Below are 56,508 nucleotides of genomic sequence, written 5' to 3' on the forward strand. Positions count from 1 at the left end.
GGATCAAGTCAAAAAGTTGTGGGATTTTAGGATTATGCATAAATTGTTGTAAGTCTGTACAGGAAGAATTCCATGTTTCTAACCCCTCTGAACTGCGCTCTAAAAGCTTTTATTTTTGCATTGAACGATTCTGCAGAAGCGTTGGTACTTCTGTTGTCAAAATAGTTCAGTATATTTTGATAATGGATTGACATGGTTCTGGAGATGGTATTAAAGCTTTTAAATGCCGCCTGTCTCACTTTTTCATCCCACTTTGCCAATCTTATGAGAGCCGATGTCTTGTCCTTTGTGTTGTTGAATATCCAGGAAAGGTTCTGACATAATTTATATGCTTTTTCCAGATCGGGATAGCGTGCAAAGAGTATTGCTGCCCTTTTTTGTTGATTATCAGTCCACTTACTGCTTGCTTTGTAAAGTAGATATCTGCTCCTGGCCAATAACTGTTTTAACGTATCCTCATTGGGCAATAACTCCGGAGTGTATTTTGTGGATTTGGTCCTGGCGTTTTCAATGGCGTCATTTTCAGCATCCAGTGCTTCCCACCTGTGCTTGATCCTGATCTCCTGCAGTGCCTCCAGTGCCAGTTTCTGGACATGGAAACGGTCTATGACCAAGGTTGCCTCGGGGAATGATCTTCTAACGATCAGACCCATGTTCCCGGCCATGTCCAAGGTGACTTCCCTGACCGTTCTTCTTTGTTTTAAAGGGATCTGCTGCAATACCCTTATAACATCCTCTGCCTTGGTGCCCCTGACCATGGCCACTATGGCCCCCTTTTTTCCCTGGGCGTTTTTATTGGTCACTATGGTATATAGTTCTCCATTGGAAAAAGCGGTCTCATCAAGGGATAGGTAGCCTCCAAGGTTTTGTGGGAAGAGGAGCCATTGCTTTGCATGCGCTTTCTGGTCCCAGGTCTTAAAATCGCTTAGATAGTCCTTGTACTGCCTTTGCAGGTTCCTGGGACTGACGCCATAGAACTTGGCAACAAGCGATGTGCTCGAGGCATTGTTACTGACGGATCTGTTTTAAAAAAGTAGCAAACTCACTAGTGATCCTAGTTCCTTTTGCTACCAATTGCCAATCTCTGGTTACCACTGTACCCGTGTCCCGGTCAACCCATCTGCGACGTATGATGTGCAGAAAGACGTTCTTTCCACGTATAGGAAAATCCTGAACCGTGGCCTCAGGGAAGAATCCTTTGGAATGAAGCCTAATGCCACTGTGTCCCTCGGGGACGGTGTTCAGTTCCGTAAAATAAAAGTGGAGCTCTTCGCCTTTGACCTCGTGTTTTTTAAGATCAAAATAGGTCACAAGAACTTCGGGGAGTAATAAATTGGCAATAGATAATAGTGAATCTGAGGACATAGAAAATTTTTGTTCCAAAGTTCTTTTATTTTTCCTTACTCCACAACTTTTTGTGTTGACCCCCTTTAATGAGCAACAACTCCCATCTCAGGATCAACGAATTTAATCCTGCCACCCTATAAACCGGACAATAGGACAAACTAAAACACTGTTAATTGTATAATTATCAGTGTTTTTTTGTTTTTAGTGGTATCACTTGATATCATATAATATCAACTAAATGGTGTACAATTCGGTGAACACTTTCTTGCCAAAATTGTCGTGGATTGAAAGGACTTTAAAAACGATTTGACTTTTGTCTTTGTGAAGTTGAAAGTATAGAAATTGAAGATTCTGATAATTTAAGACCTAATTACTTCGGAAAGAATTTTCATACGAACGTTAATAGATAAAGGTTCAAATCAAAGGCTATTGTTCTCTAAAAGTATTCCTTCAGTCTATTCACAAAGCCTTTAGGTCGTATTCTAAATTCATCTTCCAGCTCCTGCATGGTTTTATCTGCATCATTGATTTTATTGAAAACCTTAGCTCTAATTAAGTAGATTGATGGAATAATTATAGCCATAATTGGTAAAAGGTACACTAAATCAAATTCATCCAAAGTTGTATCCTGATAAATGGCTACAATCACTTGGTAAATGTACATTACGATTGGAACTAGTAAAGCATGATACCACCAATGACGGCAGGTAAAGAACCAAACAGTTAGAAAAAGAAGTGTAATTAATTTGCCGGTTAACATCCACATGGCTGTTTGGGCATTTTCATAATAGCCGCTGTGGTAAGTAAATAAGAATGTTTCCCAATCAGCTGTAGGAGGTACGTAATTGTATAAGTAAAATAGAAAGGGAGATCCAGCGATAAAAGTCGCTAGGATACTCCCTAAAAAGAATCTCTTTTTTATACTATTTTTATCCTCCAGCTGGGATTTTGATAGAAGATCTTTTAATTTCAGTTGTCGTTTGTCCATCTAAATTGATAAGATTTGAAGCTTGTGCAGTGAACAACGCACCACCGAAGATTGCTAAGGCAATCATGTACTTTTTTGTTTTCATAATTCAAGGGATTTAATTAATTAATTATTCCAAATGTACCATCAACACTATATAAATCGTGTTAACCAAATGTTAAAACTAATCCCTAAAATCGCTTGAGCATTACGGTTTTCCCGTACTCTTCAAAATTGACGCGGGCTGTGGTTGCACTAATTATTCAATTTATTTTCTGCTTTTTTGCTTTTTGTTTGGTTAAATTAGTATTGGTGCACAATTTTAGACTCCTTGTGCCATCTAAATTTAATTTTATTTCAATCGTATTGAATATTTCAGGAAGTAAATTCCCCAATTTCTCAGGCCATTCAATAAAAATCCATTGGTCATTAAATAAAAACTCTTCTATTCCAAAATTCAGAGCCTCTTCTTCGTCCTTTATTCTGTACAAATCAAAATGATAGATCAAGCCGTCGTTGATTTCATATTCGTTAACAATTGAAAATGTCGGACTGCTCACATTCATTGTACTACCTAATTGTTGTGAAAGCGCTTTTATTAAGGTGGTTTTACCTACGCCCATATCGCCATAAAATAAAAGCGTCTTGGATGTGGTTTCTTGTAATATGGCACTTGCAACAGATTCAATTTCTTCAACAGAATACTTGAACGTCATAATTAGCAAAGATGAATTGGTTTAGGAGGCAATATTACGCATAAAATTCGACAAAAACTAAATAAAATGGTATTTCATCGGGTTTTTAGGTAATACATAGATTTATTTTGGGTTTAGAACTACAAACGGAATAATCATTTCTTCTAACGAAACACCACCATGTTGATAGGTATTCCTGAAATAACTTACATAGTGATTGTAGTTATTCGGGTAAGCCAAAAACAGATCACCTTTAGCAAAAATAAATGAACTGCTCATGGTTATGGAGGGTAGGTGTACGGTTTTTGGATCTTTAACCACAAATACATCTTTTGCTTCATAAGACAGACTGCGTCCAGTTTTATAGCGCAAATTCAAACTGGTATCTCTATCGCCTATGACTTTTGTAGGGTTGTTTACATTAATTGTGCCGTGGTCTGTGGTTAAAATCAACTTAAAGCCCATCTGCTGTGCCTTTTGAATCATTTCCAATAATGGCGAGTTTTTAAACCAACTTACCGTAAGAGAGCGGTAAGCTTTGTCATTTGATGCTAGCTCTTTAACCACATCCATTTCTGTTTTGGAGTGTGAAAGCATGTCCACAAAATTATAAACAATCACGGATAAATCGTTGTTTTTTAATGTTTTGAAATTTTCGACCAGTTTTTTTCCGGTTTGAAGATTCGTGATTTTGTGATATTCAGTTTTTAAATTCTGCAGTCCTAAACGCTTTAGCTGTGCCTCTAAAAATTCGGCCTCATAAAGATTTTTTCCACCATCATCTACATCATTTTTCCAATATTCTGGATGGCGTTTTTCCATCTCACTTGGCATTAATCCTGAAAAAATGGCATTACGGGCATATTGTGTGGCCGTTGGCAATATACTATAAAAGGAGCTTTCTGATGTTTTTTTGTAATAATTGCTCGCAATTGGTTCAAAAGCCTTCCATTGATCATATCGCAAATTGTCAATAACAATTAATAAGGTGGGCTGCTTGTCACTTAATTCGGGTACTATTTTCTTTTTAAACAGGGTATGTGACATGACGGGTGCATCGGCATTATGATCAAACCATTCTGTATAATTTTTCTCAATGAATTTTCCAAACTGAGCATTGGCCTCGGTTTTTTGAGACTCCAAAATTTCAGTCATGCCTACATCTTCAATGTCTTCCAGTTGTAGTTCCCAATAAATTAATTTCTGATATAAATCTGACCACTCTTCATAACTGTTGACCATAGACATATCCATGGCAATTTTTCGGAATTCCTGCTGGTAATTGGACGTTGTTTTTTCCGAAACCAATCTGGAATGGTCCAAGTTCTTTTTTAAGCTCAATAGAATTTGATTGGGGTTCACCGGTTTTATAAGATAATCCGCAATTTTATTCCCGATGGCTTCTTCCATTATATATTCTTCCTCGCTTTTGGTAATCATTACTACAGGCAAATTGGCGCGGCGTTCCTTAATTTCATTCAGTGTTTCCAGACCCGTTAAACCTGGCATGTTTTCATCTAAAAAAACAATGTCAAAATTGGTGTCATCTATGATCTCTAAAGCTTCTGTACCACTTTTGCAAGAGGTGACATTGTAATTCTTTTTCTCTAAAAACAATATATGGGGTTTTAGTAAATCAATTTCGTCGTCAACCCAAAGAATATTTATGTGGTTCATGTATATTTGTTTAAATTATATTAATGATTAAAAACTTAAGTTTGGATAAAGTAAACAAACTCAAAATATTTAACGACCCAATTTACGGATTTATTACCATACCCAATTCGTTAATCTTCGATTTGATTGCCCATAAATACTTTCAAAGGCTGCGTCGGATTTCTCAAATGGGGATGTCTTATTTGGTTTACCCTGGAGCTCACCATACAAGATTTCATCACGCCATGGGCTGTATGCATTTAATGCAAAAGGCGGTCAATGTGCTTCGATTTAAGGGGGTTGACATTTCTGAAGCCGAAGAAAACGGTTTATTGATTGCCATTCTACTTCACGATATTGGCCACGGGCCGTTTAGTCATGCCATGGAACATAGTATTGTTACAGGAATTTCCCATGAGACAATTTCGCTGCTATTCATGGAAAAGTTGAATGAGGAATTTAACGGAAGTTTAACGCTCGCCATCCAAATATTTAAAGGGGAATACCATCGAAATTTTATGGGGCAGTTAATTTCGAGCCAATTGGACATGGATCGTGCGGATTATTTAAAGCGTGATAGTTTTTACACAGGAGTGGCAGAAGGGAACATTAATGCGGAGCGATTAATAACCATGCTCAACGTGGTAAATGATGAGCTGGTGGTTGAAGAAAAAGGAATATATAGTGTTGAAAAATTTCTGGTAGCAAGACGATTGATGTATTGGCAAGTCTATTTGCATAAAACAAGTGTAGTGGCCGAACAGTTGTTGATGCGTGTTTTAAAACGTGCCAAGGAGCTCACCCAAAGCGGAAGAGATCTAAAAGCGAGTAGGGCCTTGTCTTATTTCTTAAACAACGAAATCAACAACTCAAACTTTACAACAGATACTTTAGAAGTTTTCGCCCAATTGGATGATTACGATATTGTATCTAGTATGAAAGAATGGCAATACCATGACGATTTTGTACTAAAAAATCTGTGTGACATGATCATCAACAGAGATTTGCTGAAGGTGAAACTAAAAAACAAGAAACGCAAATTGGACAGCGTGACAGTCCATAAAGAAAACCTGATGCAACGTTATGATATAAGTGAAGAAGAAGCCGATTACTTTGTGTTTACGGGCGAAATTTCCAACCAAGCCTATCAGCTAAAAACCCAGACGATAAACATTTTACATAAATCAGGAAAGATTCAAGATATCGTAAAGGCCTCCGACCAATTGAACTTAAAAGCACTTTCAAAACCCGTGACCAAATATTATATCTGTTATCCGAAGCGATAGGAATAAGGATTTAGGGATATTTAAATATAATAAAGTGTTGTTTAAAGCACAACAGCGTGATTGATAGTGAATGTTTTAAGGTTCAGGATGCAACGCTGTAAAACCAGATGAGAACATTTAGCTCTGTTATCGGTTATACCGGGCTAATCGAAGTAACTTTACAGTAAATAACATTATATGGTACATTTTTTCTATTTTTGCGGTTGATGAAATTTACAGCATTACAAATAGCAGAAATTTTAGAAGGCGAAATCATCGGTAATCCCGATGTTAAAGTCTCGAAACTTTCAAAGATCGAAGAGGGTACTGAGGGGTCGTTGACCTTTATGGCTAACCCTAAGTACAAGGCGCATATCTATTCTACAAAAGCATCGATAACTATTGTCAACAAAACTTTTGAAGCAGAACACGCCATTACCACCACACTCATAAAAGTTGATGATGCTTACAAGTCGTTTTCAAAACTTCTGGAGTATTATAATCAAGGAAAACTCAATAAGTTTGGTGTTGAACAGCCGTCTCATATTGCCAAGACCACAGTATATGGCGAAGACGTGTATATTGGTGCATTTACTTATATTGGAGAAAATGTAACCATAGGAGACAATGTAAAGATATTTCCAAATTGTTATATTGGCGATAACGTAAAAATTGATGATAATTCGGTTTTATATGCCGGTGCTAAAGTATACTCTGATTGTGTTATTGGCAAAAATTGCGTCATTAATTCAGGTGCCATCATTGGTGCCGATGGTTTTGGTTTTTCACCAAATGACAAGGGAGAGTATGCCAAAGTGCCACAAACGGGCAATGTCATTCTAGAAGACTATGTAGATATTGGTGCAGCTACCACAATTGATAGAGCAACATTAGGATCGACAAAAATTAGAAAAGGAGTTAAATTGGATAATCAAATCCAAGTGGCCCATAATGTTGAAATTGGGAGAAACACCGTTATTGCCGCACAAACAGGAATTGCAGGGTCCACTAAAATAGGTGAAAATTGCATTATTGGTGGACAAGTTGGTATTGTAGGTCATATTATCATTGGAAATAATGTAAAAATACAGGCGCAATCGGGAATTGGGAGAAATGTTAAGGATGATGAAGTGCTTCAAGGTTCACCGGCATTCGCTTATGCAGATTACAATAAATCTTACGTGTATTTTAAAAAACTGCCTAAAATCATGAAAGAAATTAATAAAATTGATAAAAAATAAATGGGAATAGTTAAGACAGACATCAAGCAGAAAACCATCCAGAAGAAAGTTTCTTTAAAGGGTGTTGGATTGCATACAGGTAACGATGTAACACTGACATTTTCACCTGCGCCAGTAAATTCTGGATTCGCTTTTAAACGTATGGATCTTGAGGGAACACCTGTCATTGAGGCCATAGCAAGCTTTGTTACCAATACACAACGTGGCACGCGATTAGAAAAAAATGGCGTTGTCATTCAGACATCTGAACATGTATTGGCAGCACTTGTAGGCATGGATATCGATAATGTTATGATAGAAATCGATGCTTCAGAACCTCCAATTATGGATGGCTCATCTAAATTTTTCGTACAGGCACTTGAAGAAGCAGGTATTGAAGAACAAGATGAATTTAGAGAAGAATACGTTGTGACTGACGTAGTCTCTTATATTGACCAAGAGTCTGGCAGCGAAATTATTATTATGCCGGCCAATGAATATCAGGTAACTACTATGGTCGATTTTGGAACTAAAATTTTAGGAACCCAAAACGCAACCTTAAATACCATTCACGATTTTAAAGAAGATATTTCAAATGCGAGAACCTTTAGTTTCTTGCACGAAATAGAAATGCTATTGGAGCATGGACTCATTAAAGGTGGCGATTTAAATAACGCTATTGTTTATGTGGATAAGGAATTATCGCAAGAAACCATGGAAAAGTTAAGAGTCGCTTTTAAAAAGGACGCCATTGCGGTCAAGCCAAACGGTATCCTCGATAACTTAACCTTGCACCATCCCAACGAGGCGGCACGACATAAATTGTTGGACGTGATTGGCGATTTGGCACTGATAGGTATTCCTCTGAGAGGAAAAGTCATTGCCAACAAACCTGGACATTTTATAAACACCCAGTTTGCCAGAAAAATGTTCAATATGATCAGAAATGAAAGAAGAAGTAATGTGCCTGTGGTCGATTTGAATCAGGAGCCTTTAATGGACATCAATCAGATTATGGATATGTTGCCGCACCGACAACCGTTTCTATTGATTGATAAGATATTTGAATTGACAGATTCTGGGGTTATTGGAGTCAAAAATGTAACAATGAACGAACCGTTTTTTGCAGGACATTTCCCTGGAGCACCAGTTATGCCAGGCGTTTTAATTGTAGAAGCAATGGCGCAAACTGGAGGAATTCTTGTATTGAGCACCGTTCCTGATCCGGAAAATTACTTGACATTCTTCATGAAAATTGATAAGGTAAAATTCAAACAGAAAGTGGTTCCAGGAGATACTTTGATCTTTAAATGTGATTTGATTACTCCTATCAGAAGAGGTATTTGTCACATGCAAGGCTATGCTTATGCCAATGGAAAACTATGTGCAGAGGCGGAATTGATGGCGCAAATTTCAAAAATTAAATAGGAGAGAGCAACCATTTAAATTATCGATTAAAATTAGACTAATTGATTTGTCAATTAAAAGAATATAAAAAAAATAAACAAAAGGAAATGAACCAGCCATTAGCATACGTACATCCTGGAGCCAAAATAGCAAAAAATGTTGTGATTGATCCGTTTACAACCATACACAACAATGTGATCATTGGTGATGGAACTTGGATTGGGAGTAACGTAACGATTATGGAAGGGGCTCGCATTGGAAAAAACTGTAATATTTTTCCCGGAGCAGTGATTTCCGCGGTTCCACAAGATTTAAAATTTAAAGACGAAGATACTATTACCGAAATTGGTAATAATGTCACCATTAGAGAATGTGTCACGATCAATAGAGGGACTTCCGACAGGATGAAAACCGTCATTGGAGATAATTGTTTGATCATGGCCTATTGCCATATTGCCCACGATTGCATTATTGGTAATAATTGTATTTTCTCAAATAATAGCACACTTGCCGGACATATTACAGTTGGCGATTATGTAGTTTTGGCCGGAATGACCGCAGTACATCAATTTTGTTCTATAGGTAACCACGCTTTTGTAACTGGTGGATCCTTAGTGCGTAAAGATGTGCCGCCTTTTGTAAAAGCGGCAAGAGAACCTTTGTCTTACGTAGGCATTAATTCGGTAGGCTTAAGACGGCGTGGGTTTTCTTCCGATAAAATCAGAGAGATACAAAATATCTACCGTATTCTTTATCAAAAAAACTACAACAATACCCAAGCTTCTGAAATCATTGAGGCTGAAATGGAAGCTACTCCAGAGCGTGATGAAATCCTACAGTTCATCAAAAACTCTCATAGGGGCATCATGAAGGGTTATTTTAAATCAAATTAAATATTAATTTTTAAAAGGCGTCCACTTTCGTGGGAAATATTATGGCAACAACATCAGACATAAGAAATGGATTGTGCATCAGGTACAATAACGATATTTATAAAATTGTAGAGTTTTTACATGTAAAACCTGGTAAAGGTCCAGCGTTTGTAAGAACTAAGATGAAAAGTGTAACCAGTGGAAAAGTCTTAGAAAATACATTTTCAGCAGGGCATAAAATTGACGAAGTCCGTGTAGAAACACATAAATTTCAGTTTTTATACCATGATGGTGAATTTTATCACTTTATGAATCAGGAAGACTATACGCAAATCCGACTTTTGGAAGCGGCTTTGGATAGACCTGACTTAATGAAAGAAGGCGAAATTGTTACCATCTTAATCAACACTGAAGATGGTATGCCGTTATCAGTGGAGATGCCGGCAAATGTGGTTTTAGAGGTAACGGCTACTGAACCAGGAGTTAAAGGCAATACCGCTACAAATGCAACAAAACCGGCAACTGTTGAGACAGGTGCAGAAGTCAATGTGCCGTTGTTTATAAATGAAGGCGATAAAATCCGCATAGAAACAGAAAAAGGAACTTACAAAGAGCGTATCAAAGAGTAGGTTTCAACCAACAGTCTATAGTTGAAAATTGGTCTGCCGCTTAATCATAAATTAAATAATCGTAAATGAAGTTTCCCAAACCACATACGTTAAAACAAATTGCAGAAATCATCAATACCGCATACGTCGGATCTGATGATTTTCCTGTGTTGGGGATGAATGAGATTCATGTCGTGGAGCCGGGTGACATCGTATTTGTGGACCATCCAAAATACTATGATAAGGCCTTAAAATCTGACGCCACTATTATATTGATCAATAAGGAAGTAGAATGTCCCGAAGGGAAAGCGCTACTTGTCAGCGATGATCCCTTCCGAGATTTCAATAAACTGACCCAATATTTTAAGCCTTTTAAAAGTGCAAATCAGAGCATATCAGACTCCGCTAAAATTGGAAAAAACACCATTATTCAGCCCAATTGTTTTATTGGTCATAACGTGGTTATTGGTGACGATTGCTTGATCCATCCGAATGTTATTATTTACGATGATGCTATAATTGGCAATAATGTGACAATCCACTCCGGTACTGTTTTAGGGGCCAGTGCGTTCTATTATAAGAAGCGTCCTGAAGGATTTGATCAATTGATTTCTGGCGGACGTGTGGTAGTCAAGGACAACGTACATATTGGGGCGCTTTGCACTATTGATAGAGGGGTAACCGGGGATACAATTATTGGTGAAGGCTCTAAATTGGACAACCAAATTCAAATTGGTCACGACACCATTATTGGAAAAAAATGCTTGATTGCTTCTCAAGTCGGAATTGCAGGGTGTGTCATAATTGAAGATGAAGTCACTATATGGGGGCAAGTCGGCAGTACCAGTGCCATTACAATTGGCAGTAAAGCCATCATCCATGCACAAGCTGGAATCAGTAAATCTTTGGAAGGTGGTAAAGTCTATTGGGGAACGCCCGCACAAGAAGCAAAAGCAGAGTTAAAGGACAAAGCTTATGTTAAAAGAATTCCTCAAATTATTGAACAATTAAAAACCAAATAATGTCACCAAAACAAATAGTGAAAAGCTTTTACGAATCAGATCTGGCTAATGATAGCGCAGTAATTGACTCTTATCTTCACAAAGATTGCTTGTTGCACTGGAATAGTAGCACAGGATATCAAGTTTTTGACTACGATGGATTAGATCGATTTTTTAAAAATATTAGGGTCGCTTATCATTCCGTTAGACCTCAAATTAGTCATTTGCTACAAGACGAAAACCAAGTTACCATAAGATACACCCTGTTTGCAAGTACCATTGAAGATCCTGATAATGAAGTGGCTTTGGCTAACTTTATCAGCATCTGGGAAGTAAAGGACAATTTACTTTATAGAGGTTATGAAATCAGCCAAGTGGCCGATGATAATATTGAAAGTTACAAATCATTTTCAGAAATAAAAGTTTAACAAAGGCTTCATAAATGCTGTTAAAAGGATTACTTTTGCGAAGTCTTAAAATTTAAAATATAATATAAATGAGCGTTTTAGTAAATAAAGATTCAAAGATAATAGTTCAGGGCTTTACAGGTAGTGAAGGTAGTTTTCATGCTGAACAAATGATAGAATACGGAACTAACGTTGTTGGGGGTGTAACGCCTGGCAAAGGTGGACAAGTCCATTTGGACAGACCAGTTTTCAATACTGTTGAAGACGCAGTTAAGGAAGCCAAAGCTGACACTTCTATTATTTTTGTACCACCTGCTTTTGCTGCAGATGCCATTATGGAAGCTGCAGATGCTGGTATTAAAGTTATTATATGCATTACAGAAGGAATTCCGGTGGCCGATATGATTAAGGCTGCCAATTATATTAAATCTAAAGACTGTCGCTTAATTGGTCCAAACTGTCCTGGTGTAATTACACCAGGCGAAGCTAAGGTAGGGATTATGCCAGGTTTTGTTTTCAAAAAAGGTAAAGTTGGTATTGTTTCTAAGTCAGGAACCTTGACATATGAAGCTGCCGACCAAGTGGTCAAGCAAGGCCTCGGGATAACAACAGCTATCGGGATTGGTGGCGACCCAATTATCGGAACTACTACAAAACAAGCTGTTGAATTACTGATCAACGATCCGGAAACAGAATGTGTAGTGATGATTGGTGAAATTGGAGGACAATTGGAAGCTGACGCAGCACATTGGTATAAAGAGAGTGGTAGCAAGAAGCCTATTATTGGTTTTATTGCTGGAGAAACTGCGCCTGCAGGACGTACGATGGGCCATGCCGGTGCCATTGTAGGAGGAAGTGATGATACTGCACAAGCCAAAAAGAAAATTATGAGAGCTTGCGGAATTCACGTTGTGGATTCTCCTGCCGAAATTGGTAAAAAAGTTGCCGAAGTAATGGCTTAATTACCAAATAATACATTTTAGAAACCTCGCAATTTTGTGGGGTTTTTTTATTTCAAACAGCATCTTATCCTTATATTTGATAAGAGAATTAACAACCGCAGTCGGATGCCAGAATACAAAAATGGTATGGACTATTAAAAATTTATACGTATGAAGTTATTGGAAGGAAAAACAGCAATCATTACAGGAGCGAGTAGAGGTATCGGTAAAGGTATTGCGCAAGCTTTTGCGGCACATGGTGCTAATGTAGCCTTTACATATAGTTCTTCTGTTGAATCAGCAAAAGCTTTGGAAGAAGAATTGAATGCAATGGGAATTAAAGCCAAGGGCTACCAAAGTAACGCCGCAGATTTTAATGAATCCCAAAAATTAGTGGATGACGTATTGACCGATTTTGAATCCATTGATGTTTTAGTCAATAATGCTGGTATCACAAAAGATAACTTATTAATGCGCTTAACTGAAGAAGATTTTGATAAGGTTATTGAGGTCAACTTAAAATCCGTTTTTAATATGACCAAGGCTGTACAACGTACCATGCTAAAGCAGCGTAAAGGCTCCATCATCAATATGAGTTCCGTTGTAGGTGTAAAAGGCAATGCCGGTCAAACTAATTATGCCGCTTCTAAAGCGGGAATTATCGGATTTTCAAAGTCGGTGGCCTTAGAGTTGGGGTCTCGTAATATTAGAAGCAATGTGGTTGCACCAGGGTTTATAGAAACTGAAATGACGGCTAAATTAGATGAAGCTACAGTAAAAGGTTGGAGAGCAGCAATTCCGTTAAAACGTGGTGGAACACCAGAGGACATTGCAAATACGTGTGTGTTCTTAGCAAGCGATTTAAGTGCGTATATCACCGGACAGACAATCAATGTGGATGGTGGAATGCTAACTTAGATCATTTCCCATCAAAGTGGGAATTGGATGATTGTAACTTCGCATTTAATGCAGACAGAAACCATTTTATACATCATATTAGCTGGAATTATAGCGCTTTCATTAGCGCTTTTTCAGTATATGTATAAGACAAAAAAACGCAAGAGAGTCGATTTTCTATTAGTGTTTTTAAGATTTATAACCCTGTTTTCTGTTTTTCTGCTACTGATCAATCCCAAATTTGATAGCACTACTTATTTCAATGAAAAACCGAACTTGCTTATTGCGGTCGATAATTCAGAATCGGTAAAATATTTGGATCAAGATCAAAAGACGAGAGAATTAGTTGTGCTTTTACAACAGAATAAAGCTTTAAATGAACGGTTCGATATCGCCTTTTTTAGCTTTGGGAAGACTATCAATAGCTTGGACAATTTGAGTTTTGACGAAAAACAAACGAATCCTACTGTTGTTTTTGATCAGTTTTCTCAAGTTTATGGAAATGCCATTGCACCTCTAATTCTAATTTCAGATGGTAATCAGACGTATGGCAATGACTATGAATTTGCCGCCCAAAATTATAAGCAGGCTGTCTATCCTGTTATATTGGGAGATACCACCCAGTATACTGATTTGAAGATTGAACAGCTCAACGTTAATAAATATGCTTATTTAAAGAACAAGTTTCCCGTAGAAATTATTGCAGTTTACAATGGGTCGGAGGAAGTAAGCACTCAATTGACCGTAAGCTCTGGAAACACCATAGTTTATTCTGAGAACTTGACATTTAACCACGAGCAATCCAGCCGACTTGTCAACATGAGTCTACCAGCTAATAGCCCAGGAGTGCACAGCTACAAAGCGGAGTTGAAACCCCTGTCCAACGAGAAAAACACCGTCAACAATATAAAAAACTTTGCTGTAGAGGTCATTGACAGAAAAACCCATGTGGCTATAATCTCTGATATTATGCATCCTGATTTAGGAGCATTAAAAAAGGCAATCGAAAGTAATGAGCAACGGCAAGCCTCCATTATAAAACCTTCTGATTTCACTAATCTATCTGATGACTTTCAACAAGTTATCATATATCAACCAAATCAAAACTTTAAGGAAGTGTATAGTGAAATTGAGTTATTAAACCTAAACACATTTACTATTTTAGGCACTCAAACCAATTGGTTGGAGTTCAATAAGCTCCAACCATATATGCAGCAAACAGTGACCAATCAGTATGAGGATTTCCAACCGTCATTAAATTCCAATTACAGTGTTTTTATTATTGACGATCTCAATTTTTCTGATTTTCCACCCTTACAAACTGAGTTTGGTGCCACAACCTTTTCATTGCCCATTGAGACTATTTTATATAAAACAGTTAGTGGTATTCAACTTAAAGAACCTTTATTATACACTTACGAAGTTGATCAAAAAAGAGCGGCCGTTTTAAATGGTGAAGGTGTCTGGCGTTGGAGGGCGCAAAGCTATTTAGATGAGCAATCGTTTCATGATTTTGATAACTTTATAGGAAAAATTGTTCAATATTTAGATTCAGGACAACAGCGGTCTCGATTAAATATCTCTTATGAGTCATTTTATAATGGCACTGACAATGTAATCCTTACCGCGCAGTTTTTTAATAAAACTTATGAGTTTGATGACACAGCAAATTTGGAGATTACAGTTAAAAATAAAGAAAACGAACAATCCCAAACAGTTCCCTTCATCTTAAAACAAACCAACTTCCAAGTGGATTTAAGTGGTTTGGAGGCTGGTGATTATGAATTCACAGTCAAAACACAGCATGAAAATATATCCCAATCGGGTGAGTTTAAGATTTTAGAATATAATGTGGAACAGCAATTTCTAAATGCAAACGTCTCAAAACTTCAAAACTTGGCCAATCAAAACCAGGGTGTCTCTTATTTTATTGACGATATCGATGCGCTTGTACCGCAGTTATTAAACGATGAAAGGTTTGTGACCATCCAAAAAAGCATTAAAAAAGTTGTACCTTTGCTCGATTGGAAATTTCTACTAGCTTTTATTGCGTTGAGCCTTAGTGCAGAATGGTTTATTAGAAAATACAACGGATTAATTTAACGAAAAAACTATTTATTATTTATGGAAAGATTACCTAAAGTTGCAATACCTGCAATTATTGCAGCCATTGTTTTAATTATAATTCTCGCCAAATCAGCGGTGACGGTAGAGTCAGGGCAGGCAGGCGTATTATATAAAACCTTCGGAGGCGGAGTAGTTACTGATGAACCAGTGCTTGGAGAAGGATTTCATATTATAGCGCCTTGGAACAAAGTATTTATTTATGAAGTAAGACAACAAGAAATTTTAGATAAAATGAGTGTCCTATCCTCAAACGGATTGGATATTAAATTGGAAGCATCCGTTTGGTTCCAACCAGCCTATCAAAACTTAGGAAAATTACACCAAGAAAAAGGGGAAATGTACAAAGAGCGTATCTTGCTCCCGGCCATTCGTTCCGCTGCAAGAAGTGTTGTGGGTAGATATACGCCTGAGCAGTTGTACTCCAGTAAGCGTGATGCCATTCAGCAGGAAATCTTTGAAGAGACCCAAAAATTTGTAGAAGATCAATACATCCAATTGAATGAGGTTTTGGTGCGAGATGTAACCTTGCCACCAACAATCAAAGATGCGATAGAGCGTAAATTGAGACAAGAACAAGAGTCCTTGGAATATGAGTTTAGATTGGTTACGGCATCTAAAGAAGCTGAAAAAGTTATCATCGAGGCACAAGGTAAAGCAGATGCCAACAAAATTTTGAGTGCCTCTTTAACAGAGAAAATCCTTCAAGATAAAGGTATTGAAGCTACAGTAAAGTTGTCTGAATCTAATAATAGCAAAGTGATTGTTATTGGTTCAGGAGATTCCGGATTGCCCATTATATTAGGAAACCAGTAATGCATACTGGAATGCGTGTTTAAAAATTTTTAATAGAAGTATTAGGATTGTAAGATTATTTTTTAAATATTTGTAAAACACAAAATAAGACATGAACTTTATTCAATCACATCATCACCATCATCATATTTGCACTCAAGCGAACTAAGGATGTATTGAATAAAATCAAGATATTTAAAAACCGTTTGAGTAAATCAAGCGGTTTTTTCATTTCTGCAAAAGCGGGAATTTTACTCCAAATAGATTTACTCCGACAAAACTTAAGTTTAATTAAAAAAGACAGCCACTCCCGTGGACACTAAGATGAGTAAATTGAAAATAGCAGTACAGAAATCAGGTCGTTTGCACGACGATTCCATGAAAATCCTCAAGGACGTAGGGATTTCAATAGACAATGGTAAAGATCAGCTTAAAGCCTCAGCCAAAAACTTTCCTTTGGAGGTATTTTATCTTCGTAATGGGGATATTCCACAATATTTACGCGATGGCGTTGTAGATGCGGCTATTATCGGTGAGAATATTTTGGTGGAAAAAGGCGCAGATATTTCCGTTGTAGAAAAATTAGGTTTCTCCACATGTAAAGTGTCCATAGCGGTTCCAAATTCGTTTAAGTATAGCGGTATCAGGGACCTGGATGGCAAACGGATTGCCACATCTTACCCGAATACCGTTCAGAAGTTTCTGGATCAGCATACCATTGATGCCCAATTGCATATTATCAACGGTTCGGTTGAAATTGCACCAAATATCGGTCTTGCTGATGCTATTGTCGATATCGTTTCAAGCGGAAGTACCTTGTTTAAGAATAATCTAAAAGAAGTAGAGGTGTTGTTGACATCTGAAGCGGTTTTAGCGGCATCACCTTTGATTTCCGTTGAGAACGAAGCAGTCTTAAAACGATTGCAATTTCGATTTCAATCGGTACTCAAAGGTCGACAGTCTAAATATGTACTTTTAAATGCACCAAACGATAAACTTGATAAAATTATAAGCGTTCTCCCTGGAATGCGTAGTCCGACCGTGTTGCCTTTGGCACAAGAGGGTTGGAGCTCCATACACTCGGTCATCAATAAGCATGAGTTTTGGGAAGTTATTGACGAATTAAAAGCCAATGGTGCCGAAGGGATTTTAGTTTGCCCTATTGAAAACATGGTTATTTAAGTTATATCGTTACTATATATTCGGAAGTATTAAAAATAATTAAGAATGCAAATCATAAAAAACCCAAATAGAGCCTCTTGGTCAGAGCTTATTAAAAGACCAACGCAATCTATTGAAACCATTGAAGACACCGTTGTTCAGATTTTTGATGATGTGAAAAGAAATGGTGACGTCGCCATCCAAAAATACACTGCGCTTTTTGATGGTATAGATACTATAATAACTGAAGCCTCAGAAAATGAAATAAATGCGGCTTCCCAAAATATACCAGAGGAATTAAAAGAAGCCATTAAGATGGCCAAACAGAATATTGAAACCTTCCATAGATCGCAAAAAACAGATAAGATTGAAGTTGAAACCATGCCAGGTGTTCAATGCTGGCAGGAAAAACGAGCGATTGAAACAATTGGTCTATATATTCCCGGTGGTACTGCCCCTTTGTTCTCTACAGTATTAATGCTTGCTGCCCCAGCACAAATTGCAGGTTGCAAGGAGATAGTCCTTTGTACACCACCAAATAAGCAGGGCGCTATAGCTGATGAAATTCTATACACTGCACAGTTATGTGGCGTGAGTAAAATTTATAAGGTGGGCGGAATTCAAGCTATTGCTGCCCTGACCTTTGGAACTGAAACCATCCCTAAAGTTTATAAGATTTTTGGTCCAGGCAATCAATTTGTCACGGTGGCTAAACAATTGGCCACCAAGTACGGGGTGGCTATCGATATGCCTGCCGGCCCAAGTGAGCTGTTGGTTTATGCTGATGATGGGGCGAATGCTGCCTACGTGGCCTCTGACTTACTGAGCCAAGCGGAACATGGAGCCGATAGCCAAGTGATCCTCGTTTCAAATTCGGAAGCCTTAATATCAAAAGTGGAAATTCAAATCGCAGAGCAAATTGCCGATTTGCCCAGGAATGAAATCGCGAAAAAGGCCATTGAGAATTCGAAGTTGATCTATATTCCAAACAGTCAAGAAGCTTTAGAATTCATAAACGATTATGGTCCGGAACATTTTATTGTATGTGCAAAGAACGAATCGCACTTTGTATCGGGCATTACAAATGCGGGCTCTGTTTTTATTGGGGACTATACACCGGAAAGTGCTGGTGACTACGCTTCCGGGACCAATCATACCTTGCCAACCAATGGCTTCAGTAAAGCTTATTCAGGCGTTAACTTGGATAGCTTTATGAAAAGCATGACCTTTCAGAAAATAACCAAACAAGGGCTGCGGAATATTGGAACCACCATAGAACTGATGGCTGCAGCCGAAGGTTTGCAAGCTCATAAAAACGCCGTATCCATCCGATTAAAAGACATCAACTCATGACCATTCAAAATCTAATAAGACCTGCTATAAAAGCCTTGAAACCATATTCTTCAGCGCGTGATGAATTCCAGGGCAATACTGACAATTTAACTTTTCTTGATGCGAATGAAAATCCGTTTGACAATGGGGTCAATCGTTACCCTGACCCACAACAAGGCAAATTAAAAGCCTTGATTTCTCAAATAAAAGATGTTCCAACAGAAAATATTCTATTAGGGAATGGCAGTGATGAAGTTTTGGATTTGCTCATCAGAATGTTCTGTGAGCCCAATCAAGATAATATTCTGATTCTTCCACCCACCTATGGCATGTACGAAGTATTGGCTAATGTTAATGCGGTAGAAACCCTTAAAATCAATCTTTCGGAAGAAACTTTCCAACCTAAGACTGAGGAGATATTAGCGGTTGCCAATGCAAACAGTAAAATTCTGTTCTTATGCTCGCCCAATAACCCCTCTGGCAACAACCTTGAAACCTTATCAATAGAGTTGCTATTGAAAAACTTTAAGGGTATTGTGGTAATTGATGAGGCCTATATCGATTTTTCAACTGAAGAAAGTTGGCTTTCAAGATTGAACGAATTCCCAAATCTTGTGGTGACCCAAACCTTGTCAAAGGCTTTCGGAATGGCAGGGATTCGTTTGGGAATGTGTTTTGCTTCTGCAGAAATAATAGCCACTTTAAACAAAATAAAACCGCCTTACAATATTAACCAACTGACCCAGGAAAAAGCCATTGAAGGTCTCCGTGATAGAGGTCGTATAAAATCTCAAATTGACTGTCTTACAGAACAAAGGAACGCTTTAGTTAAAGTGTTAAAAGAGGTGAAGTTTGTTAAAATAATCTATCCATCTGAAGCTAATTTTATTATGGTTAAGGTAGATGATGCCAATAAGCGTTATCAGCAATTAATTGAAAATGGTATTGTCATTCGCAATAGAACAACACAACCCTTATGTGAAAATTGTTTACGTCTTACCGTTGGAACCGTAGAAGAAAATAAGAAACTCATTGAAAATTTAAAAAAACTATAAAGATTGAACCTGATGAAAAAAGTATTATTTATTGATCGTGATGGCACCATCATTATTGAACCGAAAGATTATCAAATTGATAGTTTTGATAAGCTTTTGTTCTATCCCAAAGTATTTAAATATTTGGGGAAAATTGCGAAAGAATTGGATTATGAAATCGTTATGGTGACCAATCAAGATGGTTTGGGAACAGACTCATTTCCAGAAGACACCTTTTGGCCAGTGCACAATTTTATGTTAGAAACATTCAAGTCTGAAGGCATTGAGTTTAAGGAACAATTTATTGATAGAACATTTGATGAGGACAATGCAGATACACGCAAGCCCAGAACGGGTTTATTGAAACAATACTTTTCTTATGCCTATAATTTGGAAAACTCGTTCGTTATTGGCGACCGACTGACGGATGTTGAGCTGGCAAAAAACTTAGGCTCTAAAGCGATATTTATAAACAATCCCAATTCTGATTTTATTGATGCCGATCAGGAGGCACTGAACGATTATATTGCGTTGGAAACTAAAGATTGGAAGGAGATTTACAGCTTTTTAAAAACTGAAGATCGGACCGCCAGTCTTGAGCGCAATACCAATGAAACCGAAATCGCCATCAATTTAAACCTTGACGGAACAGGAATAAGCAACATTAGTACAGGGATTGCTTTTTTTGATCACATGTTGGACCAAATAGCGCGACATGGCCAATTGGATTTGGATATTAAGGTAAAGGGCGATTTGGAGGTGGATGAACACCATACTATAGAAGATACGGGGATTGCTTTGGGCGAAGTGTTTGCCAAGGCTTTAGGCAATAAGTTGGGAGTAGAGCGTTACGGTTTTTGTTTGCCAATGGACGATTGCTTAGCACAAGTGGCCATTGATTTTGGAGGTAGGAATTGGTTGGTATGGGATGCAGAATTTAAACGGGAAATGATCGGAAAGATGCCAACGGAAATGTTCTTTCACTTTTTTAAATCGTTTACCGATGGTGCCAGATGCAACTTGAATATCAAGGCAGAAGGTGACAATGAACACCATAAGATTGAAGCCATTTTCAAAGCGTTCGCAAAATCCATAAAGATGGCCATTAAGCGTGATCTGGAAAAAATGATTTTACCATCGACAAAAGGATTATTGTAGAAGTCTCAACTTTCAAATGCCAAGTCTAATTGATTGAATTTAGTATTTGAATCTTTAAATTATTGGTCATGAATATTGTATTAATAGACTATGGCGCAGGCAATACCAAAAGTGTTCAATTTGCATGTAATCGCTTGGGTTACGATCCTATAGTGAGTAGTCGGGCAGAAATCATTAAGGCAGCTGATAAGGTCATTTTTCCCGGTGTTGGCCACGCCAGCAATGCAATGTCAAGACTTCAAACATCTGGATTGGATCTTTTAATTCCGACCTTGAAACAACCCGTATTAGGTATATGTTTAGGCATGCAATTACTGTGTAATGCCACCGAAGAAGGTGCCACCAAAGGCTTGGGCATTTTTGATGTTCAGGTAAAACGGTTTTCAGACGAAGTAAAAGTCCCACAAATGGGTTGGAATAAGATTTCCAATTTAAAAACAAATTTATTTATGGGTCTTAGAAATAATGCCTATATGTATCTTGTGCACAGTTATTATGCAGAATTGTGTGATGATACTATAGCGCAAACCCATTACGGGGTGACATATAGTTCTGCATTAAAGAAAAATAATTTTTATGGCGTCCAATTCCATCCTGAAAAGAGCAGTTTGGAGGGTGAGCATGTGTTGAGAAATTTCCTCAATTTATGAAACCGTCAATGAAAAATCAATAATTGTAAATCGTAAAATATTATGAGGATTATTCCAGCAATAGATATTATAGATGGCAAATGTGTGCGTTTGACCAAAGGTGATTATAACACCAAAAAGATATATAACGAAAACCCTTTAGAAGTTGCCAAGCAGTTTGAGGCTGCCGGAATTGAATATTTGCATTTGGTCGATTTGGATGGTGCCAAGGCAAAACATATCGTTAATTATAAAATCTTGGAGCAGATAGCTTCAAAAACAAACTTGAAGATTGATTTTGGTGGAGGTCTAAAGTCAGATGAAGACCTTCATATTGCTTTCAATTCAGGGGCCAAACAAATTACTGGTGGCAGTATTGCGGTCAACGATTACCAGATGTTTGAGTCGTGGTTGGAGAAGTATGGCTCAACCAAAATTATTTTAGGTGCTGATTGTATGGACCGAAAAATTGCGATAAGTGGTTGGCAAGAGCAAAGTAGCTTAGAAGTGATTCCTTTTATAAAAAACTATCAAAGAAAAAATGTGCAATACGTTATCTGTACTGATATTTCAAAAGATGGGATGCTAGAAGGACCGTCATTTGATCTGTATCGAGAAATTATAGAAGAGTGTTCAAACAGCAGTACTGATCAATCTATAAAGCTGATTGCATCTGGAGGTATATCGCAAATTGATGAACTGCCAAAACTAAAGGATTTAGGCTGTGAAGGGGTTATTATTGGTAAGGCCATTTATGAAAACAGGATCAGCTTAAAAGAATTGGAAGAATTTTATTAGTGACAGTCTTTTTTGAAGAAACTGCAAAACAATTCTTCAAAACAGAGGGTTGAACTAATCCGGCTTAAGATAATTATTGGAATAACGAAATCTTGGACAGCAACGAATGCGAAGTTGCAAGGCAATTTTTATATAAGTTTGAAATTATAAAATCATTACATAACTAATTTACATTAATTAAAACGCTGCAATTGTAGCAAATACTATGCTCACAAAACGAATCATACCTTGTTTAGATATAAAAAACGGTCGCACTGTTAAAGGTGTAAATTTTGTTAACCTTATTGACGCTGGAGATCCTGTTGCACTGGCAAAGCAATATGCTGAAAAAGGTGCGGATGAATTGGTGTTTCTTGATATTTCAGCCACTTTAGAAGGGCGTAAAACCACATTGGAGATGGTTCTTAAAGTTGCAGAACAGGTTAATATTCCATTTACAGTCGGCGGTGGTATTTCGTCAGTAGAAGATGTTGATCTTCTCCTAAAGTCTGGTGCAGATAAGGTCTCGATCAATTCTTCTGCCGTAAAACGTCCAGAACTTATTAACGAACTTGCCGATAAATTTGGGAGCCAGTGTGTGGTGGTTGCCATTGACGCTAAACAAATAGACAATCAGTGGATTGTACATTTGGCTGGTGGTAGTATTCCAACCGAATTGGATTTATTTGAATGGGCTAAAGAGGTTGAAACTCGTGGTGCCGGCGAAATATTATTTACCTCCATGGATCATGATGGTACAAAAGATGGATTTGCCAATGAATCACTTTCGAAATTGTCAACCACCTTGAATATTCCGATTATTGCTTCTGGTGGCGCAGGTACTATTCAGCATTTTGTAGACACTTTTCAGATTGGAAAATCGGATGCTGCGCTTGCGGCCAGTGTATTTCATTTTGGTGAAATCGAAATCGAAGATTTGAAAGAAGCACTAAAGAAAAATAATATTGAAGTAAGAATTTAAGACTTGAACTCAAAATGTCCTTCCAAAGAATAGGCGTTGTGATGTTTTTTAGAGAAGCTCTATTAAATATTAAGAAGTCGTACAAAACAAAATAACAATGAACTTAAAATTTAATTCAGAAGGTTTAATTCCTGCCATTATTCAAGATGCCACTACTAAAAATGTCCTGATGTTAGGCTATATGAATGAAGAGGCGTTTCAGAAAACCCAGGAAACCAAAAAAGTGACGTTTTATAGCAGAAGCAAGCAACGTTTATGGACTAAAGGTGAAGAGAGTGGTAATTTTTTGAATTTGGTAGATGTTAAGGTGGACTGTGATGATGACACACTATTGGTACAGGTGGATCCGGTAGGCCCAACCTGTCATAAAGGATCGGACACTTGTTGGGGTGAGGATAATTCGTCCAATTTTGGATTCATTTCCAAATTGGAACAGACCATACTGGAACGTCGTTCAAACGCAAAACCTGAGGACTCTTATGTTGCCTCACTTTTCTCAAAAGGCATCAACAAATTGGCTCAAAAGCTAGGCGAGGAGGCGGTGGAAGTCGTCATTGAAGCCAAAGATAATAACAATGAGCTATTTTTGAACGAGAGTGCCGATTTACTATTTCATTACCTAATGCTACTTCAGGCCAAAGGCTTTACATTGGAGGCTATTGAATCCGTTCTTAAAAATCGGGAAAAATAATAGGACTCAATTTTTACTCAAAATAGTTTAATTGACAAAAGTTAATTAATATCTGAATGCTTAGTTGCCAAATGAAACTTGAAAGATGTTTTCCAACTAATTCTTAAATTCGTTCAATTGTCAATAACTTTGAGAAATGGATAAAAATTATTTTTACCTTATTACCATTCAATATTTGGGTTTTCGCTATCACGGTTGGCAAAAACAGCCCAATTTAAAAACGGTGCATTTGGTAATTGACAAAACGCTAAATTATGTCTTTAAAGGGGATAAGAAGTTTAAAAGCTTAGCCGCTGGTAGGACTGATGCTATGGTGTCTGCCAATGAAACAGCATTTGAATTATTTATGGAAGACCCTATTGAAGACTTTGTTGGGTTTCTCGAACAATTCAACTATTATCTACCTCAGGATGTCCGTGCATTGGCGATGAGAGCAGTGGACAAGGATTTTAATGTCATCCAAAATGCGAAGCTTAAAGAATATGTTTACCTGTTTGCCCATGGTCAAAAATCGCACCCATTCTGCGCTTCCATAATGACCACTTTTAGAGATGTCTTGGATATTGAGCTGATGAAAAAAGGTGCCAAACTTTATGAAGGCACACATAATTTCAAGGCCTTCTGTTCAAGAGTTTCTGAAAAAGGGATGTATCAGAGAACGATTGATTCTTGTGAGATCATCGAAAATACTATGTTTAATGCTAATTTTTTTCCCAAAGAATCCTTTCTGTTCAAAGTTAAGGCTGAGGGCTTTGGGTATAATCAAATTAGAGGTATGATGGGTAGCCTTGTTAGGCTCGGCAAAAATGATTTTACCTTAGATGATATTGCAAAAAGTCTATTACCAGATAGTACAGCTGTTATGGAATATATTGCACCAGCCTCCGGGCTGATATTGAACACCTTGGAATTTGATTATGAGGTATAACACAACATAGACTATGTGCTAATTCTAAAATATTTATATCAAAGAATTTACGCTCAAAAACTTCCCAGGATGTATCTTGAACACTTTAGAATGTAAGCTATATCAGCCATTTTCTTGCAATGGCACGTTTTGAAAACCATACCAAAAATACCGCGATTACTATGCTAGTTAGCGGCAAAAAGATATCTCTTGGATTGATCTCCGTCAATACATAAAATTGTTGGGCACCCACTGCAAGAAAAGAAATGATAAATAAGGTGTAGGCCCAACGTTTACGGAGCAACCAAGAAATTGCTGCAAACAAGCCAGCAAATACAGCGATAGCAAATATGGAAACATACCATATTGGAAGATCGTCATATAGGTTATGTTGTGCTTGAGAAAACTGTGTGCGTTGCTCTGTGGTAACAAAGGCTTGCATAACATAATTATACACGCCAAAGAGGTTCCAAAGCAAGGCTATGATGCCCACAATCCAAAAGTAAACAGGTGGTTTCTTAGAAGAAGTTAAATTCATAAATTGTTGGTATTTGAAGGTTAAAGACGCAACAATTTATGAATTATTTATTTATTAACAGTCATGTAACAGGACTTTGGTAGAAAGTTTTAGTTTTCGTCTACCACATGAAGTACGGGCGTTTTATTCACCCATTTACCATTTTTGGATTCTCCTAAGATGTACACTTCCTTGGTCTGTTCGTATTCTTTGATGGTACGAAGCATATGCTCTTTGGTATCTCTATGGATTTTAATCCCTGTTGCTTTACCTTTGTTTCTAATTTCTATATAGAAGCCGTCTCTAAATTTGATCGGTCTTGTAGGTGGTCTTCCCATTTATTTAAACTATTTGAAGGGTTTAATTCGCATATTAAACAAAATTATGTCAAAAAGCAAGCCCTTAATTAAACTTTTCAAAGATAGAATGCTTTTACCTTATTTACCCTATAGCTTGATAGTAATTTTATATTCTTTAATTGAGCCGTGCTATATAAAAAAGTTTTATTTTTAAAGCATTGATGGCCACAAGAAGACTTGAATGAAATCTAAAAAGAAAAGAAAATCCTATAAAACAGTCAATCGTTCACCCGGTACGGTTTATTATAAAGGTAAGAAACAGTCAACAGTTACTGATGTTGAAATTATCAATTATACCAAGGAGGAATATCACAAAATTGAAACGCAAAATGTAGCTGACGCATTTCATTATAAAAATAATAATCAAGTTACTTGGGTAAATGTCAACGGGCTGAACAATACTTCGGAAATTGAAAAACTGGGCACTCATTATGGACTGCATCCCTTGACTTTGGAGGATATTGTAAACACAACCCACCGTCCTAAATTGGATGAGTTTGACAATTATCTGTTTGTCATTTTAAAGATGCTTTATTTTAAGAATGAGAATGACCTCGTCTATGAGCAGGTCAGTATGGTTGTAGGAGAGCAATTTGTATTGACGTTTCAAGAAGCTGACGGCGATGTCTTTAATGATTTAAGAGAGCGGATTTCTTCTGATTTGGGTCGCATCCGAAGTTTGGGTTCTGATTATTTGATGTACGCTATTATTGATGCCGTAGTAGATCATTATTTAACGGTTATTGAGGTTTTTGGAGATAAAATTGAAGACATTGAAGATCGTGTTTTTGAAGCCGATTCTGATGATAATAAAACAGCAACCACCATACAAGAGTTAAAGCGTGAAATTTTGAAAATACGACGCTCAGTACTTCCATTACGAGAGGTTATAAACCGTCTTGATAAAATTGAGAATCCTATAATTGACGAAAAAACTCATAACTATTTAAGAGATTTATATGATCATATTGTTCAGGTCAATGAGAGTATTGAGGTTTATCGGGAAATGGTCTGGAGTTTATTGGACATGTACATGACCATCATTAGCAACAAAATGAATGAAGTCATGAAAGTCCTGACTATTATGGCGACTATTTTTATTCCCTTAACTTTTATTGCGGGTATTTATGGGATGAATTTTGAAAATATGCCAGAACTGCAATATAAATACAGTTATTTTATACTTATCGGTGTCATGATTTTTATATTTTTAATGATGCTGATTTATTTCAGAAAAAAGAAATGGCTTTAAGGCCTTGACATTATCAAGAACTTTGGAACTTGTCCAATTTGCATAGAAGGAAAATCCCTTAGTAATAAATCAGAAATTGCCGTCTCAATCCGGTAAATCCAAAAGTGGTAAATTCCGATGATTGAATTAATTTTAAAAACCAATAACACTATGAAAGACCAATTAGACAAATCTCTTAACTTACTAATTGAAAAGCTTTTGGGGTGGATGAACACTATAATTGAGAATCTTCCAAACTTTATCTTGGCGCTTCTTGTGCTTTTGATTGCTTATTATTTGGCGAGATATATCAGTAAACTTACTTTAAGACTTATAGGAAATCGGGTTAAGCAGAAGTCGGTGAGTAGTATTATTGCAAGGTTGGTCACCGTGGTGATTGTCATGTTGGGGCTGTTTTTAGCCTTGGTTATTTTAAATCTTTCGCAGACACTCACTTCATTGATCACTGGTGCCGGGGTTTTAGGATTAGTCGTCGGTTTGGCCTTACAAGGCACATTGTCAAATATTATTTCAGGAATCGTTATTTCATTTAGGGACAAGATTCAGATAGGAAACTGGATCGAAACTAATGGGTTTACCGGTGAAATTATGGAAATCAATTTAAAAAATCTGACCCTAAAGGAGTCGGATAATAATATGGTAATGATTCCCAATAAGCTCATTTTGGACAACCCTATGAAAAACTATTCCCTGACATCATTTATAAGAGTGGATGTATCCTGTGGCGTAGGCTATGAATCTGATTTAGAATTTGTTGAAAAACTGACTAAGGACACTTTGGAAAAAACTTTTGAAAAAATAGATGAGAGCAAACCTGTAGAATTCTTCTTTACAGAGTTCGGAGACAGTTCCATAAATTTTAGATGCCGTTTCTGGATTGAAGGCACTAAAAGTGTTCACGCACTTAATGCTACAAATAGAGCAATTATCGCCATAAAAAAAGCTTTTGATGCTGAAGGTATCAACATCCCATTTCCAATCAGGACCTTACAGTTTGACAATAAATTGGCCCTGGAAAAAAACACATCTAAAAAAGACACTTAGTTTTTGGGTTATAGAAGCGCTTTATATTCCTGATTTATCTGGACTTTTTTGTATGTTTAAAAAATAAAATAACTGTTATAAATGACTGCACCTACTGCATTCTCTAACAATTTGTTGGAGTTTCTCAAACTTTTAAAAGAAAATAACGATAGAGATTGGTTCAATGAACATAAGAAAGAATTCAAAAAACTTGAGGTTGATGCCAAACGCAACTTTAACGTGTTATTTGAAGCTTTAAACGTACATGACGACTTAGACCGCCTCAAGAACTTTAGAATTTATAGAGATGTGCGGTTTTCAAAGAACAAAGCTCCCTATAAAACTCATTTTAGCGGTTCTTTTTATAGAAGAAAACCAGCCTTAAGAGGCAGCTATTATCTCCATATTCAGCCTAATAATAAATCTTTCATTGCCGTTGGGTTTTGGGACCCTTCCAAGGAAGATTTGATGCGGATTAGAAAAGAGTTTGAAATTGATGATGAAGAAATTAGAGCTATCATTAATGATGAAAATTTTAGAGCAATTTGGGGTGATATGGTGGGAGAGGAGTTGAAAACGGCACCGAGAGGTTTTGACAAAGAACATAAAGCCATCGATCTTATTCGTAAAAAACAATTTCTTTTCACGAAAAATTATACCGATAAAGAAGTAGTCTCTCCAAATTTCATAGTGGAGGTCAATGCGTCATTTAAAGCAGTAAGGCCTTATCTTGATTATATGAGCAGCGTATTGACCACCAATATTAACGGAGAACCACTTATATAACCTCAGTGATGGTAAAGGTATTGCCATTAAACTCCACTTGATCTCCCTTAACTTTATTTAATAAGAGCATGCCAATCGGTGAGCCTGATGAAATAGCAAAGACACTGATAGACTCGGTTTCAATTTTTCCAGCACTTATAGAGATGAAAAAGTTGGTGGTGGTTGTTTTAACCAAACTCCCCAACATCACTTTTTCAGAAGCCCTATTTGGACTGATGATCTTTAAACCCTCCAGCATTTTTTGTGCATCTGTAAGATATTGAGAGTTCTTCTCAAGGTCATTAAAGAGTTTGCCGTTGCCAGAATCATCCTCATCACCACTTTTATCATTGCTATCTATGGCGTCCTTGATGGTCTCAATTTCGTTTTTATAATTGGCAATGCGCTTGTTGGCATATTCAAAACAAGCTTGCAGAACATCATTTTTTATTTTCATATAACTTTCGCCATTTGAGGCTGAAATAATTGGATGTGACTAATAAGACGCTCTTTTACAAGATGCATCATGCGCTTGTTCAATGCAGATGAATTTTGGATATAAATAGCATACTCTTCAATTGTAAATTGACCAATGATCATACCTTTAAGTGAGTTTCTGAACTTCATGTCCTTATGAATGGCGTTTTCAATATAGTCTAATTGTTTCGGCAAAGATAGCTCGTAAAATACATTTTTGTGCTTGTCAATGTAATTTTTAAAAACTTCAATTAAAAGTTCGTTTTGAAGCAAGAGTAAAGGTCTTAAAGTTGCGTTTTGAAAATACTCTTCACTGCTCATGGTATCATGTATTATAGCAGTAGGAATAATGGGTCTCATCTGGATCAAATCGTCAGTTCTATTTTTCATAACTTTATATTTCCTTAAACTTATGCATATTGCTTTGTATAAAGAACAGAGTGCTGAGATGTTGTTAACCAGGTTATCAACAAATACCCATTTTGAGGGAGGTTTTGAACGGCTTTTAACCATGATTGGAGTATCTTTGAGTATTAAATGAACAAATCTGAGCCTTATGCAATTTGGTCGTGTTGATCATACAAAACAAGTAAATTTCTCTCTGCCCGTTGATCATTTGGATACTTCTGTAGTGCTTCTTAATTGCACAAACAAAGAACTGCCAAAAATTTTTGTAGGTTGCTCCCAATGGAGTCCATCCAAATTAAAAGGCTTTTATCCTCCAGGCACAAAGGATGCCTTGACCTATTATGCCACACAATTCAATTCGGTTGAGCTCAACGCCACCTTTTATCGTATTTTCTCACCAGAAACCTTTGCAACATGGTATCAAAAAACGCCTATTGGTTTTAAGTTTTTTCCTAAACTATATCAAGATATAAGCCATTGGAAACGTTTGAATGGTGTTCAAGAGGTAATTGACGATTTTTTGTATAGTGCGACAAACCTCAAGGAAAAATTAGGAACTATATTCCTACAATTGCCCGCAAACTTTTCGCCCAAGGATTTTGAGAGGGTGGAAGCTTTTATAAAATCATGGCCAATAGAAATTCCGCTTGCCATTGAGTTTAGACATACAGATTGGTATAATGATGCCTCAATAGCCAATCGTTTATTTGATTTGTTGGAAACCTATAACATTTCAAATATCATTGTGGATACTGCCGGGAGACGGGATTTGTTACACATACGATTAACCAATTGCTCTGTTTTTGTCAGGTTTGTGGGTACCAATCTCGAAATTGACTATTTACGATTGGATGAATGGGTGGAACGTCTTAAACAATGGAAACAGCAAGGCATTAAGGAGATCAATTTTTTTGTACATCAAGACATAGAAAAAGAATCGCCATTGCTGGCGGCGTATTTTATTAACAGAATAAATGCCGAGTTGGGAATGGACTTACAAATTCCTTACAAAGAGCAAAATCTGAAGTTGTTTTAAAACTAAACTGCTTGATGGAAATTTGCTAAGAATGAATAAAATACAGATGTTTTAAGCAACCTCAGATAATTTAGCCTACTGGTGGATATAAAAGTCAATAACTATGAAGTTTCAAACACAAAAATGGGTAAAACCACAAGATCTAAACCCCAATGGGACCTTATTTGGAGGTCTGCTTTTGGCTTGGATTGATGAAGAAGCGGCTTTATATGCTGCCATCCAATTGGACAACACGAGGGTTGTAACAAAATTTATCTCTGAAATTAATTTTATGAGTTCAGCCAAGCAAGGTGATATCATAGAAATAGGGATGCAAATTGTTAAACTAGGAACCTCTTCCTTGACTTTAAAATGTGAAGCGAGAAACATGATGACCAAGGCTAAAATCTTGACCGTAGATAATATTGTAATGATCAATTTAGACGAATTTGGTAAGCCCGCACCCCATGGTAAAACAAAGCTTGAGTTTGTGGGTGACCGACTCATTTAGAAATGCGACTTTGTATTTAATTAACAAATAATGGGAAATCGTTAACAACCTACGTGTAGCAATATTCGTATATTTAATAGAATCAATTTAAAACTTATCACAATGAAAAAAATAGGAATTACTCTGTTTATGGCGGCACTCTTGGTGTCCTGTTCATTATCTAAGATAGAAAAATCTGCAAGAAATACTATCGATGGAAATTGGGTGCTCAACTCTGTTACCTATGACGAACCAGGAGTCTTTAACACGATCTTGTTTGAAGACGCCACAGCTTCTTGTTTCACTGATAGCCAGTGGTTTTTTAGATCTAACAACAGCACAGGCACATATACCATTATAGATACCGATTGCTCAACAGGAGTCAGATATTTCAGATGGGCTGCCAATGAGATTGGCAAGGATACTGGTGATTTTGAATTCACTCTAAAATTTACCGATGAGAAAAAGAATGACCTCGAGGATAAAACAGGATATAGAATGAAAATGAAATACTTGGACGCTAATTCTATGCAGATTACACAAACAATTCAATTTGAAGGAAAACCTTTTAATATCAATTTAAACTTTACAAGAACAACTTTATAAAATCTTAATTATGAAAAATATAATAAAAACAATAGTATTATTCGTTATGGTTACAGCTATGGTTAGTTGTGATGCTACGAGAAATGCAAACAATAAACAAAAAGGAACCGTCATTGGTGCTGGTAGTGGTGCCGTAATTGGTGGCGTTATAGGCAATAATGTTGGTAGTAAAAACAACTCAGCCTTGGGCGCTATTATTGGTGCCGTTGTAGGTGGGGTTGCTGGTAATTATATTGGCGATCGGATGGATAGACAAGCCGAGCGTATTGAAGAAGAAATTCCAGGAGCTCAAGTAGAGCGTGTAGGAGAAGGGATAAATGTTGTTTTTGATGAGAGTAGCGGTGTTTATTTTGATACCAACAAGTACAATATCAATGCTGCATCTTCCGCAACTTTGACAAAATTAGCAGGTATTTTTAAAGAATACCCAGATACCGATATTTTAGTTGAAGGCCATACAGACAGTACAGGTCCAGATGCATTTAATATGACGCTTTCTAAACAACGTGCTCAATCAGTAACGTCGTATTTATCTAATCAGGGTATTTCGTCAGGTCGTTTTACGACAAATTGGTATGGTCCGAACCAACCTAAGTATGATAATTCAACCGTAGAGGGACGAGCTAAAAACAGACGTGTTGAATTGGCAATTATCGCTAGTGAGGAATTGAAAAAAGAAGCAAGAGAAAAAGCTGGCAATTAAAACTGGCTATTTAAAGCTAAAAACGCAGTCTTATTGAAATTAATAAGACTGCGTTTTTTTTTGCCTAATTTTTAGGAGCTTCTAAAATTGTTGGTGTCAATTCAAATAATTCCAAATCAAAGTATTTTATGGAAGAGAATATATGATCAAAAATATCAGACATGATAGATTCATAATTGACCCAGTTAATATCATTGCTAAACGCATAAATTTCTAAAGGGATTCCTTGAGAAGTTGGCTGGAGTTGTCTCACCATTAAGCTCATGTCTTTATGAATGCCAGGGTGACGCTCTATATATGTTTGTAAATAAATTCTAAAAACACCCAAGTTGGTCAGGTTACGACCGTTTACCAATGATGACTGATCTACATTATTTACGCGATTGTACTCTGCAAGTTCTTTTTGTTTATCCTCCAGATATTGGGTAATTAGCTGAATCATTTTTAAGTTTTCAATCTCGTCATCTGAAAGAAAATGTATGCTTTTTGATTTGATCAAAATAGATCTTTTAATACGTCGTCCTCCTGACGACTGCATTCCTCTCCAATTTTTATATGACTCAGAAATAATTGCATACGTTGGAATGGTGGTGATGGTCTTGTCAAAATTCTGAACCTGCACCGTGGAAAGATTAATTTCAATAACGTCGCCATCTGCACCAAATTTTTCCATAGTAATCCAATCTCCAATACGCAAAGTATCATTGATAGCTACTTGAATACTGGCAACAAACCCTAAAATGGTATCCTTAAAAATCAACAACAGAACCGCTGATGCGGCACCAATGGTGGTAAAGAATTTTAAGAATGATAAATCGATTAAAACCGCAAGACTTGAAGCCACGCCAATAGTCCATACAAAAAGCATGACTACCTGTATATAGCTATCAATTGGTTTGTCTCTTAAGCGTGGTAAGGTTTTGAAATACGATTCTAAGGTGCGCAGCACACTCCGTAATATCCAAATTGTCAGTAAAATACCGTAGAGCTTTAGCAGCACGACGAGTCCAGCCTCAATCTTAGGGTAATCTGCAAATACTAAAGGGAATAATTTTATGGTGATGATTAGCGGCACCAAATGCGCGATATTTCGCGGCGCTTTATGGCTCACCAACAAATCGTCAAATTCGGTTTTTGAGCGTGAAGCAAATTTGGTAAAACTTTTAACCAAGATAATTCTTGCTAAAGTATCTGAGATGTATATGATAATGCACAGAATGACCAATAATGTGATCATATTCAAAAACTTGGCCCAATCATCGGTCAATCCAAAGTCATTAAAATAATCGTAAAAAAAATGATTCGATAAAAACATTATACCGCGGTTTTTAAATATCGCTTCTCAATATAAAACGTTGCAAACGGGAGTAATGATGCCAATAAAACAATGCCCAAAGTCTTAAAAGACCACTTTAATTTTGCACCCACCAACAAGGCCAAGAGAACATAAGCTATAAATAATAAACCATGGGTCATTCCGATGGGATAGAGTAGCGTTTGATATATTTCAGAATAAAATGGTTTAACCAGTAACATGTTGGCAAACAAGACCAAATAGGAGATGCCTTCTAAAATGGCAACAATTTTGAAGCTTTTAATTAGTGTAAACATGGATTCTTAAATTTTATGCAAAAATACCCATGATATCCTGTATAAGCTACTTTTTCAGCGAGTTTTTTATTGGAGCGGACAGATTGAAATCATTGAACCGTTAGTCCGATGCTGTTTAATTGTGGTAGAGCCATTCTAAATGATCACCATTCTGAAGAGATTGATTGCAAACAAACCCGTTTTTTAAATAGAAATGATGAAGCTGTTCTTCTTCTGTGAGCAGGAAATAGTGTTGTTCGGGATTTTTAGACTGCAATTGGTTTAACCAAAAACTTCCCAAACTTTTATTGCGATGCGATTCCGAGATCAAGATAAATCCGAGATACAGATAACCTTTATCAAACCAAGCTTTGGCTTCGGTTTCAAAATATTCAAAATGTGGTGGCGATTTATAAAAAACAATACCACCTCCAACAATGCCAATATCACCTTCAATGATATAAATTTTGGAATCGATTTTATAATCGTCCCAGAACGGAACAATTTCATCTTGCCAATCCTGCGGTAGGGTCTGAAAGAATAGCTGCGGATTGTTTTCTAATTCTCTAAACTTAAAATTTTCCATTGCTAATTATAACAAACCCCAAGACCATAATCTGTCTGAATCTTCAAACCATCTATCGCCAATATCTGTTCTATAGTAGCCATTATTGACAATAATGGAGTGAATTCTGTTGTTCATCGCTTTTTGGGCATCGCGCATGGTTATACCAGTGCCAGATACCAAAAGTGCGATTCCGGTATTGCCGGTTATCAACCATTCGTCATTTACCTTTTTGAGATGCATAGGATGGATGCCCTCTTTCATGTCTTTTCTAAACACAACAACGGCATCTTTTGAAAATAGTTCGAAGGTCTTTTTATCATCATAAGGAAAAGGCGGTACCACTATAAATGCACCTACTTGAAATCCTTTTTTTGTGGCAATTTTAAAGTTCTGTCCAGAGGCCACTTTATATAACATTTCGCCAATAGGCTCTGTGATTCCCGCGCGCTGGATGAATATTTGAGGATACCCAAAACGGGAGGTAAATTCCAAGGGATAAATACCATTGCCGTTAACGATGCAGTTGATATCAATATGACCAATGAATTTATGCTCGGATAAGGTGGGTTCAAATTTCTTTAAGGTGGCATCAAAGATAGGGGACTGGTTGACCCAAAACATACTTGAGCCCATCTCTCCCGTTGACACACCCAACTCTTTTGGAAACAGTTTTTTATGCTCAAAAGTAATATTAATGGGTTTTAAAAACTCCTTACCGTTAAAAAATGCAGATACGGAAATCTCTACACCCTTTACTTTTTTCTGTAGTTGAAAATTCCCGAAATCATCGCCCCACGATTTGTCGTAAGCCTTTAAGACTCGAATCACGTCCAAGCCTTCATCATCACTGCCTACAAATAATAATTGTTTTAGTTCTTGAGTTTCACCGGAAGGCTTAATAACATAGGCATCAGGGTGTTTTTCAACATGGGCAATGGCCTCTTGGAAGCTTACGAATTCTTCAAAAGGCAAGGTTTTTATCTTATGTTTTTGCAACTCTTTCTGGCCGAAACTCCGGTCCAATTCAAGAAGGTCAGTATATTCACTGCCGCCAAAGACAATTTTTCCTGAAGCTCTCAATTCGGCGCATTCCTTTCCATAACCCGTATAGTCAAATATGATTATATCCGCCCAATCAACATGGTTTCTCCATGTCTTTATTTTTTTGACAAATCCAGTCCCAATCTCTCGTGATGGTTTGTCTTCAATATATAATTTAACGGCATTGCCGTCATTTTGGATGGTATAGGCTATATCTAAAATTTCTCCCCAACGGGAAATAAATAGAAAGTTTTTTGGTAAGCTGTTCTGCTTTTTCAAGATGTCCTTTGATGAATTTGATAACACAAAATTAGTTGTTTTTTTGATTCGATAATATATTCAAATAAAAAAAGACCGTTATTTCTAACGGCCTTTTTTCGGATTAATTAATCAACTTGAAATGTTAGTCATTCGAGCCCATTAATGCAAAGAATTTGTCTAAATTTGGAAGAATTACAATGCGCGTTCTTCTGTTTTTAGCTCTATTATCATTAGTGTCGTTATCAGCAAGAGGTTTGAAAGAACTTCTTCCTGAAGCAATCAATTTCTCAGGTGCAACACCATAATCATCTATTAATTTTCTAACTACTGAAGTAGCACGTAAAACACTTAAATCCCAGTTATCGGCAATTTTGCTTGTTCTAATGCTTCTAGAATCAGTATGGCCTTCGACCATAACTTCAACACTTGGTTCAGAGTTGATGACATTGGCTAATTTTTGCAAAATATCATTCGCCTTGTTGCTCACTCTATAACTCGCAGTGTTGAACAACATCTTATCTGATATTGAGATCATAACGACGGTTTCGTTAATGTCAATAGAAATGTCTTCATCTTCATCAAGATTGCTGCTGTCCATAGACTTGTTTAAGTTGTAGGACAATGCAAGATTCATAGAGTCTTTTAAGGTTTTTGCCTCAGCAAGTTTAGAAGGGTCTACGTTTCGCAATGTTTCACGCATGGCCTTTTTAGTATCATTGGAAATCACTGCAACATTGTCAACATTTACCAGCATGGCATCATTCTGTTCTGTAAGAGAATTGATTTTTTTGTTGTAGTTGTCAACTCTTGCTTGAATGGCTGCAAATTTATTTTCAAGATCCTCCTTTTCAACTTTAGTTTTTTGGAGTTCACTTTTAATTTGCCCGTTTTCCACTTCTAAAGCGACATATTTCTTTTTAGAAACACATGACGAAATCATGACAGCAAGTATTAATGCAATTGAAATTTTTTTCATAATATTAATTTAATGGTTTAGTATATGTACGAGTATTCGCGGTTTATAGATGTTAGCTACGCGAAGTTTTTAGATTAATTTAACGTTAATTGGTTTCTGAAACTACATTAGGTAGGCCTGATATAATCTCCCACATAAAAGTGAATGTGCTTTTGATGTGAAAACAATATCAGTTCTATATCTATGTTTTTGTGGAATGACCATAGAACGTTTTTAAAGTTTATAATTTCTTTCATAAGTATTATTTATTTTTCCTGTTCTCAGAATCATCGTTTTTTTCCAGACGAATAGGGAAGCCTCTTTCACCACCATACAATTTTATTTCTTGAATATCTGCCGGTAGGTAGTACCCATCTTTTTCTAGGGCTTCTTTCACATTTCTTACAACATTTCCTTTTGTAATCATAGCCATCCTTCTAAAATCGGTGGTGTCTACCCAAAAGAAAACCTTCAAATTCACAGTACTTGTGGCCAGTTCATCTTCAATCACAAAATTCTCATGTTCGTCATCTTCTATAACTTTAGGCTCCTTTCGCAAAGTTTCCAATATGGTTTTCTTGGCACCTTGTATATTGTCTTCGTAAGCTATTCCGATAATAAAACTCCATCTAAAAAATCCATCTTCTGTATAGTTTGTAACCGGTTTCCTGAGCACATCACTGTTGGGGATATAAACATCCTTTCCATCAAAGGTTTTTAATTTGGTGTACCTAAACTCAAGGTTTTTCACCTTTCCAAAGTCATCGCCAATTTCAACAGTATCATTAACATCAAACGGTCGGTTAAACGCCAGAATAACCCCAGCTATGAAATTTTCACCAATATCTTTAAAAGCAAATCCAAAAACTATGGCACTTGCTCCTGCAGCTGTTAAAATGGCAGTGGCAATACCACCCATGCCTGCAGCTCTTAATGCAATCATTACTACAAAAATAATCAGTACATACCTTATGGCCTGACCCAGAAATTTACTCATTAAAGGATCATGAGTCCTTGCGTCAATACGTCTTCTTGCAAATTGTCCAATCCATTTGGCGATTAAAAAACCTAAGGCAATAATGAGAACACCTATACCAATACCCGGTAATTGATGAATCAGGCCATTGTAAAAATTGGTGATTGATTCTGAAATGGTTACTGTATTGTCTTGCATATAGTGTGGATTGACCTGTACTGATAATATTTAAATGATTATTATGTTTAACTATCTATCATTTCCATTTTCTTCCAAGGCATCATTATCCGTTCCCCCTTGACTGTAGAGTTGATTCTCTTCATCCTTCAATTTTTTTCTTGATCGATCCTCAGGTAAAGTGCGCCCGGGAATGTCCAGATCTTCTCCCTCAAAATCAACGGGATGCGATCTATGATTGTCATCCAATTCTAAATCATCACCGCCATCGGTTCTTAAGTTCTTCTGTTTTTCCCCCAACAAATCCTTATCGTGCTCTGAGATATTTGAGTCGTACTTCTGTTCTTTATGTTCTTCTTTTTTATCTGATGCCATGATATGCGTTTTTAAAATTTAACTTGAAATTTAAATGTACGTCTAATATCAACCTGCTTTTAACGGATTTGAAACTAATGTTGATGCAAATAGAAACAGTGTCATATAACTGAAGAACGTGCTTTGCAGATGGGTTCATATTAAATTGTGTAGGAGCAAAGATTACCTATATGTTATTGTATTTTTGAGAAAACAGATGAATCAGCAATCACTTATTTGTGGTTCAGCTCAACCAAAGCTTCGAGGCTCTGAGGCGTTTTAGAGTTGATGCCCAAAAGTGTTTAACACTCTAAGGCTACTGATTTTATTGCATCTGGAAAGTATTTTATACCTAAACTTATTCAATTTAAATTATACCAATGTCAAAACAACCTTTACTGAATACATATATAATGGGCGACTTAAACTTGTCCAATCGAGTGGTTATGGCGCCAATGACGCGCAGTCGTGCCGCGAACAAGAACAAAGTGCCAACGGAAGATTTGCACGTGGTATACTACACCCAAAGAGCCACGGCAGGATTGATAATTACTGAAGGCTCACAAGTTTCAAAAGATGCTGTTGGCTATATCCATACCCCCGGAATCCATTCGCAAGAACAGGTTGAAGGTTGGAAAAAGGTAACCAAATCGGTACATGATGCTGGTGGACGCATTTTTATTCAACTATGGCATGTTGGACGAATGTCACATCCAGACTTCCATGACGGGAACCTACCGTTGGCTCCATCGGCAATCAATCCCAATTCAAAGTCCTATACACCAGATGGCTTTAAAGATACGGTTACCCCTAAGGCAATGACCTTAGAGGACATCAAAATTACTATTAATGATTTCCAGAACGCCGCTAAGAATGCTGTTGAGGCTGGGTTTGATGGTGTGGAGATCCATTCGTCCAATGGTTATTTATTCCATCAATTTTTTAATGGAACAAGCAATCATCGTCAAGATCAATATGGTGGCAGTATAGAAAACAGAGCACGCTTTTTCTTTGAAACCTTAGATGCTATTAAGCAGGTCATTCCTCAAAATAGAATAGGTGTGCGTTTTAATCCATCACTTCATAATATATTCGGAATGACGATTGATAAGGATACGATACCAACTTTTGATTATATTATTGAGACCTTGGACAAAGATTATGATTTGGCATATATTCATTTGTCAGAACCTTTTAACGACGTCTCTAAGGTAGCTTTTGCAGAGCCTTACATTGCAAAGCGTTACCGTTCAAAATACAAAGGTACTTTAATGATCAGTACAGGGTTTGATCAGGAATCTGGCAATAAAGTCATTGCAGACGGATATGCCGATTTAGTTTCTTTTGCTAAACTTTATATTTCCAATCCTGATCTGGTGGGACGCTTCAGGGAAAACTTGGAAACAACAGCTTGGGATACAGCCACTTTTTATACTCGAGGAAAAGATGGCTATACCACATACGACGCAAAATCTCGAGATTTAATTCCAAATTCATAAATTATGAGCACAACAGATAAACAAAAAGAATTTACAACTATAAATCCGACTTCTGAAGAGGAAATAAAGACCTATACCTATATGACAGATGAGGAGGCCGAAAACGCCGTCAAAAAATGTCATGAAGCTTATTTAAAATGGCGACATACACCCATTGAAGAACGAGCAGAAATCATTAAAGCCATTGGCGAGGAATTGGTATCTCAAAAAGATAAATTCGCTACCTTGATGACGGATGAAATGGGCAAGCTCCTTAGGCAAAGCCATCAGGAGATTGAGCTTTGTAAAGGAATCTGCGATTTTACAGCCACCGAGGGCTTGAACGTTTTAAAAAACGAAGAACGTGAATTGCCAGATGGCGGCAAGGGCATCATTACCTATTCTCCAATTGGCGTTATTTACGGGATCCAACCATGGAATTTTCCGGCCTATCAGGTGATCCGTTATTCTATTGCCAATTTAATGGCAGGAAATGGGATTTTACTCAAGCACGCCAAAAACGTTACGGGATCAGCATTATTATTAAAAGAAATTTATGAAAAGGCTGGTCTTCCGAAAGATTTATTTACTGTTTTGATTATTGATCATGACCAATCTGATACAATCATCGAAAACGAATTGGTACGGGGCGTCACTTTAACAGGAAGCTCTGAAGCTGGTAAAATCATTGCCAAGAAAGCGGGTGGTGTTTTAAAGAAAACCGTCCTGGAGTTGGGTAGTAATGATGCGTACTTGATTTTGGAAGACGCTGATATAGCTATGGCAGCCAAAACCTGCGTTCAAGGTCGTGTTTATAATAACGGAGAAACTTGTGTTTCGGCCAAACGTTTTATAGTGACAGAGAAGGTTTATGACGAATTCAAATCCGCCTTTGTTGAAGGCATGAAAACCATTGTGACGGGAGATCCCAAAGAAAAATCATCAAAAATGGGGCCTCTGGCACGTAAGGATTTGCGCGAAAAGCTTCATGATCAAGTCGAGAAAAGTGTCCAGAAAGGAGCTAAAATCATATTAGGAGGCACCCTGCCAAATGGGAAAGGTTATTTCTATCCTGCTACAATCCTGGACAACGTTCAACCAGGACAGCCGGCTTATGATGATGAACTATTTGGTCCTGTAGCTTCTCTTATTAAAGCCAAAGACGATGAAGACGCCATGCGAATTGCCAATGACAGTAAGTTTGGATTAGGGGGTGGTATTTTCTCCAATGATCAAGACAAAGCCATCCAATTGGCACAGAATCATTTTGATACGGGAATGGTCAATATTAATTCTTTCGGGTTGGCGCGACCAAATATGCCGTTTGGAGGTGTCAAGAATTCAGGTTACGGAAGAGAACATGGAGGTTTTGGACTCCGTGAGTTTATAAATGCAAAATCCATTTTCGTTCCGAAGAAAAAATAGATAAAAACATCTCATACGTTAGGGTATGATTATCTCAATCAGACACAAACGTATTTATATATTAACTTTAAAAATAAGAATTATGAAATTTAACAGAACAGCAAGCGCTCACTGGGAAGGTGGCGGAAAAGACGGTAAAGGCTCTCTAACTACTGAGAGTGGTGTTTTACAAAAATCGCCTTATGCCTTCAAAACACGTTTTGAAGATGCGGTTGGGACCAATCCAGAAGAGTTGATTGGCGCAGCCCATGCAGGTTGCTTTACAATGCAATTGAGTTTTTTCTTGGTAGAAAAAGGATTCACTGCAGAATCTTTAGATACCAATGCAAGAGTTTTTTTTGAAGACGGCAGCATCCCGAAAATCGAGTTGGAACTCAATGGGAAAGTGCCAGGGATGGAAGAAAGTAAATTCAAGGAGATTGCCAACAAAGCAAAAGAAAACTGTCCGGTATCAAAATTATTAGATGCTGAGATCACCTTAAAAACAACTTTTGATAGTTAAACAATTAAATGCCAGCTTATAGTTTGTGATTGATAGAACCTTTCTAAAACCTTAAGTAGAATAAATGAAATATTAAGCTTAAAAGAGATCTTCAAGGGTCTCTTTTCTTATTTTTGCACATTCCTTCTATATAAGCGCTTAGCACAAAACAACCAATGAGCAGTTCAAAAAACACCCTTTTTATCGTCCTTGCATTTTTCTCAATTTATGTAATATGGGGGTCTACCTATTTATTGAACAAAATTGCGGTCACGGAGTTGCCTCCGTTCATGTTGGCTTCTATCCGATTTACAACGGCAGGACTTCTTATTTTTATCATCGCCAAATTGATGGGCAAATCTTTGAGCATTACAAAAAAACAATTGGTAAATGTTTTTATTGCCGGATTCTTGTTTTTAACTATAGGTAATGGAGTAGTGGTTTGGGCCTTGAAGTATGTGGATAGCGGATTTGCAGCTTTGGAAATATCGGCACAGCCGTTAGTTGTATTGATTTTAATGCGCATTTTTCAAGGAAAAAAAATTAAGGCCATGTCGGTATTAGGGGTAATCTTAGGCATTATAGGCATTTATTTGTTGGTCAGTCAAAACGAAGTGGTCAGTAAAGAAGGTTCTATTACCGGAATGATCATGATCTTTTTTTGTATGGTAAGTTGGGCTTCAGGGAGTTTATTTGTTGGAAACGCCGATTTACCTACCAACTATTTCGTTAATACAGGCTATCAAATGGTCGCAGGAGGTTTGATGCTGGTTATTGGAAGCTTAATATTTGGCGAAACATGGAGTTTGCCAAATACATGGAGTGAAGAGGTGCAGTGGTCAATGGTAATACTTATAGTTTTTGGAAGTATTGTAGCTTTTACGTCCTTTAATTTTCTTCTGAAGAAAGTCTCACCGGATAAGGTGGCAACCTCAACTTACGTCAACCCAATAATCGCATTGTTATTGGGGTGGTATTTCTTGGAAGAAGTTATCACTACACAATCCGTTGTGGCTGCCATTGTTTTGTTGACCGGTGTGTATTTTATCAATACAAAAAAGAAATTGGTCATTTTTGCCAGGTTTCGTAAGTAGATTTTAAATATCTTTAGGTTCTGATATGTATAAACAAACGCTTTTAGAAACAAGACAACGGATTTCTTCTTTTGTCCATAACACGCCAGTGCTCACATCGCACTTATTAGACGACAAGTCGGGTGCAAAATTATTTTTTAAATGTGAGAACTTTCAGAAAATGGGAGCCTTTAAAATGCGTGGGGCTACCAATGCCATTATACAACTTTCCAAAGAGCAACAGGAGCGAGGCGTAGTAACCCATTCTTCAGGAAATTTCGCTCAAGCCTTATCCTTAGCTGCAAAAAATTTGGGAGTCAACGCCTATATTGTTATGCCCGATAACGCACCTAAGGTTAAGGAAGATGCTGTTTTGGGATATGGTGGAAACATAACCAAATGCGAATCAAACATTCAGGCAAGGGAAGAGGCTGCAACTCAAATTGTTTCTGAAAAAGGCGCAACTTTTATACATCCATCCAATGATTTGAACGTCATCTTAGGGAATGCCACAGCCGGTATGGAGCTTTTAGAAGCACATCCTGATTTGAATTGTGTTTTAACTCCGGTTGGAGGTGGCGGACTATTAGCTGGCACAGCTTTGGCAGCCCATTATTTCGGAACACAATGTAAAGCCATTGGAGGGGAACCGATGTTAGTGGATGATGCTTTTAGATCTTTACAATCTGGAAAAATTGAAACTAACACCACAGGTAATACTATTGCCGATGGATTGCGCACACATTTGGGCGATATCAACTTTCCAATCTTACAACAGTACGTGGACCATATCATTCGCGTAGAGGAAGATGAGATTATCAAGGCTATGAGGCTACTTTGGGAGCGTTTAAAGATTGTGGTTGAACCATCAAGTGCTGTCGCATTTGCCGCAATATTGAAAAACAAGGCCTATTTCAAAGGAAAAAAGGTGGGAGTTATACTTTCTGGAGGTAATGTGGATTTGGACACTTTGAGATTTTCTTGAATCAACCTACCATTTATCGTCAAAATTTGACGTTGGTATAAGCCACTTACCTTTTAACGTTTATATTGAGCGTTTGTATATTTTTTTTTACTTCAGGGACACAATCATTTAGTTTTGAATGAATTAATAAATGTTCCTCCCATGATAAAATTAGTTTATATACTGTCGGTTGTATTGATTTTAAGCGGCTTTCATACCGTTAAAGCACAAGATAAATTTGAAGAGCTTCCTGAAGATTTTCATACCCGTCATGCCATTTATGATTACTCTGAAGATGTATTGAGCAATACCGATTCCATTCCAGATTTCGCAACGAAATCCAATCCTTTGAAAATTACAGGTACCGTTTTTTTAGGTGATGGTGTGACACCTGCCAAAGACGTTATCCTATATATCAATCAAGCTGATGATAATGGCAGTTACGAATTAAAAAAACATCATAATAAGCGTTATGTTTATCATAGAGGTTGGGTTAAAACCAATGCCGACGGGAAATACACTTTTTACACTTTTGTTCCAGGTAAGGAAAGACGTAGCAATGACTTTAAAAAAATTCACTTGGTAATTAAAGAGCCAAATAATGTTGAGATTGAAGGATTCGATTTGATATTTGACAACGATCCGCTTTTGACAAAATCCTGCCGTAGAAAAATTGCTCGAAATGGATTAGACAATATCCTAAAACCTGAAAAGAAAGATTCAATTTCTGTGGCTACCAAAAACATCATCCTTAAGCGTCAAAGCATGGACTTTGCAAAGAAATAAGCAGTAGGGTCTGATCATTAATAATCCTTGAACAATCTCGCAACCTTAAATAGAAATGGACCTTTGAGACAACCCTATGAAATGGTAGAATGATCCATAAAAAATCCCGCTAATTGCGGGATTTTCTTTAATTTATGTTTTTAAAAAAATTAATTTTTCATGGCATTTACCTCTTCTTGGATGTCTGAAACTTCCTTTTTGGCTCCAGTTTTCAATTCGTCCAATTTAGTCTTGACGGTCGATTCGACCTCAGTATACGTATCTTTTACGCGCTGGCCGACTTCGTTAACCTTACCGTGCAATTCTTCCTTTTGTTCTGGAGATAAATTTTTATATTTCCACCAGGCAAATACACCTGCTCCAATTCCTAATAAGGCCAAAAGACCTTTTCCTTGTTGTTTTTTCATATTGTTTGATTTGTATTAAAGATAAGAAATTTTAAAAGCAATTCAGTTGTTCTCCTGCCTATTGTGATAACTTTAATACGGTATTATGATAATATTAATAGTTCTAAAGTGTTCAGTGGATTTCAAGTTGTATTCGCGCGAATACAACGCGAATACAAACAAATACTAAATGGTATACAGCACCAAATTTTTATTTTGAACCTATTTTTTTAGAACGGCTTTCTGCATATCTTTTAAGTCTTTTGAGAGTATTGACTTTATTAATAAATACGTTTTCCACCAATGGATATCAAGGCTCTATGCGACCTGCTTTCCTATTCCTTGCCAGTTTACAATACGTTAAAATTTCATAAAATCCTTGACATTAAAACCTTAAAATCTTAAATTATAGAAAAACAGAATTATGAAAACTTTATTAACCTTACTTTTTGTCGTGGCTACAAACTTTGTTCTTGCTCAGTACCCCAAAGCTAGTGTCACTGATATCAACGTCAAAGAACGTGCGGATAATATTACCGCTCAATATAATGAGCATTTGGGCCTAACTGGAGTACAAATCCCTCTGTTTAAAAACAAGGTAGCTCACTATTTGGTTTTGGCCGATGAGATTAAGAGAGACCATGATGGTAGAGAAGAATTGGATGCCTTAGTTGAGATGCAAGCTAATGAAACCTTGGCTATGAACGATATTTTAACTTTATACCAATACCGACTCTACAAAAAAATAAAGCCGGAAATACAACCTCTCAAAATGATAGAGTGATATCATATTCTAATTTAAGATTGTGTTTTCCAAACGGGAAATTGAATATTAGCTTGTTTTAAATTCAACCAGATGAATTGTTGCTGAACCACCGGCTGCTTCATTGGAGATATATAGTTCACCATCCGTACTAAAGGTCATCCCTTCTGGCTGAGGAAAATTGATTTCATCTAGCTTGAGCACAGTCTTCAGAGCCCCTTGTTGATCTAAGATCATTAATTTAGGATTCTTGCCTTCCAACACATAAATATCTTTGGTTATTGGATGTACGGCAATTTCAGAAGGATTGAAAGTCTTACGCAGCTTCTTGCTTCTATATTTACTTAAAGCGTCTGCATTCAAATCAATTTTATAGGTTGGCGCATCTAAGTCTACACTTTTGTCAGTCATTGATATTTTATAGATGCCCTTAAAACTGTCGTCGGAATCCTTGTCTTTTGGAGCTGTCAGCAGTGAACTATCATTGGGAGAATAAACCAACGATTCCATATTATGGGAGGATTTGAAACCGGTTTCATGTGCACTGATCGTCCTGTTGGCTTCTCTCCAATTGTTTATTTCATATAATAATCCATCACTTCGCATCACAAATAAATCGATTTTATTAAGCGCAATGCCTTCATAATCGCCATTTCCGGCAAAAGGTATTTCTTCTTTAATTGAACTTTCATAAAGATCATACACATAAATAATTCCATTCTCATCCTGTACACAGGCTAAAGTATTATCATCAACCCAAACAATGCCACTAACCTCATCTAAGGCATCTGGCAATTCCCAGGTTTCCAAAATGGTATAATTGTCCATGCCTTTGGTGATTTCAGCATTGGCTTGATTGACTTTATAAAAGCCTACAATGGCAATGCCGACTAAAATGGCGATAAAAAGACCTATAAAAAGACTGGATTTTTTCATAAAATAATTTTCTATTCCAAAGGTCTGTTTTAAATCTGAAAACAATTGGGAATAGGAGGGGTATAACCTTTATTTAATAATGTTTTAACGACTATTTAAGAAAATGTTAGTTTAAAGATGTGTTGTTCAGAATAAGAATAAGTTAATTCAATACCATACTTTTCTGAAATGGCCTTGGCAATGGCTAAGCCAAGTCCCGTTGATTTGTTGTCACTACTTAATTTCTTAAACCTTGAAAATATAATGTCGCTATCCAAGGGTTTTGCACTGCCAAAATTGCTTATAGAGATTGTTTTTGTTTGAATCTTTACAGTTACCGTGTTGTTCTGTTGACCGTGGACAATAGAATTTTTGATAAGATTGTTCAGCAGAATCACCGCAAGATCCTTATTCATTCGGAATGTGAGTTTTGAAACTGATTCCAGTTGTAAGTCGATATTTTTATGAGCTGCAAGATCTTGAAAATCGCCAATAACTTCAGCGGTCAATTGATTAAAATCGATGCGTTCCTCATCGACAAATTGCCTGTTTTCAATTTTAGACAGTAGAAGTAGAGACTTATTTAATCGGGTCAACCGACCAAGGTTGTCTAAAACCGATGCCATCGTCTTAACATTGTCTTCAGGGAGATTGCTATTTTCAAGAAACAATTCCAATTTATTAATGCTTATGGCGAGTGGGGTTTGCAATTCGTGCGAGGCATTTTCTATAAAATGTTGTTGTTCTAAGTACCGCGCTCTACTTTGGTCAATTAGTGTTGTAATGGATGCATTGAGTAGCCTAAACTCCTCAATATTAGTGGGCATAGTGGTAATCTGATCGTTTTTTTCTATTCTGAAATCGCGCAATTGCCACATTAAGTTATGAAAGGGTTTCCAAATCTTTTTAAGCATTAAATTATTTAAAATAACAATAGCAATCATGAGCGACACATACAGAACAATGAGATACACTACCAAATCCTGAATCAAATCATCCTCTTCTACCATTGAGGTTATAAATTTGACCTTGTAATAGTGGTCGTTATAAGCCAATTTGGTTTCATAGATTCGAACGGGTTCAAAGTCCTGCTCATTGAGCATATACATCAAAGTATCTGAATTACGATCTTCAAATTTCTCATATTGTTGTTTGGAAATGGGGGTGATGGCATGGTTCCAAAGGTCAAGATCATTGTGTTGGAGTATTTCAGGATTGGTAGGCAACTTTTGCAACAACAATACTTTTTGATTTTCAAGGCCGTCATCTAAGCTGTCATAGATTTCATCCAACATGGCATAATAAAAAATGACAGCCCAAACGGTAATCAATGGAACTAAAAGGATGGCGAGATATTTGGACGTATAGTTGAGGAGTTTCATCAGACAGTTTCAAGTTTGTAACCTACACCATATACTGCTTCAATGTTGATGGTGGCCTGTTCAAGTTTTTTTCGAAGGTTCTTGATTTGCGAATAAATAAAATCAAAACTATCGGATTGGTCTATATGATCGCCCCAAACGTGTTCTGCTAAGGCCGATTTGGTCACTAATCTGGTTTTGTTCGTAATGAGATACATTAAAATATCGTATTCCTTCCGGTTGAGAACAACCTCATGATCATTGATGGTTACATACCTATTTTCAGGTTGTATGGATACATTGCCAATATGGATATACGAATTGCCATCAAAATGACGCCGTCTTAAAACAGCCTTGACACGGGCATGCAATTCGGCCATGTGGAAGGGCTTTGGTAAATAATCATCAGCACCCAAATTAAGACCTTCCAATCGGTCGTCAAGAGAATCTTTTGCTGATACAATTATGACGCCTTCATCCTTTCCCTTAGATTTCAATTCTTTTAAAAGTTCAAGCCCATTGCCATCGGGCAGTGTAATGTCCAATAATATACAATCGTAATCATAAACAGCAATTTTTTCAAGTGCAGAAGTGTAGTCAGATGCAGATTCGACAATATAATGCTCGCGCTTTAAAGTTTGAGCCATATTCTCGAGCATCTCAGGTTCGTCTTCTATAATCAACAGTTTCATCTAAGGCAATTTTATACAATTGTAATACTGAAATCTAAAATCATTTAGGAATCCTTCTAAAATAAAGAAAAAAGAACGCCGATAAAGATTTTAGCCAAGTTTTATTCCCACAAAGGGATTTTAATATCCTGAGGTTCTTGAGGCCGGCAATTGGTACTATATCATTATAATACGAGTTGGAAGTGAAATATTAAAATACACGGTTTTTACAAAAACTTAACACTTAGCGCCACAAAATTCCTAATTCGTTACAGTTTTGTGAGCTTTCTTTGTATCAAATAAAAAAACTAATAATGATGAAAAATTTAAAAATAGCCGCACTATTATTGTTCGCAACTGCAACAATAAGTGCACAGGATTTAAAAACTGATGAAGTACCAACAAATTTACAAACCATTTTTAGCAACTCCTACAGTAATGTTGCAGATGTGGAATGGGAAAAGAAAGGGGACCACTATAAGGTTGAATTTGAGGTCAACAGCCTGGAGCATGATATTTGGTATGATGCAGATGGAAATGTTGCTAAATCTAAAGTTGAAATTTTAGAAAGCGAATTGCCATCCGCTGTTGCTTCTGCTGTGAAGACTAAATATGCGGATTATAAAGTTGATTCTGTAGAGGTCCATGAAGAAGGCGGAAAAACAACTTATGAAGTAGAAATTGAAAAAGGGTGGACTAAAGAACGAAAGCTTATTGTTGATGCTTCAGGTAAAATATTGAGTGATATAGAAGATTAATTTCTTTTAGTCACATGGATTAATGGTAAAGGGACTGAAACTTGTTTTCGGTCCTTTTTTATTTTTAAAATGACGGATTTTGGCACCCAATATTTACCCTAAGATGATTAGTTTTTATGAACGTTATTCCAAATAATACTTTAGCGGTATCCTTGTTAATTCATTTTGAATAGAATATCCACGGACACCGCTAAAATTTTGCTTTTTAAATTCCGGAAATGAAGGTTATTCAGTGGTGTCTGAATCCTCTTTTTTCTTACCACTCATCATAAAGTTTATGAGAATGCCCACCAAAGTGACACAAACTATAGCAAAAATGACAATCATAAAGACACCGTTATTCCAATTGGCATCTAAAAATAAAGGTTGATACATGGTTATTCTGTTTTGGTTTTTGGTAAAATTATAGTATAAAGGTATTAAAAAACATGATTATTATCAGTAATAGATGGGGTTTTTAAATCCTGTTGCGATATTTGTCATAAAATAGTGATGATCAATTGAAAATTCATTTTAAATCACATTTTTTGATTTGGAAATTGTATAATTTTGCAGATCGATAAATAGCATCTAAAATGAAAGCAATTCCTGTACTGATCTTGTTGTTGGTTTCAATAACATCAGTAGCCCAAATTGATTATAAAAAACAATTGGACAGCTTGACCATTGTCCACAAAGTATGCACTATAGAAAAGAGTGTTCGGAACCATCGTGTCAAGTTGGATCAGTTGAAAAAGCAGAAACAGACTTTAAACACCCAGCTGTCAGAGATACAGGGATTTAAACTTGGTCGTACCGACGCTGAAAGAGAAGAGCAATTATCTGAAATTAACCTCTTAATAGAAGCAAACACCACTGCCCTTACAGCCGCTGGGGTGCAATTGACTACCCTGATTAATGAGCTTGTCTTAGCAAACGAAGATGTTAAAGCCTTACAGAACCATAACATGATCGACTAAGGGTTTTCAAGACCATTTCCTTAGAATCACAGAAACTTAGCTTGAGTTTGTAAGTTCATCCTTTGCAGCTACTCATGAATGTTTTATAAAAGTGTGTTTATCACTTTTCTGAAAGCTGCGCAAATTTAATGCGAAAGTCAGTTTTTAATTTTTCCAAAACGCCTATCGTACAGATTGCTTACCAAAAGTGGATTTGAAAGCTTAAGTCATATTAATCGGATGTTTAACTCTCTAACGTGAATGTCCAAGAAGTTTATGGTCCAATCTTATTCTCAGTAGTGATTCTTAATATTCCAAAGCCGTTTATTGGCGGTAATTGGAGTGAGATCTGAAGCTGTTAACTATGACTTAAGCTTTTTTTAAAATCTATCTACGATCCTGGTTTTGGAGGTAAAGCGAAGGCCACTGCGTCATGTTCAAAATGGTTGCGGTGTGACCCATCGCAAAAAGGCTTATTTGCTGATAAGCCGCATCTGCAAAGTGAAACGACATCACGACCACCAAGGTCATAGGCATTTCCATCTTTATCGACAATTTCAAAATCGCCTTTTATTCTCAGTGAACCGTTGTTATTGACTTTTAAAGTTGTTTTGCTCATAGGATGATTATTATTGATTATTTGTTTTTTAAATGTAAGCTTATCGAAAATTTATTAAAGACGCTATCAATGCAAACTCCGATAAATTCTGATAATAGGCTAAACTACACTAAGTTTTTGAATAACGAAATTTGAATTTGGACTCGAATTGTTAAAGTTATAGCTAAAGGATTAACATAGTGATAACAGCACAACTGAAATTAATGCTGTAATTTCGTCTTTATGACCGCTTTTGAGGTCAATTCTTACAAAATTATAATACCATATCACATGAAATCCAACCCGGTTGTATATTCCATTTTAGAACTTGCCTTAGTTTCAGAAGGGCATAGTCTCAAACAGACCTTTAACAATTCGCTCAAGTTAGCTCAAAAAGCTGAGGAATTTGGCTATACACGTTTTTGGTTGGCAGAACATCATAATGCCGTCAATATTGGTAGTAGTGCCACCTCGGTGCTTATTGGATATATTGCTGAAGGCACAAAATCCATGCGGGTAGGTTCTGGTGGAATTATGTTGCCCAACCACTCACCATTGATAGTTTCCGAACAATTTGGCACCTTAGGGTCATTGTATCCCAACCGTATCGATTTAGGATTAGGAAGAGCCCCAGGAACGGATAGAGAAACAGCTCAAGCCATTCGCTCCGATTTTATGCAAGCTGCACATTCGTTTCCAAGAGATGTAGAGGATATCCAACAGTATTTTTCCGTAGATAATGCCAGCTCTAAAATTAGAGCCACCGTCGCTGAAGGGGTAGAGGTTCCCATTTATATTTTAGGATCCAGTACCGATAGTGCCCATTTAGCGGCAAGTAAAGGTCTGCCTTATGCCTTTGCCAGCCACTTTGCCACTATTCATTTGGAAGCGGCGACAGCGATTTATCGAGAGAAATTCCAGCCTTCAGATACGTTAAAAGCACCTTATGTGATGGCAGGTGTCAATATTATCATCGCCGATACCGACGAAGAGGCTGAAAGTTATGCCACCTCATTAATCCGAATGTTTTTGGGCATTTTTACCGGTAACCGGGAATATATGCAGCCACCAACGGCCATGACCCAAGAGTTTAGGGAAATTATGGCACATCCTCAGGTGCACCAAATGTTGAAGTATTCCTTTGTTGGGAGTAAAGCCACGGTAAAAGCCCAAGTAAAGGACTTTTTAGAAAAAACCAAAGCGGATGAACTAATCGCAGTAACCAATATTTATGATGTCAACCATCGGATCCGATCCTATGAACTGTTTGCAGAAATTATGGACGAATTGAATGCGGAAACTGCGGTATAATTTTATTGACAATGACAAACGATTCTTTGATTTTTGATTTTCAAGCGCAACAAAACACAACTCAGTGGCTGGTGATCAATGATGGCGTTATGGGCGGACTTTCGAAAGGGAGCATAGCAATGAATGAAGCAGGTAACGGGCTTTTTTCAGGTTTTGTCACTACCGAGAATAACGGTGGCTTTTCTTCCGTCAAATATGCTGTTTCTAAAAGAGATGTATCACATTTTGATGCTGTAAAAATAAGAGTCAAAGGCGATGGTAAAATCTATCAATTTCGGATCAAATCAGACCAAACAAAGGAGTACTCCTATGTTAGCGAATTCAAAACTTCGGGCGATTTTGAAACAATAACGCTTCCATTTGCCGACTTTTACGCAAGTTTTAGGGGCAATAAACTTGGGATTCCAAATTATAACGGAAAACGGATAGAAGAAGTAAGGTTCCTAATCGCTAATAAAAAGGATGAGGATTTCGCTTTGGAAATTGAACGGATATGGTTGGGATGATGGTTTGCATTTTAATGAATTGGACGTCTTTTGCGGCTCTCAATCTGGATAACCGGTAATTTTTAGAGACTGATTTTCCGGTCATCTTTACTTTCCATTGCGCATAAATCAATCAAATGGTGTTATTCCCTGCCTAACTGTGGTTATCTTTGCGCAAAATATAATTTATGACGCCACAGTTTTCAGAATTAGGAATCAATGAGTCCCTCCAAAAAAGTTTAACCGATTTGCAGATGTCTGTCCCTACAGATATCCAAGTCAAGACCATTCCTGTCATCCTCAATCAAAAAGATGATGTAGTAGTAATGGCTAAGACCGGCACCGGAAAAACGGCGGCCTTTGGTTTACCCTTGCTGCAATTAGTTGATGTTTCAAATGTTCATGTCCAGACGCTAATTTTAGCACCAACGAGAGAATTGGGACAACAGATTCATAATAACTTAGTCGCTTTTGCCTCAGATAGCCCCGAAGTTTTCATTGCCTCGTTATGTGGCGGTATCCCCATAAAACCTCAAATAGAACGCTTGAAATCACCAACACATATTGTGGTGGCTACGCCAGGGCGTCTGGTCGATTTAATGACTCGTGGCGCCATCGATATCAAAAATATTCAGTATTTAGTTTTGGACGAGGCGGATGAAATGGTCAGTGCCCTAAAAGATGAAGTGGATGTGATTATTAAAGCCATTCCAAAATCAAGACGCACCTTACTTTTTACGGCAACCATGCCAGGAACCATTAAACAATTGGTCCAGAATTATATGTCAAAACATGTGATTCAAATTGAAGCTGATATGTCAACATTAGGGCACCAGGGCATTGATCACCAATATGTCGTGGTAGAGCCAATTGAAAAATTGGAGGTGTTGCTTCATTTTCTAAGCTCCAAGGAAGGCGAGCGTGGTATTATATTTTGTAAAACCAAAGCAGCGGTCAATAAGTTGGCCAAAAACTTGGCTATCAATAAATTTTCGTCCGGTGCACTTCATGGCAGTTTGACCCAAGGCATTCGCGACCGAATTATGGAGCAGTTCCGGGAAGGCTATATTGATATCTTAGTGGCAACCGATTTGGCAGCGCGTGGCATTGACGTCAAGGAAATAGCTTATGTGGTCAATTATCATTTGCCAGACACCTATGAGGCCTATGTCCATAGAAGTGGGCGTACGGCAAGGGCAGGAGCAAAGGGGTTATCACTGACCATACTACAACAAGAAGAAGTTGAGGATATTGCCGATTTTGAAGATGAACTGGGAATTGTTTTTAAGGAATTCAGAAAAGCGGATGCTCAGAGTATAGAAGAAAATAACGCCCTCTTATGGGCCAGAAAAATATTTAAGACCAAACCCAATCGGGAGGTTTCGGAAGATTTTAAATCCAAGATCAAGACCATCTTTCACCACTTGACAAAGGATGAATTGGTGGATAAAATTCTCGCTAACTACTTGGCCCAAACCCGTACGGAATCCTCTAAACAGGAAGATTCCAAGAAACGTAAAAAGAATAAATAAACATGGCAAAACGCATCAAGGACCAACAGGATATTTTAGATAAGTTAAATATTCAAAGCTTGCATCGCATGCAAAAGGAAGCCATCGCAGTGATTGGGGAAGCCACGAATACCATTTTACTATCCCCAACAGGAACAGGTAAGACCTTAGCTTTTTTATTACCGCTATTGGAGATTTTAGATCCCACCAATACCGAAATGCAGGCGCTCATCATCGTGCCATCCCGTGAACTGGCTATTCAAATTGAACAAGTGGCCCGAGATATGGGGTCTGGATTTAAAGTGAATGCTGTTTATGGTGGCCGACCAATGTCAAAGGACAAAATTGAGATCAAGCATACCCCAGCAATATTGATCGGAACGCCCGGTCGCATCTTGGACCACTTTGAGGCGAATCGGTTTTCAAAAGCAAGTATTAGAACGCTTATTTTGGACGAGTTTGACAAATCGTTGGAAGACGGCTTTGAAGACGAAATGAAACGGATTATTGGTCAATTGCCTAGTATTAACAAACGCATTCTTACTTCTGCAACAAGGTTGGAAAAGATTCCAGGATTTGTCCGCTTGGACAAGCCGGTCACCGTTGATTATTTGAGCGAAAAACGAAAATCGACCTTAGTCATCAAAACCGTCGTCTCTCAAAAGCCGAACAAGCTCCCTTCGTTGTTGGAATTGCTGCATCATATTGGCAACCATCAAGGTATTATCTTCTGTAATTTTAGAGAGAGTATTGATCAAGTGAGTCACTTTTTAAAACGCAACAATATTAGCCACTCAACCTTTTCAGGAGGCATGGAGCAGCAGGACCGAGAGCGCTCACTCATTACGTTTAGGAACGGAACGAGTCAAATTCTTCTGGCAACCGATTTGGCTGCACGAGGTATCGATATTCCGGAGCTCGGCTTTATCATCCATTACGAGCTGCCTAAACATCAGGAAGAGTTTATCCATAGAAACGGAAGAACAGCTCGTGTCAACGCTAAAGGCACAGCTTATGTATTAAAAGGCAGCGACGAACAGTTGCCTGAATTCATCAAGGAGTCGAAACCCTACAAAACATCTACCAAAGCCCCAAAAGCAGCTCCATTATGGGAAACCTTATTTATTTCTGGCGGACGGAAGGACAAGATTTCTAAAGGCGATATTGTCGGTCTTTTCATGAAACAAGGTGGTCTCACTCAAGAGCAATTGGGTACTATCGAACTTAAACAGGATTGCGCCTTTGTTGCCGTCCCGATTAAGGAAGCCAAGCGCATTGTCAAAACCTTGGACAACACACGCTTAAAAAAGAAAAAAGTACGGATTAGGGTGCTTTAGATGTAGCAAAAAATTAAGAGGGTTTTAGACATGGATTGCACTGATTACACTGAAGGTGTTAGCATTATTTACATTTTCGCGCTAGACCTATTCTGTATCACAAATTCTACGGTTTTTTAGTTCATTTAATTCGTGAAATGAATGGGTAGCAATGACGCAACTATCCGTGAAATTCCCTGATCCCGATTGCTGTCGGGACCTGTCTAAACAAAACAGTTCTACTTAAAACGCTCCTCTATTTTTTAACGGGAACCACTTTCAACTGAATGACCCCCAAAGCATTCAAAACGCGTATAATCTGATAAGTCATGTCAACTTCATACCATTTCACACCAAAGTTTGCGCGACTTGCAAATTTATGATGGTTATTATGATAGCCTTCGCCCATCATTAAAAAGTCAAAACGAAAGAGGTTCTTACTTGTATTTTTCATTTGGTAATTGACATAGCCATAAATATGGCCAAACCAGTTAATGATAACGCCGTGGATAGGAGCCATCATAAAGGTGATAGGTAACAACAACCATTGCCACCAAGCGGTTGCAAAATAAACAAAGACCAACACATAAAGTGCCATCCATAGGATGCGTGAAAAACGCGAGCTTGCAAATTTATCGAATGCCTCCCATTGCGGTACGTTCTTAGTAAAGCGCTGATCAACTTCTACCCGTTGTTTGTTGATATCTTGGTAGATGTTTTTAGTTTTCCACATCATCGCAAACATATTAGGGTCATGTGATGGCGAGTGTGGATCTTGTTCAGTATCCGTATAGGCATGGTGCATACGGTGCATCACGCCATACCCATAAGCACTTAAATAACTTGAGCCTTGAAAAATCCAGGTAAGCACAAAGGTA

Annotated in this window: 65 protein-coding genes (1 of these 65 only partly in view); 40 read left to right on the forward strand and 25 right to left on the reverse strand. The window is 37.2% G+C overall.

All coding sequences use genetic code 11. The features are described 5' to 3' along the window. Window positions 1–32: 32 nt before the first annotated feature. From H3Z82_RS16970 to porX, 6 genes are all read right to left on the reverse strand, one after another. Window positions 33–953: an ISAon1 family transposase gene (locus H3Z82_RS16970; protein WP_220459144.1), complete on the reverse strand. Its 921-nt coding sequence runs from the start codon at window positions 951–953 to the stop codon at window positions 33–35. A 55-nt stretch (window positions 954–1,008) separates the two neighbouring features. Further along, window positions 1,009–1,365, reverse strand: coding sequence for an ISAon1 family transposase N-terminal region protein (locus H3Z82_RS19550; RefSeq protein ID WP_220459145.1), 357 nt, complete (start codon window positions 1,363–1,365; stop codon window positions 1,009–1,011). 418 nt (window positions 1,366–1,783) lie between these two features. After that, entirely contained in the window at window positions 1,784–2,335 is a 552-nt protein-coding gene (locus H3Z82_RS16975; RefSeq protein ID WP_235982482.1) for a hypothetical protein, read from the reverse strand. Beyond that, window positions 2,277–2,420: a hypothetical protein gene (locus H3Z82_RS16980; protein ID WP_182206700.1), complete on the reverse strand. Its 144-nt coding sequence runs from the start codon at window positions 2,418–2,420 to the stop codon at window positions 2,277–2,279. Before H3Z82_RS16980 ends, H3Z82_RS16975 begins: the two co-directional genes overlap by 59 nt. 157 nt (window positions 2,421–2,577) lie before the next feature. Beyond that, window positions 2,578–3,030 (reverse strand): tRNA (adenosine(37)-N6)-threonylcarbamoyltransferase complex ATPase subunit type 1 TsaE, encoded by a 453-nt coding sequence (gene tsaE / locus H3Z82_RS16985; protein WP_182206701.1) that lies wholly within the window; start codon window positions 3,028–3,030, stop codon window positions 2,578–2,580. Window positions 3,031–3,132: 102 nt separating this feature from the next. Beyond that, window positions 3,133–4,686 (reverse strand): T9SS response regulator signal transducer PorX, encoded by a 1,554-nt coding sequence (gene porX / locus H3Z82_RS16990; protein WP_182206702.1) that lies wholly within the window; start codon window positions 4,684–4,686, stop codon window positions 3,133–3,135. Window positions 4,687–4,727: 41 nt separating this feature from the next. On the opposite strand from porX, the gene H3Z82_RS16995 reads away from it, so the two are divergent. The 20 genes from H3Z82_RS16995 (at window position 4,728) to H3Z82_RS17090 (ending at window position 24,894) form a co-directional block, all read left to right on the forward strand. Further along, window positions 4,728–5,951: an HD domain-containing protein gene (locus H3Z82_RS16995; protein WP_182206775.1), complete on the forward strand. Its 1,224-nt coding sequence runs from the start codon at window positions 4,728–4,730 to the stop codon at window positions 5,949–5,951. Between the two features lie 206 nt (window positions 5,952–6,157). Next, window positions 6,158–7,171 carry a UDP-3-O-(3-hydroxymyristoyl)glucosamine N-acyltransferase gene (gene lpxD, locus H3Z82_RS17000; protein ID WP_182206703.1) on the forward strand — a complete coding sequence of 338 codons (1,014 nt, stop codon included), beginning with the start codon at window positions 6,158–6,160 and terminating at the stop codon, window positions 7,169–7,171. Continuing rightward, window positions 7,172–8,578 (forward strand): bifunctional UDP-3-O-[3-hydroxymyristoyl] N-acetylglucosamine deacetylase/3-hydroxyacyl-ACP dehydratase, encoded by a 1,407-nt coding sequence (locus tag H3Z82_RS17005; RefSeq protein WP_182206704.1) that lies wholly within the window; start codon window positions 7,172–7,174, stop codon window positions 8,576–8,578. Between the two features lie 86 nt (window positions 8,579–8,664). After that, the gene (gene lpxA, locus H3Z82_RS17010; RefSeq protein WP_182206705.1) at window positions 8,665–9,450 is read left to right on the forward strand and encodes an acyl-ACP--UDP-N-acetylglucosamine O-acyltransferase; all 786 of its coding nucleotides are present in this window, start codon (window positions 8,665–8,667) and stop codon (window positions 9,448–9,450) included. A 41-nt stretch (window positions 9,451–9,491) separates the two neighbouring features. Beyond that, complete coding sequence (gene efp, locus H3Z82_RS17015) at window positions 9,492–10,058, forward strand: elongation factor P (protein ID WP_182206706.1); 567 nt, start codon at window positions 9,492–9,494, stop codon at window positions 10,056–10,058. 65 nt (window positions 10,059–10,123) lie between these two features. Next, window positions 10,124–11,059, forward strand: coding sequence for a UDP-3-O-(3-hydroxymyristoyl)glucosamine N-acyltransferase (locus H3Z82_RS17020; protein ID WP_182206707.1), 936 nt, complete (start codon window positions 10,124–10,126; stop codon window positions 11,057–11,059). After that, window positions 11,059–11,466, forward strand: coding sequence for a nuclear transport factor 2 family protein (locus tag H3Z82_RS17025; protein WP_182206708.1), 408 nt, complete (start codon window positions 11,059–11,061; stop codon window positions 11,464–11,466). The genes H3Z82_RS17020 and H3Z82_RS17025 overlap by 1 nt, the downstream gene beginning before the upstream one ends. A gap of 68 nt (window positions 11,467–11,534) precedes the next feature. Further along, window positions 11,535–12,407: a succinate--CoA ligase subunit alpha gene (gene sucD, locus H3Z82_RS17030; protein ID WP_182206709.1), complete on the forward strand. Its 873-nt coding sequence runs from the start codon at window positions 11,535–11,537 to the stop codon at window positions 12,405–12,407. 150 nt (window positions 12,408–12,557) lie between these two features. Beyond that, window positions 12,558–13,304 carry a 3-oxoacyl-[acyl-carrier-protein] reductase gene (gene fabG, locus H3Z82_RS17035; protein ID WP_182206710.1) on the forward strand — a complete coding sequence of 249 codons (747 nt, stop codon included), beginning with the start codon at window positions 12,558–12,560 and terminating at the stop codon, window positions 13,302–13,304. Window positions 13,305–13,352: 48 nt separating this feature from the next. Next, window positions 13,353–15,386: a VWA domain-containing protein gene (locus H3Z82_RS17040; protein ID WP_182206711.1), complete on the forward strand. Its 2,034-nt coding sequence runs from the start codon at window positions 13,353–13,355 to the stop codon at window positions 15,384–15,386. Between the two features lie 21 nt (window positions 15,387–15,407). After that, complete coding sequence (locus H3Z82_RS17045) at window positions 15,408–16,223, forward strand: prohibitin family protein (protein ID WP_182206712.1); 816 nt, start codon at window positions 15,408–15,410, stop codon at window positions 16,221–16,223. A gap of 303 nt (window positions 16,224–16,526) precedes the next feature. Continuing rightward, entirely contained in the window at window positions 16,527–17,384 is an 858-nt protein-coding gene (hisG, locus tag H3Z82_RS17050) for an ATP phosphoribosyltransferase (RefSeq protein WP_182206713.1), read from the forward strand. A gap of 45 nt (window positions 17,385–17,429) precedes the next feature. Next, complete coding sequence (gene hisD, locus H3Z82_RS17055) at window positions 17,430–18,716, forward strand: histidinol dehydrogenase (protein WP_182206714.1); 1,287 nt, start codon at window positions 17,430–17,432, stop codon at window positions 18,714–18,716. Beyond that, window positions 18,713–19,750, forward strand: a complete 1,038-nt coding sequence (gene hisC / locus H3Z82_RS17060; protein WP_182206715.1) for a histidinol-phosphate transaminase — start codon at window positions 18,713–18,715, stop codon at window positions 19,748–19,750. The genes hisD and hisC overlap by 4 nt, the downstream gene beginning before the upstream one ends. Window positions 19,751–19,762: 12 nt before the next feature. Beyond that, window positions 19,763–20,887: a bifunctional histidinol-phosphatase/imidazoleglycerol-phosphate dehydratase HisB gene (hisB, locus tag H3Z82_RS17065; RefSeq protein WP_182206716.1), complete on the forward strand. Its 1,125-nt coding sequence runs from the start codon at window positions 19,763–19,765 to the stop codon at window positions 20,885–20,887. A 68-nt stretch (window positions 20,888–20,955) separates the two neighbouring features. Then, complete coding sequence (gene hisH / locus H3Z82_RS17070) at window positions 20,956–21,537, forward strand: imidazole glycerol phosphate synthase subunit HisH (protein WP_182206717.1); 582 nt, start codon at window positions 20,956–20,958, stop codon at window positions 21,535–21,537. A 42-nt stretch (window positions 21,538–21,579) separates the two neighbouring features. Beyond that, window positions 21,580–22,314, forward strand: coding sequence for a 1-(5-phosphoribosyl)-5-[(5-phosphoribosylamino)methylideneamino]imidazole-4-carboxamide isomerase (hisA, locus tag H3Z82_RS17075; RefSeq protein ID WP_182206718.1), 735 nt, complete (start codon window positions 21,580–21,582; stop codon window positions 22,312–22,314). A 205-nt stretch (window positions 22,315–22,519) separates the two neighbouring features. Further along, window positions 22,520–23,275, forward strand: coding sequence for an imidazole glycerol phosphate synthase subunit HisF (hisF, locus tag H3Z82_RS17080; protein ID WP_182206719.1), 756 nt, complete (start codon window positions 22,520–22,522; stop codon window positions 23,273–23,275). Window positions 23,276–23,366: 91 nt separating this feature from the next. Next, window positions 23,367–23,966 (forward strand): bifunctional phosphoribosyl-AMP cyclohydrolase/phosphoribosyl-ATP diphosphatase HisIE, encoded by a 600-nt coding sequence (gene hisIE / locus H3Z82_RS17085; RefSeq protein ID WP_317172472.1) that lies wholly within the window; start codon window positions 23,367–23,369, stop codon window positions 23,964–23,966. A 136-nt stretch (window positions 23,967–24,102) separates the two neighbouring features. Beyond that, window positions 24,103–24,894, forward strand: a complete 792-nt coding sequence (locus H3Z82_RS17090) for a tRNA pseudouridine synthase A (protein WP_182206721.1) — start codon at window positions 24,103–24,105, stop codon at window positions 24,892–24,894. Between the two features lie 97 nt (window positions 24,895–24,991). Here the strand turns inward: H3Z82_RS17090 and H3Z82_RS17095 are convergent, their stop codons facing one another. Both H3Z82_RS17095 and H3Z82_RS17100 read right to left on the reverse strand, forming a co-directional pair. Then, complete coding sequence (locus H3Z82_RS17095; protein WP_182206722.1) at window positions 24,992–25,411, reverse strand: hypothetical protein; 420 nt, start codon at window positions 25,409–25,411, stop codon at window positions 24,992–24,994. 89 nt (window positions 25,412–25,500) lie between these two features. Next, on the reverse strand, window positions 25,501–25,728 hold the full coding sequence (locus H3Z82_RS17100; protein ID WP_182206723.1) for a hypothetical protein: 228 nt from the start codon (window positions 25,726–25,728) through the stop codon (window positions 25,501–25,503). A gap of 202 nt (window positions 25,729–25,930) precedes the next feature. Between H3Z82_RS17100 and corA the strand changes: the two genes are divergently transcribed. The 3 genes from corA (at window position 25,931) to H3Z82_RS17115 (ending at window position 28,810) form a co-directional block, all read left to right on the forward strand. Then, window positions 25,931–27,001: a magnesium/cobalt transporter CorA gene (gene corA / locus H3Z82_RS17105; RefSeq protein WP_182206724.1), complete on the forward strand. Its 1,071-nt coding sequence runs from the start codon at window positions 25,931–25,933 to the stop codon at window positions 26,999–27,001. 150 nt (window positions 27,002–27,151) lie between these two features. Beyond that, complete coding sequence (locus tag H3Z82_RS17110) at window positions 27,152–28,045, forward strand: mechanosensitive ion channel family protein (protein ID WP_182206725.1); 894 nt, start codon at window positions 27,152–27,154, stop codon at window positions 28,043–28,045. Window positions 28,046–28,126: 81 nt separating this feature from the next. Next, window positions 28,127–28,810 carry a DUF2461 domain-containing protein gene (locus H3Z82_RS17115; RefSeq protein ID WP_182206726.1) on the forward strand — a complete coding sequence of 228 codons (684 nt, stop codon included), beginning with the start codon at window positions 28,127–28,129 and terminating at the stop codon, window positions 28,808–28,810. Here H3Z82_RS17115 and H3Z82_RS17120 read toward each other — a convergent pair. Together H3Z82_RS17120 and H3Z82_RS17125 are read right to left on the reverse strand one after the other, a co-directional pair. Next, the gene (locus tag H3Z82_RS17120; protein ID WP_182206727.1) at window positions 28,803–29,246 is read right to left on the reverse strand and encodes a transcription elongation factor; all 444 of its coding nucleotides are present in this window, start codon (window positions 29,244–29,246) and stop codon (window positions 28,803–28,805) included. The two genes, H3Z82_RS17115 and H3Z82_RS17120, sit on opposite strands and share 8 nt — an antisense overlap. Then, the gene (locus tag H3Z82_RS17125; RefSeq protein WP_182206728.1) at window positions 29,243–29,656 is read right to left on the reverse strand and encodes a glyoxalase; all 414 of its coding nucleotides are present in this window, start codon (window positions 29,654–29,656) and stop codon (window positions 29,243–29,245) included. The genes H3Z82_RS17120 and H3Z82_RS17125 overlap by 4 nt, the downstream gene beginning before the upstream one ends. A 166-nt stretch (window positions 29,657–29,822) precedes the next feature. On the opposite strand from H3Z82_RS17125, the gene H3Z82_RS17130 reads away from it, so the two are divergent. From H3Z82_RS17130 to H3Z82_RS17145, 4 genes are all read left to right on the forward strand, one after another. Continuing rightward, window positions 29,823–30,710, forward strand: a complete 888-nt coding sequence (locus H3Z82_RS17130) for a DUF72 domain-containing protein (protein WP_182206729.1) — start codon at window positions 29,823–29,825, stop codon at window positions 30,708–30,710. A gap of 103 nt (window positions 30,711–30,813) precedes the next feature. Next, window positions 30,814–31,200: an acyl-CoA thioesterase gene (locus tag H3Z82_RS17135; RefSeq protein ID WP_182206730.1), complete on the forward strand. Its 387-nt coding sequence runs from the start codon at window positions 30,814–30,816 to the stop codon at window positions 31,198–31,200. A gap of 102 nt (window positions 31,201–31,302) precedes the next feature. Further along, a complete protein-coding gene (locus tag H3Z82_RS17140; protein ID WP_182206731.1) occupies window positions 31,303–31,785 on the forward strand; it encodes a lipocalin family protein in 483 nt (160 codons plus the stop codon). Window positions 31,786–31,795: 10 nt separating this feature from the next. Continuing rightward, window positions 31,796–32,488, forward strand: a complete 693-nt coding sequence (locus tag H3Z82_RS17145) for an OmpA family protein (protein WP_182206732.1) — start codon at window positions 31,796–31,798, stop codon at window positions 32,486–32,488. Between the two features lie 64 nt (window positions 32,489–32,552). Here H3Z82_RS17145 and H3Z82_RS17150 read toward each other — a convergent pair whose 3' ends face one another. The 8 genes from H3Z82_RS17150 to H3Z82_RS17180 all read right to left on the reverse strand — a co-directional run bounded on the left by H3Z82_RS17150 (window position 32,553) and on the right by H3Z82_RS17180 (window position 38,431). Next, a complete protein-coding gene (locus H3Z82_RS17150) occupies window positions 32,553–33,803 on the reverse strand; it encodes a mechanosensitive ion channel family protein (protein ID WP_182206733.1) in 1,251 nt (416 codons plus the stop codon). Continuing rightward, window positions 33,803–34,099: a DUF3817 domain-containing protein gene (locus tag H3Z82_RS17155; RefSeq protein ID WP_182206734.1), complete on the reverse strand. Its 297-nt coding sequence runs from the start codon at window positions 34,097–34,099 to the stop codon at window positions 33,803–33,805. The genes H3Z82_RS17150 and H3Z82_RS17155 overlap by 1 nt, the downstream gene beginning before the upstream one ends. 115 nt (window positions 34,100–34,214) lie before the next feature. Next, entirely contained in the window at window positions 34,215–34,664 is a 450-nt protein-coding gene (locus H3Z82_RS17160; protein ID WP_182206735.1) for a GNAT family N-acetyltransferase, read from the reverse strand. 6 nt (window positions 34,665–34,670) lie between these two features. Then, window positions 34,671–35,993 carry a phosphoribosylamine--glycine ligase gene (locus tag H3Z82_RS17165; protein ID WP_317172470.1) on the reverse strand — a complete coding sequence of 441 codons (1,323 nt, stop codon included), beginning with the start codon at window positions 35,991–35,993 and terminating at the stop codon, window positions 34,671–34,673. A 97-nt stretch (window positions 35,994–36,090) separates the two neighbouring features. Continuing rightward, window positions 36,091–36,924, reverse strand: coding sequence for an OmpA/MotB family protein (locus tag H3Z82_RS17170; protein ID WP_182206736.1), 834 nt, complete (start codon window positions 36,922–36,924; stop codon window positions 36,091–36,093). 107 nt (window positions 36,925–37,031) lie between these two features. Then, window positions 37,032–37,160, reverse strand: coding sequence for a hypothetical protein (locus H3Z82_RS19750; protein ID WP_262890707.1), 129 nt, complete (start codon window positions 37,158–37,160; stop codon window positions 37,032–37,034). A 5-nt stretch (window positions 37,161–37,165) separates the two neighbouring features. Further along, a complete protein-coding gene (locus H3Z82_RS17175) occupies window positions 37,166–38,077 on the reverse strand; it encodes a mechanosensitive ion channel family protein (protein ID WP_182206737.1) in 912 nt (303 codons plus the stop codon). A gap of 51 nt (window positions 38,078–38,128) precedes the next feature. Beyond that, on the reverse strand, window positions 38,129–38,431 hold the full coding sequence (locus H3Z82_RS17180; protein ID WP_182206738.1) for a hypothetical protein: 303 nt from the start codon (window positions 38,429–38,431) through the stop codon (window positions 38,129–38,131). 359 nt (window positions 38,432–38,790) lie between these two features. On the opposite strand from H3Z82_RS17180, the gene H3Z82_RS17185 reads away from it, so the two are divergent. From H3Z82_RS17185 to H3Z82_RS17210, 6 genes are all read left to right on the forward strand, one after another. Next, window positions 38,791–39,909, forward strand: coding sequence for an alkene reductase (locus H3Z82_RS17185; protein WP_182206739.1), 1,119 nt, complete (start codon window positions 38,791–38,793; stop codon window positions 39,907–39,909). A gap of 3 nt (window positions 39,910–39,912) precedes the next feature. Beyond that, window positions 39,913–41,313 carry an NAD-dependent succinate-semialdehyde dehydrogenase gene (locus tag H3Z82_RS17190; protein WP_182206740.1) on the forward strand — a complete coding sequence of 467 codons (1,401 nt, stop codon included), beginning with the start codon at window positions 39,913–39,915 and terminating at the stop codon, window positions 41,311–41,313. Between the two features lie 82 nt (window positions 41,314–41,395). Then, on the forward strand, window positions 41,396–41,815 hold the full coding sequence (locus H3Z82_RS17195) for an OsmC family protein (RefSeq protein WP_182206741.1): 420 nt from the start codon (window positions 41,396–41,398) through the stop codon (window positions 41,813–41,815). 155 nt (window positions 41,816–41,970) lie between these two features. After that, window positions 41,971–42,888, forward strand: a complete 918-nt coding sequence (locus H3Z82_RS17200; protein WP_182206742.1) for an EamA family transporter — start codon at window positions 41,971–41,973, stop codon at window positions 42,886–42,888. Between the two features lie 25 nt (window positions 42,889–42,913). Beyond that, window positions 42,914–43,852, forward strand: coding sequence for a pyridoxal-phosphate dependent enzyme (locus H3Z82_RS17205; protein WP_182206743.1), 939 nt, complete (start codon window positions 42,914–42,916; stop codon window positions 43,850–43,852). 141 nt (window positions 43,853–43,993) lie between these two features. Further along, window positions 43,994–44,617, forward strand: a complete 624-nt coding sequence (locus tag H3Z82_RS17210) for a hypothetical protein (RefSeq protein WP_182206744.1) — start codon at window positions 43,994–43,996, stop codon at window positions 44,615–44,617. Between the two features lie 149 nt (window positions 44,618–44,766). On the opposite strand, the gene H3Z82_RS17215 is transcribed toward H3Z82_RS17210, so the two are convergent. Then, a complete protein-coding gene (locus H3Z82_RS17215; RefSeq protein ID WP_182206745.1) occupies window positions 44,767–45,024 on the reverse strand; it encodes a YtxH domain-containing protein in 258 nt (85 codons plus the stop codon). Between the two features lie 403 nt (window positions 45,025–45,427). On the opposite strand from H3Z82_RS17215, the gene H3Z82_RS17220 reads away from it, so the two are divergent. Beyond that, window positions 45,428–45,787, forward strand: a complete 360-nt coding sequence (locus tag H3Z82_RS17220) for a hypothetical protein (protein WP_182206746.1) — start codon at window positions 45,428–45,430, stop codon at window positions 45,785–45,787. Window positions 45,788–45,835: 48 nt separating this feature from the next. Here the strand turns inward: H3Z82_RS17220 and H3Z82_RS17225 are convergent, their stop codons facing one another. The 3 genes from H3Z82_RS17225 to H3Z82_RS17235 form a co-directional block, all read right to left on the reverse strand. Continuing rightward, window positions 45,836–46,702: an SdiA-regulated domain-containing protein gene (locus H3Z82_RS17225; protein ID WP_182206747.1), complete on the reverse strand. Its 867-nt coding sequence runs from the start codon at window positions 46,700–46,702 to the stop codon at window positions 45,836–45,838. Window positions 46,703–46,797: 95 nt separating this feature from the next. Then, the gene (locus H3Z82_RS17230) at window positions 46,798–48,063 is read right to left on the reverse strand and encodes a sensor histidine kinase (RefSeq protein WP_182206748.1); all 1,266 of its coding nucleotides are present in this window, start codon (window positions 48,061–48,063) and stop codon (window positions 46,798–46,800) included. Further along, window positions 48,063–48,734 carry a response regulator transcription factor gene (locus tag H3Z82_RS17235; protein ID WP_182206749.1) on the reverse strand — a complete coding sequence of 224 codons (672 nt, stop codon included), beginning with the start codon at window positions 48,732–48,734 and terminating at the stop codon, window positions 48,063–48,065. The genes H3Z82_RS17230 and H3Z82_RS17235 overlap by 1 nt, the downstream gene beginning before the upstream one ends. A gap of 293 nt (window positions 48,735–49,027) precedes the next feature. Here H3Z82_RS17235 and H3Z82_RS17240 point away from each other — a divergent pair, with 293 nt between their 5' ends. Beyond that, on the forward strand, window positions 49,028–49,471 hold the full coding sequence (locus H3Z82_RS17240) for a PepSY domain-containing protein (protein ID WP_182206750.1): 444 nt from the start codon (window positions 49,028–49,030) through the stop codon (window positions 49,469–49,471). 225 nt (window positions 49,472–49,696) lie between these two features. On the opposite strand, the gene H3Z82_RS17245 is transcribed toward H3Z82_RS17240, so the two are convergent. Next, window positions 49,697–49,846, reverse strand: coding sequence for a hypothetical protein (locus tag H3Z82_RS17245; RefSeq protein WP_182206751.1), 150 nt, complete (start codon window positions 49,844–49,846; stop codon window positions 49,697–49,699). A 200-nt stretch (window positions 49,847–50,046) separates the two neighbouring features. On the opposite strand from H3Z82_RS17245, the gene H3Z82_RS17250 reads away from it, so the two are divergent. Next, window positions 50,047–50,430 (forward strand): hypothetical protein, encoded by a 384-nt coding sequence (locus tag H3Z82_RS17250; RefSeq protein WP_182206752.1) that lies wholly within the window; start codon window positions 50,047–50,049, stop codon window positions 50,428–50,430. Between the two features lie 370 nt (window positions 50,431–50,800). Here H3Z82_RS17250 and H3Z82_RS17255 read toward each other — a convergent pair whose 3' ends face one another. Further along, window positions 50,801–51,028 (reverse strand): CDGSH iron-sulfur domain-containing protein, encoded by a 228-nt coding sequence (locus H3Z82_RS17255; protein ID WP_182206753.1) that lies wholly within the window; start codon window positions 51,026–51,028, stop codon window positions 50,801–50,803. 270 nt (window positions 51,029–51,298) lie between these two features. Here H3Z82_RS17255 and H3Z82_RS17260 point away from each other — a divergent pair, with 270 nt between their 5' ends. From H3Z82_RS17260 to H3Z82_RS17275, 4 genes are all read left to right on the forward strand, one after another. Then, window positions 51,299–52,318, forward strand: a complete 1,020-nt coding sequence (locus H3Z82_RS17260; protein WP_182206754.1) for an LLM class flavin-dependent oxidoreductase — start codon at window positions 51,299–51,301, stop codon at window positions 52,316–52,318. A gap of 11 nt (window positions 52,319–52,329) precedes the next feature. Then, window positions 52,330–52,824 carry a CIA30 family protein gene (locus H3Z82_RS17265; RefSeq protein ID WP_182206755.1) on the forward strand — a complete coding sequence of 165 codons (495 nt, stop codon included), beginning with the start codon at window positions 52,330–52,332 and terminating at the stop codon, window positions 52,822–52,824. Between the two features lie 167 nt (window positions 52,825–52,991). Next, window positions 52,992–54,335 carry a DEAD/DEAH box helicase gene (locus H3Z82_RS17270; RefSeq protein WP_182206756.1) on the forward strand — a complete coding sequence of 448 codons (1,344 nt, stop codon included), beginning with the start codon at window positions 52,992–52,994 and terminating at the stop codon, window positions 54,333–54,335. A gap of 2 nt (window positions 54,336–54,337) precedes the next feature. Next, entirely contained in the window at window positions 54,338–55,651 is a 1,314-nt protein-coding gene (locus H3Z82_RS17275; protein ID WP_182206757.1) for a DEAD/DEAH box helicase, read from the forward strand. 235 nt (window positions 55,652–55,886) lie between these two features. Here H3Z82_RS17275 and H3Z82_RS17280 read toward each other — a convergent pair whose 3' ends face one another. Continuing rightward, window positions 55,887–56,508: the 3' portion of an acyl-CoA desaturase gene (locus H3Z82_RS17280; RefSeq protein ID WP_182206758.1), read on the reverse strand. It continues 119 nt past the right edge of the window; 622 of the gene's 741 nt are visible here — the last part of the coding sequence; the start codon falls outside the window, past its right edge; it ends in the stop codon at window positions 55,887–55,889.

The sequence above is a fragment of the Gelidibacter maritimus genome (genome assembly GCF_014062315.1).
Lineage (GTDB): Bacteria > Bacteroidota > Bacteroidia > Flavobacteriales > Flavobacteriaceae > Gelidibacter > Gelidibacter maritimus.

Bases quoted from the DNA above. Each gene is read 5' to 3' on its own strand.
- H3Z82_RS19550 (WP_220459145.1), bottom strand. From the start codon at position 1,365: ATGTCCTCAGATTCACTATTATCTATTGCCAATTTATTACTCCCCGAA.
- H3Z82_RS16975 (WP_235982482.1), bottom strand. From the start codon at position 2,335: ATGGACAAACGACAACTGAAATTAAAAGATCTTCTATCAAAATCCCAG.
- H3Z82_RS16980 (WP_182206700.1), bottom strand. From the start codon at position 2,420: ATGAAAACAAAAAAGTACATGATTGCCTTAGCAATCTTCGGTGGTGCG.
- tsaE (WP_182206701.1), bottom strand. From the start codon at position 3,030: ATGACGTTCAAGTATTCTGTTGAAGAAATTGAATCTGTTGCAAGTGCC.
- porX (WP_182206702.1), bottom strand. From the start codon at position 4,686: ATGAACCACATAAATATTCTTTGGGTTGACGACGAAATTGATTTACTA.
- lpxD (WP_182206703.1), top strand. From the start codon at position 6,158: ATGAAATTTACAGCATTACAAATAGCAGAAATTTTAGAAGGCGAAATC.
- H3Z82_RS17005 (WP_182206704.1), top strand. From the start codon at position 7,172: ATGGGAATAGTTAAGACAGACATCAAGCAGAAAACCATCCAGAAGAAA.
- lpxA (WP_182206705.1), top strand. From the start codon at position 8,665: ATGAACCAGCCATTAGCATACGTACATCCTGGAGCCAAAATAGCAAAA.
- efp (WP_182206706.1), top strand. From the start codon at position 9,492: ATGGCAACAACATCAGACATAAGAAATGGATTGTGCATCAGGTACAAT.
- H3Z82_RS17020 (WP_182206707.1), top strand. From the start codon at position 10,124: ATGAAGTTTCCCAAACCACATACGTTAAAACAAATTGCAGAAATCATC.
- H3Z82_RS17025 (WP_182206708.1), top strand. From the start codon at position 11,059: ATGTCACCAAAACAAATAGTGAAAAGCTTTTACGAATCAGATCTGGCT.
- sucD (WP_182206709.1), top strand. From the start codon at position 11,535: ATGAGCGTTTTAGTAAATAAAGATTCAAAGATAATAGTTCAGGGCTTT.
- fabG (WP_182206710.1), top strand. From the start codon at position 12,558: ATGAAGTTATTGGAAGGAAAAACAGCAATCATTACAGGAGCGAGTAGA.
- H3Z82_RS17040 (WP_182206711.1), top strand. From the start codon at position 13,353: ATGCAGACAGAAACCATTTTATACATCATATTAGCTGGAATTATAGCG.
- H3Z82_RS17045 (WP_182206712.1), top strand. From the start codon at position 15,408: ATGGAAAGATTACCTAAAGTTGCAATACCTGCAATTATTGCAGCCATT.
- hisG (WP_182206713.1), top strand. From the start codon at position 16,527: ATGAGTAAATTGAAAATAGCAGTACAGAAATCAGGTCGTTTGCACGAC.
- hisD (WP_182206714.1), top strand. From the start codon at position 17,430: ATGCAAATCATAAAAAACCCAAATAGAGCCTCTTGGTCAGAGCTTATT.
- hisC (WP_182206715.1), top strand. From the start codon at position 18,713: ATGACCATTCAAAATCTAATAAGACCTGCTATAAAAGCCTTGAAACCA.
- hisB (WP_182206716.1), top strand. From the start codon at position 19,763: ATGAAAAAAGTATTATTTATTGATCGTGATGGCACCATCATTATTGAA.
- hisH (WP_182206717.1), top strand. From the start codon at position 20,956: ATGAATATTGTATTAATAGACTATGGCGCAGGCAATACCAAAAGTGTT.
- hisA (WP_182206718.1), top strand. From the start codon at position 21,580: ATGAGGATTATTCCAGCAATAGATATTATAGATGGCAAATGTGTGCGT.
- hisF (WP_182206719.1), top strand. From the start codon at position 22,520: ATGCTCACAAAACGAATCATACCTTGTTTAGATATAAAAAACGGTCGC.
- H3Z82_RS17090 (WP_182206721.1), top strand. From the start codon at position 24,103: ATGGATAAAAATTATTTTTACCTTATTACCATTCAATATTTGGGTTTT.
- H3Z82_RS17095 (WP_182206722.1), bottom strand. From the start codon at position 25,411: ATGAATTTAACTTCTTCTAAGAAACCACCTGTTTACTTTTGGATTGTG.
- H3Z82_RS17100 (WP_182206723.1), bottom strand. From the start codon at position 25,728: ATGGGAAGACCACCTACAAGACCGATCAAATTTAGAGACGGCTTCTAT.
- corA (WP_182206724.1), top strand. From the start codon at position 25,931: ATGAAATCTAAAAAGAAAAGAAAATCCTATAAAACAGTCAATCGTTCA.
- H3Z82_RS17110 (WP_182206725.1), top strand. From the start codon at position 27,152: ATGAAAGACCAATTAGACAAATCTCTTAACTTACTAATTGAAAAGCTT.
- H3Z82_RS17115 (WP_182206726.1), top strand. From the start codon at position 28,127: ATGACTGCACCTACTGCATTCTCTAACAATTTGTTGGAGTTTCTCAAA.
- H3Z82_RS17120 (WP_182206727.1), bottom strand. From the start codon at position 29,246: ATGAAAATAAAAAATGATGTTCTGCAAGCTTGTTTTGAATATGCCAAC.
- H3Z82_RS17125 (WP_182206728.1), bottom strand. From the start codon at position 29,656: ATGAAAAATAGAACTGACGATTTGATCCAGATGAGACCCATTATTCCT.
- H3Z82_RS17130 (WP_182206729.1), top strand. From the start codon at position 29,823: ATGCAATTTGGTCGTGTTGATCATACAAAACAAGTAAATTTCTCTCTG.
- H3Z82_RS17135 (WP_182206730.1), top strand. From the start codon at position 30,814: ATGAAGTTTCAAACACAAAAATGGGTAAAACCACAAGATCTAAACCCC.
- H3Z82_RS17140 (WP_182206731.1), top strand. From the start codon at position 31,303: ATGAAAAAAATAGGAATTACTCTGTTTATGGCGGCACTCTTGGTGTCC.
- H3Z82_RS17145 (WP_182206732.1), top strand. From the start codon at position 31,796: ATGAAAAATATAATAAAAACAATAGTATTATTCGTTATGGTTACAGCT.
- H3Z82_RS17150 (WP_182206733.1), bottom strand. From the start codon at position 33,803: ATGTTTTTATCGAATCATTTTTTTTACGATTATTTTAATGACTTTGGA.
- H3Z82_RS17155 (WP_182206734.1), bottom strand. From the start codon at position 34,099: ATGTTTACACTAATTAAAAGCTTCAAAATTGTTGCCATTTTAGAAGGC.
- H3Z82_RS17160 (WP_182206735.1), bottom strand. From the start codon at position 34,664: ATGGAAAATTTTAAGTTTAGAGAATTAGAAAACAATCCGCAGCTATTC.
- H3Z82_RS17170 (WP_182206736.1), bottom strand. From the start codon at position 36,924: ATGAAAAAAATTTCAATTGCATTAATACTTGCTGTCATGATTTCGTCA.
- H3Z82_RS19750 (WP_262890707.1), bottom strand. From the start codon at position 37,160: ATGAAAGAAATTATAAACTTTAAAAACGTTCTATGGTCATTCCACAAA.
- H3Z82_RS17175 (WP_182206737.1), bottom strand. From the start codon at position 38,077: ATGCAAGACAATACAGTAACCATTTCAGAATCAATCACCAATTTTTAC.
- H3Z82_RS17180 (WP_182206738.1), bottom strand. From the start codon at position 38,431: ATGGCATCAGATAAAAAAGAAGAACATAAAGAACAGAAGTACGACTCA.
- H3Z82_RS17185 (WP_182206739.1), top strand. From the start codon at position 38,791: ATGTCAAAACAACCTTTACTGAATACATATATAATGGGCGACTTAAAC.
- H3Z82_RS17190 (WP_182206740.1), top strand. From the start codon at position 39,913: ATGAGCACAACAGATAAACAAAAAGAATTTACAACTATAAATCCGACT.
- H3Z82_RS17195 (WP_182206741.1), top strand. From the start codon at position 41,396: ATGAAATTTAACAGAACAGCAAGCGCTCACTGGGAAGGTGGCGGAAAA.
- H3Z82_RS17200 (WP_182206742.1), top strand. From the start codon at position 41,971: ATGAGCAGTTCAAAAAACACCCTTTTTATCGTCCTTGCATTTTTCTCA.
- H3Z82_RS17205 (WP_182206743.1), top strand. From the start codon at position 42,914: ATGTATAAACAAACGCTTTTAGAAACAAGACAACGGATTTCTTCTTTT.
- H3Z82_RS17210 (WP_182206744.1), top strand. From the start codon at position 43,994: ATGATAAAATTAGTTTATATACTGTCGGTTGTATTGATTTTAAGCGGC.
- H3Z82_RS17215 (WP_182206745.1), bottom strand. From the start codon at position 45,024: ATGAAAAAACAACAAGGAAAAGGTCTTTTGGCCTTATTAGGAATTGGA.
- H3Z82_RS17220 (WP_182206746.1), top strand. From the start codon at position 45,428: ATGAAAACTTTATTAACCTTACTTTTTGTCGTGGCTACAAACTTTGTT.
- H3Z82_RS17225 (WP_182206747.1), bottom strand. From the start codon at position 46,702: ATGAAAAAATCCAGTCTTTTTATAGGTCTTTTTATCGCCATTTTAGTC.
- H3Z82_RS17230 (WP_182206748.1), bottom strand. From the start codon at position 48,063: ATGAAACTCCTCAACTATACGTCCAAATATCTCGCCATCCTTTTAGTT.
- H3Z82_RS17235 (WP_182206749.1), bottom strand. From the start codon at position 48,734: ATGAAACTGTTGATTATAGAAGACGAACCTGAGATGCTCGAGAATATG.
- H3Z82_RS17240 (WP_182206750.1), top strand. From the start codon at position 49,028: ATGATGAAAAATTTAAAAATAGCCGCACTATTATTGTTCGCAACTGCA.
- H3Z82_RS17245 (WP_182206751.1), bottom strand. From the start codon at position 49,846: ATGTATCAACCTTTATTTTTAGATGCCAATTGGAATAACGGTGTCTTT.
- H3Z82_RS17250 (WP_182206752.1), top strand. From the start codon at position 50,047: ATGAAAGCAATTCCTGTACTGATCTTGTTGTTGGTTTCAATAACATCA.
- H3Z82_RS17255 (WP_182206753.1), bottom strand. From the start codon at position 51,028: ATGAGCAAAACAACTTTAAAAGTCAATAACAACGGTTCACTGAGAATA.
- H3Z82_RS17260 (WP_182206754.1), top strand. From the start codon at position 51,299: ATGAAATCCAACCCGGTTGTATATTCCATTTTAGAACTTGCCTTAGTT.
- H3Z82_RS17265 (WP_182206755.1), top strand. From the start codon at position 52,330: ATGACAAACGATTCTTTGATTTTTGATTTTCAAGCGCAACAAAACACA.
- H3Z82_RS17270 (WP_182206756.1), top strand. From the start codon at position 52,992: ATGACGCCACAGTTTTCAGAATTAGGAATCAATGAGTCCCTCCAAAAA.
- H3Z82_RS17275 (WP_182206757.1), top strand. From the start codon at position 54,338: ATGGCAAAACGCATCAAGGACCAACAGGATATTTTAGATAAGTTAAAT.